The sequence below is a fragment of the Streptomyces sp. NPDC001231 genome, from assembly GCF_042896885.1.
Taxonomy (GTDB): Bacteria; Actinomycetota; Actinomycetes; order Streptomycetales; family Streptomycetaceae; genus Streptomyces.
Map to the genome: position 1 here is coordinate 1 of NZ_JBIAXS010000046.1, position 46,239 is coordinate 46,239.

Here is a 46,239-nt window from a genome sequence, read left to right on the forward strand (position 1 = left end):
TCTTCGTCAAGGGGCAGGTCATCAAGACCGTCCCGGAGTCGAAGATCGTGGAGACCCTGATCGAGGAGGCCATGAAGATCGCCGAGCAGATGGAGAAGGACGGCGTCGCCTCGGGCGAGCCCGAGATCTCGGTCAGCGGCTGACCGCAGGACGACGGCTGACCGAGGGACGGCGACCGATCCCGGAGCGGCGCGGTTGACCCCCGGCGGCTCCCGCCTCGCCGCACTTTTCACGCCACACCGCAGCCCCGCCCCTGAAGGGGCGGGGCTGTCCGGTTCTCCGGAAAGCGTTTTCACCGAAATGTTGCGACGGTTCACCAGCTGCCGCCGTCCACGCCCTCTTCGCGCTCGCTTGTGACTGCTAACTTGCTGACGAGCAGGCCGAGAAATCGCTATCTCGGCACGGGACGGCTCCAGGGGGGATGCGATGACCACAGCGCGGCGCACCGGAGAGCGCGCCGGACACGGTGGTGAGGGGTCCGCGGGACGGTCCTCCGGGCGTGGGCGGAAACGCGTCACCATCGCCGATGTGGCCCGCGCCTCCGGCGCCTCCGTGTCGACCGTCTCGAGGGTGATCAACCAGGTCGGCACCGTCGCCCCGGACCTCGCCGACCGGGTCCGCGAGACCATCGCCGACCTGGGCTACCGCCCGAACGCCGCGGCGCAGGGCCTGGCCCGGGGCCGCTCCGGCACGCTCGGGGTGCTCGTCCCGGACCTGGCGAACCAGTACTTCCACGACATCATCAAGGCCCTCTCCGCGGTGGCCAGATCCAACGGGTCCCGTGTCCTGGTCATGGACTCCAACGAGGACCCCGCCGCCGAGCGGGAACTGGCCGAGGACCTCATCCGGTACGCGGACGGCCTGCTGCTCTGCTCCCCGCGGATGCCGCGCGCCGACCTCATCGCGCTGACCGGCCGCGACACCCCGATCCTGGTCACCAACCGGCAGGAGCCCGGCCTCGGTCTGCGGGCGATCACCGTCGACTTCTTCCGCGGCGTCCTGGCCCTCTGCGGCCACCTCGCCCAGCTCGGGCACCGGGACGTCGTCTACGTCGCCGGCCCCGGGAGCGCCTGGGCCCACCACGAGCGGGCGCGCGCCCTCGCCGCCGCCGAGGACTTCGGGCTGCGTGTGCGCACGGTCGACGGAGGCTCCACCGCCGACGACGGATATGCGGCGGCCGACGCAGCCCTCGGCACCGGCGCGAGCGCCGTGATGGCCTACAACGACTTCGTGGCGCTCGGACTGCTCGCGCGCTTCGCCGAACTCGGCGTACGGGTGCCGGACGATGTGTCCCTGACGGGCTTCGACGAGATCGACATGGCGCGCTTCTCGGCGCCGCCCCTCACCACGGTAGCGATTCCCCGAGGCCGACTCGGGCAGGCCGCCGGTGCGGCGTTGCTGCGCCTGATGGCCGGCGAGGACGACATCGAGGGCGAATCCATCCCGGTCGACCTGCACGTTCGCAGTTCGACCGGCGCACCTTCTTGACAGATCCGATGGCTGGCAGGACTTTGTTCGGGCACCAGGCTGAGAAAGCGTTTCCTCACTGTCGCTGACGCATATCGGGTCGATGCCCGCAGGGAGTTGCTGTGTCCCGCACCGTCCACAGAGCCAGTCTTCGTATGCCGTCCGCTCAGCGCCTCGTCGCCGCCGGCTTGTTGCTCGCGGTCACGGTGGTCGGATGCAGCGCACCGAGCAGTCAGTCGTCGGGGGACAAGGGGCAGTCCGCCCAGAAGGTGCCGGACAAGCCGAGCAAGCCGGTCTCGCTGGAGATCCTCGACGTCGCCGGGAACCTCCAGTTGACCCAGGGCATGATCGACGAGTTCCGGAAGACGCATCCGGAGATCGTCGGCAAGATCTCGTACTCCAAGGCGCCCGCTCCGGAACTCGCCGGCAAGATCAAGGCACAGCAGCAGGCAGGCCGCGTCCAGATCGACATGGTCCTCACCGGCACCGACGGCCTCGCCGCGGGGCTCGAGCAGGACCTCTGGGCGGACATGGCCGCGCACCAGGACGCCATCGGCAACCCGGACTACCTGCCGCCGGCGGCGGAGATGGCGAAACTGGCTCAGGGCAAGGGCACGGCCGTCGTGTACTACCCGTCGGGGCCGCTGTACGAGTACGACCCGGCCAAGGTGCCGAACCCGCCGAGGACCCCGCAGGAACTCCTCGACTGGGCCAAGGCCCACCCCAAGCGCTTCCAGTACGCCGACCCGGCCAACTCGGGTCCCGGCCGTACCTGGCTGATGGGGCTGCCGTACCTCCTCGGCGACAAGGACCCGTCCGACCCCGAGAAGGGGTGGGACAAGACGTGGGCGTACCTGAAGGAACTCGACAAGTACGTCGACGTGTACGGCTCGGGCACCTCCGAGACCATGAAGAACCTGGCCACCGGTCAGGTTGACATGATCATGAGCACAACGGGCTGGTACATCAACCCGCGTGCCCTCGGCACCGTGCCGAAGAAGATGAAGGCCGGTCACTTCGACGACATGACCTGGGTGACCGACGCCCAGTACGCCGTGGTCCCCAAGGGAGTCAGCGCCGACAAGATGTCCGCGGTGCTCAACCTGCTCCACTGGATGCTCACCCCCGAGCAGCAGGCGAAGGCCTACGACGACGGCTACTTCTATCCCGGCCCGGCCGTCAAGGACGTGCCCCTGTCGATGGCGCCCGCCAAGTCCCAGCAGGTCATCAAGGAGTACGGCGTCCCCGAGTTCGACATGTGGATCGACCAGTTCCCGAAGAAGCCGTCGCTGTCCTCGCAGGCGCAGGTCAAGGCGTTCGACCTGTGGAACCGTCAGGTGGCGGGCCAGTGACGGGGGCCCGCATCTCGACCCTGCGCCTGGCCGGGGTCACCCGCAGTTTCGGCGGACACCAGGCCCTGCGGGGGCTGGACCTGGAGATCTCGGGCGGCGAGTTCGTGGCGCTGCTCGGCCCCTCCGGGTGCGGCAAGTCCACCGCCCTCAACTGCCTGGCCGGACTGCTGCCGCTGACCGGCGGCCGGATCTTTCTCGACGGGGAGCGCATCGACCAACTCGCCCCCGAGCGGCGCGGGTTCGGCATGGTCTTCCAGAACTACGCCCTGTTCCCGCACATGACCGTCCGGAACAACGTCGGCTTCGGTCTGAAGATGGCGAAGGTCCCCAGGGCCCAGGCCGCCGAACGGGTCACCAGGGCCCTGGACATGGTGCAGTTGACCGCTCACGCCCACAAGCGGCCCGGTCAGCTCTCCGGCGGCCAGCAGCAGCGGGTCGCCATCGCGCGCGCGATCGTCCTGGAACCGCGGCTGGTGCTGATGGACGAGCCGCTGTCCAACCTCGACGCCGCCCTGCGCCTGGAGATGCGGGCGGAGATCCGCCGCCTGCACCAGCGGCTCGGACTGACCACCGTGTACGTCACGCACGACCAGGAGGAGGCCCTCTCCCTCGCGGACCGGCTCGTCGTGCTGCGCGACGGCCGCACCCAGCAGATCGGCACCCCGGAGGAGGTCTACAGCCGCCCGGCCAACCGCTATGTCGCCTCCTTCATGGGCTACCGCACCCTGCTGGACGCCACCGTCACCGGGACCCGCGGCCCCCATGTGGTCGTCGACATCGCGGGCAGCCCGCTCGTCGGGCTAGACCGTGACGGCGTGGCGGCCGGCGGCCGGGTCACGGCGGCCATCCGCCCCGAGGACCTGGACGCGGTGACCGGGGACGAGCCTGCCGACGGCACCCCCGGCACCCCCGGCACCCCCGGCACCCCCGGCACTCCGGGACTGCCCGCGACGGTCGAGGTCGTCGAGTACCACGGACGGGAACTCGCCGTGCAGGCACGGCTGACGGACGGGCGCCGGGTCCACTTCCGCACCCGGAAACGGCTCGCGCCCGACGAGTCGGTACGGCTCGTCGCACCGCCCGACCGGGTCCTGGTCTTCGCCGCCGACGACGGCGACGGACAGCCGAGCGACAGCGGTACCGGGCCGTCCCGCGGACCGGGTGGCGCCGGCGCCGGGGACGGACCGTCCGCCCCCGTGCCGTCCGACCCCGGGACCGGGGAGCCGGACTCCGCCGACCCGCGGAACCCGGCGGCCGCAGCGGCGGACGAGGGCGCGGCGGAGTCTTCCGAGAAGTCGCGGGAGGCGCGTGCCACCCCGAAGCAGGTGGCCACATGAGCGCCACCGGAACCCGCGCGGCCCCGCCGCCCGCGCCGCCGCAACCCCCGGCCGCCCGGCCCGCGCTGCGCCACCGCCTGGCCGAGCGCGGGGTCGACCGGCTCCTGCTCCTCGCGGTCCCGGGCGTGCTCTTCCTCGCCGTGCTGTTCTGCTACCCCTTCTTCTACGGGCTGGGACTGTCGTTCCAACCCGCCCAGGGCGGGGGGCCGTTCGCCAACTACCGGCTCTTCTTCAGCGATCCGTATCTGCGGGAGACCCTGTGGATCACCCTGGGCCTGGCCGTGCCCGCCGCGCTGATCAACTGCCTCGCCGCCGTGCCGGTCGCGTTCCGCACCCGCGGAGTGTTCCGCGGCCGGCGCCTGATCACCACGCTGCTGGTCATGCCGATCACCCTCGGGACGGTCCTCACCGCCCAGGGCCTGCTCGGCTACCTCGGCCCCAACGGCTGGTTCAACAAGGCCCTGCTGGGTCTCGGACTCATCGACGAGCCGCTCGCCCTGGTGCACAACTACTGGGGTGTGCTGGTCTCGCTGATCATCACCGGCTTCCCCTTCTCCTACCTGCTGACGCTGTCGTACCTGACCGGTATCGACCCCAGCCTGGAGCAGGCCGCCGCGACGCTCGGCGCGGACTGGCGCAAGCGGCTGCGGTACGTGCTCCTGCCGCTGCTCGCGCCGGGCCTTGCCATCACCTTCTGCCTGTCGTTCGTCCTGGCGTTCGCGGTGTTCCCGTCCGCCCAACTGGTCGGTGACCCGCGCAGGACCACGCACGTCATCTCGATCGAGGCGTACCAGGCGGCGTTCCAGAAATTCGACTACTCCCTCGGTTCCGCCATCGCCATGATCATGGCCGCGGTGATGCTCGCGGTCGTCGTCCTCGTGCTCGCCTGGCGGTCGCTGCTGTACCGAGGAGCGACGGGAGGCAAGGGCTGATGGCCGACCTCGTCCAGACCCCCGCGGCGCAGACCGGTACGGACCCGGCCGCCCCCTCCCGGTGGCGCAGGATCCGCCCCGGCACCTGGATCGCCGCCCTCGTCTTCGGGTTCTTCTTCCTCCAACTCGCCGGAGTCATCGGTGTCCCGCTCGTCGACTCCCTGGGCACCCGCTGGTTCACCAGCTGGCTGCCGCAGGGCTGGACGACGAAGTGGTACGGCTCCGCCTGGCGGGAGTTCCAGCTCGGCCAGGTCTTCTGGACGACCGCGCTGGTCTCCGTGCTCGTCGTCGTCCTGTCCGTGGTGATCGGGGTGCCGGCCGCCTACGCGCTGGCCCGGCGGGACTTCCCCGGCAAGAAGGCCGTGCTGCTGTTGTTCGTGCTGCCGATCCTGGTGCCGCCCCTCACCTACGGCATCCCGCTGGCCACCGTCCTGTACAAGTTCCAGCTCGCCGGGACCCTGACCGGGGTGGTGCTGGCGAACCTGGTGCCGTCGGTGCCGTTCGTCGTCCTGACGATGACCCCGTTCATCGAGCAGATCGACCCCAGGATCGAGGCGGCCGCCCGGATGTGCGGGGCCCGAACCGGCTCCGTCCTGCTGCGCGTCCTCGCGCCGCTGCTGGTACCCGGAATCCTCGCCGCCTCCGTACTGGTCCTGGTCCGCACGGTCGGCATGTTCGAACTCACCTTCCTCACCGCGGGACCGGACAGCCAGACCCTCGTCGTGGCCCTCTACTACGCCGTCTTCTCGGCCGGTATCCGCACCCAGCAGTCCATCGACGCGATGGCCGTGATGTACACGCTGTCGATGCTCGTGCTGCTGGTGATCGCCCTGCGCTTCGTCAATCCCACCCAGTTGGTGACCCGCGTCAAGGAGGACCGGTCCGCGTAGGGGACGGCCGTTCCGAGGGGCAGCGGGCCGGCCATTCCCACTGGCAGGGGCGGCGCTGGGCGGCATTCACCGCCGGGCGGCGTCCCCCGTCGCTGCCAGGTACAGTGCGGGAACCAGTAGATCCTCATGGTGAGGCCCCGCCGACGTGTTGACCCAGACGACCACCGCGGTCCTCGGACCGAGCGACCTCGACGCCGCGCTCGCGGTCCTCGGCCGCGAGCCGGTCGCGAACGCCTTCGTGACGTCCCGCGTTCAGGTCGCCGGACTGGACCCGTGGCGGCTCGGCGGAGAGATGTGGGGCTGGTACGAGGACGGCATACTCACGTCCCTGTGCTACGCGGGGGCCAACCTCGTCCCGATCTGCGCCACCCCCAGGGCAGTCCGGGCCTTCGCGGACCGTGCGCGCCGGGCCGGCCGCCGCTGCTCCTCCATCGTGGGACCGGCCGAACCCACCGCCCAGCTGTGGCGGCTCCTGGAACCGGGCTGGGGCCCGGCCCGCGAGATCCGCGCCCACCAGCCGCTCATGGTCACCGACCGCATGCCGGCCGGCATCGCTCCCGATCCCTACGTCCGCCGCATCCGCAAGGACGAGATGGAGACGATCATGCCGGCCTGCGTGGCGATGTTCACCGAGGAGGTCGGCGTCTCCCCGCTCGCCGGGGACGGCGGTCTGCTCTACCAGGCCCGGGTCGCCGAACTCGTCGGCTCCGGCCGCTCCTTCGCCCGCCTCGACGAGCACGGCAAGGTGATGTTCAAGGCGGAGATCGGCGCCGCGACCCCCGAGGCCTGCCAGATCCAGGGCGTGTGGGTGGCCCCCGAGTACCGCGGCCGCGGTCTGGCGGTCTCCGGCATGGCGGCGGTCCTGCGGTACGCGCTGGCCGATGTGGCCCCGGTGGTCAGTCTGTACGTGAACGACTTCAACACCGCGGCCAGGCGCACCTACCTGAGGGCGGGCTTCCAGGAGGTCGGCGCGTTCATGAGCGTTCTCTTCTGACCTGCGCCTCACTGCGCTGTTCAGCGCCCCGTGCACGCCCTGTAGTCTCCCGGCATGGCGCACTTCCCCGGTCACGGACACCGCCGCAGCGACGACGTCGTGATCGGCCCCCTGGACCTGCCGGTCCGCGTCGACGAGGCGCTCGCCGTGCAGGCCGTCGCCTTCGGTCTCGGCGCCGACGAGGTGGCCGTACGCCGGCAGATCGTGCTGCGCCACATGACCTGCCGGGGAGCCCGCGCGCTCGGTGCCATCACGGCCGACGGCCGGCTCGCGGGATTCGTCTACGGCATGCCCAACGACCGCACCCACTGGTGGTCCACCGTCGTCGAGCCCTACCTGCGCGCCCGCGGCCACGACGACTGGCTCGACGACTCCTTCGTGATCACCGAACTGCACGTCCACCCGAGCCACCAGAACCGCGGCATCGGACGGGCCCTGATCACCGCCATCACCGACAGTGCGAGCGAGCCCCGCTCGATCCTCTCCGCGATCGACACCGACAGCCCGGCCCGCGGCCTCTACCACTCCCTGGGCTACGAGGACCTCGCCCGCCAGGTGCACTTCCCCAGCGCGCCGAAACCGTACGCCGTGATGGGCGCCCCGCTGCCGCTGCGCCGCCGTCCGGACACAGTACCTGGTCGGCTTTAACCGATTTCCACCGGCGCGGCAAGCCCGGCTAACCTCCTAGCCATCAGCTTCCCCCACTCTCGGCCTCGCCCGAGCGGGGGCCACCATCGGCAGGAGTACGAGAACCATGGCCAACGCACCGGTCCAGCGCATGTCCCAGTTGTTGGCGAAGACGCTGCGCGACGACCCGGCGGACGCCGAGGTCCTGAGCCACAAGCTGCTGGTCCGCGCGGGCTACGTACGGCGCACCGCCGCCGGGATCTGGACCTGGCTGCCGCTGGGCAAGAAGGTCCTCGCCAACGTGGAGCGGATCGTCCGCGAGGAGATGGACGCGATCGGCGCCCAGGAGGTGCTGCTGCCCGCGCTGCTGCCCCGTGAGCCGTACGAGGCGACCGGCCGCTGGGACGAGTACGGCGCCGAGCTGTTCCGTCTGAAGGACCGCAAGGGCGGCGACTACCTCCTCGGGCCGACCCACGAGGAGATCTTCACCCTGCTGGTGAAGGACCAGGCGACCTCCTACAAGGACCTGCCGGTCATCCTCTACCAGATCCAGACCAAGTTCCGGGACGAGGCCCGGCCCCGCGCGGGCATCCTGCGCGGGCGCGAGTTCCTGATGAAGGACTCCTACTCCTTCGACCTCGCCGACGAGGGCCTCGCCGAGTCCTACGCCCTGCACCGCCAGGCCTACCAGCGGATCTTCGACCGCCTGGGGCTGGACTACCGGATCTGCGCCGCGACCGCGGGCGCGATGGGCGGCTCCAAGTCCGAGGAGTTCCTCGCCCCGGCCGCCGCCGGCGAGGACACCTTCGCCGACTGCCCGAACTGCGACTTCGCCGCCAACACCGAGGCGATCGCGTACGAGCTGGTGCCGGTGGACGGCTCCGGCGTGCCCGCGGCCGAGGAGATCCCCACCCCGGACACCCCGACCATCGAGACCCTGGCCGCCTCCCTCGGTGTGCCGGCCTCCGCCACGCTGAAGAACCTGCTCGTCAAGGTCGACGGGGAGATCGTCGCCGTCGGTGTCCCCGGCGACCGCGAGGTGGACCTGGGCAAGGTCGAGGCGCACTTCGCCCCGGCCGCCGTCGAGCTGGTCACCGCCGAGGACTTCGTGGGCCGCCCGGACCTGGTCCGCGGCTACGTCGGTCCGCAGGGCCTGGACAAGGTGAAGTACATCGCCGACCCGCGCGTGGCGCCCGGCACGGCCTGGATCACCGGCGCCAACAAGGAGCACACGCACGCGAAGAACGTGGTCGCCGGGCGCGACTTCGAGGTCGACGAGTACGTCGACGTGGTGGTCGTGCAGGACGGCGACCCCTGCCCGAAGTGCGGCACCGGCCTCAAGCTGGACCGGGCCATCGAGATCGGCCACATCTTCCAGCTCGGCCGCAAGTACGCCGACGCCCTCAAGCTCGACGTCCTCGGCCAGAACGGCAAGCCGGTCCGCGTCACCATGGGCTCCTACGGCATCGGTGTCTCCCGCGCCGTGGCCGCCCTCGCCGAGCAGCACGCCGACGACAAGGGCCTGATCTGGTCCAAGGAGGTCGCCCCGGCCGACGTGCACGTGGTCGCCGCCGGCAAGGCCCTGCAGACCGAGGTGGCCCTGGAGGTCTCCCAGAAGCTCGCCGCGGCCGGCGTCCGCGTCCTCGTCGACGACCGGGCCGGTGTCTCCCCGGGCGTGAAGTTCACCGACTCCGAACTCATCGGCGTCCCGCAGATCCTGGTCGTCGGCCGCCGCGCGCCCGAGGGCGTCGTCGAGCTGAAGGACCGCCGCACCGGCGAGCGCGAGGAGCTCCCGATCGAGGAAGCGATCGCCCGCCTCACGGCGTAGTCCTGCCGGGCGAGACGGGTCACGGGATCAAGCGGGGTCGGGCACGTCCAGCCACAGGGCGAGCGAGGACGCGCCGGACCCCGCACCCGCATCAGGATCCGCCGACCGCTCGCTGACCCCGCGTCACCGCTCTCCCCGTCCGGCACGCGGGGGGAGCGGCCGTCGTGATGGCGGCGCCGCTGTCGTCCGGGGGCGTGGGGCCTGGTGGTTCCCGGCCGGGAGGCGGAGGGGTGTGACGGGCTTGCGTCCGCGTCGTGATCGGCGGGAAGGGCCGTGATCCTGCGGCTCGCAGGTCGGCGGGCGGGCTGGCCGTCATCACGGCAGCGCCGTCTCCTGTCAGTGGCGGCTGCTGAGAGGTGGGCGCGGGGTCCGGGGGTGCGGCTGTCGGCCTGCGCCCCGGACGCTCACCGTGGCGGAGGCGGCTGCCTCCGCGTTCGGGTCATGTCCTCCGGGCGGGCACTGATCCCTCGTCGTCTCCCCCCTTCCGAGCGGCCGGGTGGGTCAGAGCCAGGTGGCGAATTCCAGGAGGAGTTCCGCGTCCTTCGGGCGGCCCACGCGACGGGCGCGTACGCCCGACTCCACGGCTCGGAAGAGCGTCCAGCCGCGCAGGCGGTCGCGGTCGACCTCCAGGGACTCCGCCAGTCGCCTGATCCGGCGCCGGGTGGTGGCGGCGCCGGACGGCGCGGCGATCAGGTCCTCCACCCGGTCGCGGACCAGCCGCGCCAGGTCGAAGGCGGCCTCGCCGACCACCGGGTCCGGGCCCACGGCCAGCCACGGCATCCGGTCCCCGGCGAGCACCTTGCTCTGCCGGAACGTGCCGTGCAGCAGCCGCCGCTCGGGCGGCGCGGCCAGCAGTTCCGCGCGGGCCGTGAGCGCCGCCTCGACCAGCGGCGCCACCTCCGCGTCGGCCTCCGCGCTCGCCCGCATCGCCCCGGCCTGCCGCCCGGTCCGCTCCTCGACCGTCTCGAAGGTGTGCCCGGTGGGCGGTTCGACCCACAGTCGCCGCAGCGTGCCCGCCGCCTCCAGCAGCGCCCGCGCCTCCGGCAGCGACCGCACCGACACGTCCGGATGGAGCCGCTCCAGCAGCAGCACGCCCTCGACCGGACCGGCCGGCCCGTCCTCCAGCAGTTGCACGGCCCCCCGCCCGCCCCAGTGCGCGAGCGCGGCCCGCTCGCTCTCCGGGCGGGCCCGGGCAGGGGCCAGTTTGAGCACGGCCGGCGTCCCGTCCGCCGTCCGCACCAGCACGACGAGGCTGCTGCGTCCGCCGGGCATCTGCACCCGCTCGACGGTCAGCTCGCGCAGCGCCACCGCCTGCCGCGCCAGTCCGGGCAGCTTCTCCAGCCAGTCGTCCCCGTCCGGTGCGGTCTCACCCAGCGCCCGCACCAGACGCCGCGGCGGTTCGAAAGCCATGCGCGAGTCGTTCCTTCCTGACTTCCTGGACGCGTTCTCCGCTGTCGCCGTGCGCCGTGGGCGCCTCCCGCGCCGTCCTGATCCTCCCGGCCGTGCCCGGCCGTGGCATCCGTACGCCCTACGGCGTCGGTGCCGCCGAAGTCGTGGGCGTGCCCGCCGCACCGGCCCGTTCGGCGAGACCAGGGAAGGCTACGCTCCCCCCGCGCCAGCGCACCGCCCGGACCGCCACCTCGCGCAGCGCCCCGGCGGCCTCCCGCCGCCGCTCGCCCGCGACCGCCCGGACCAGGTCCGAGTACACCCCGGCCACGCGTTCCTCCAGCTCGGCGGCGAACCGTACCGCCGCCGCGGAGTCCGGCACCGGGAACGGCAGCGTGTAGGCGGCCGCCGCGGCCACCGGCTGCCCGCCCAGATCCCGCACCTCGCGCACCAGCGCGTCCCGCCGCGCCCGGTGGGCGTCGTACGCCGACCGCGCCTCGGCCCGCCGGCTCTCGCCGATCCGGCCCCCGACGACGCCGTACCCGTACACGGCCGCGTGCTCGGCGGCGAGCGCCGCCTGGAGTGCCTCCAGCCGCCGCCGGTCCGTCACCTGGCTCACTTGTCACCTTCCGTCAGGAGATACGCGTGCGCGGCACCGGCCGCCGCCACCGAGGCCAGCAGACGGGCCAGTTCGCCGGGCGCCTGGAGCAGGGCCGCCGTGCGCCGGTCGGACAGGGAACGCTCGGCGGCGGCGAGCCCGGCCAGGGCGGACTTCGCGGTCTCCCCGGCGGCGGGAGAGCCTGAGGCCTCGGCACCCGCCGGTGCCCTGGAGCCCTCGGGCGAACCGGAGCCCTGGGGCGTGGCCGAGGCCGTCGGCGGCGTGGTCGAGGCCGTCGCGCCGGGCGAGGCCTTGGCGGTGCCGCCGAACGCCTCCGCGTGCGCCGCGACGTGCGCGCGCAGCGGCCGCAGGCGCTCCGCCAGCGCCGGATGCGCGGCCATCACCGCGTCGTACCGCCGCGCCAGCTCCTCGCTGTCGCGAGCCGCACGCGCGCGCATCCGCTCGGCGGCCGACGGGGCCTGGCCCGTGCCGCCGGAGTCGTCGGAACCGGTGGAGCAGCCCACGAGCAGGGCGGCACCCGCGGCCGAGGCGAGCAGGCTCCTTCTGCGCGGGCCCGTCAGGGCGCGCGGAGGTGAGGGGAACGGCACGTCAGACGTCCTCGGGTGCGTGAACGAAGTGGGAGGGGCGGCTCGCCCGTGATCACGGTACCCGCGCCCCGCGCACGCATCACTCAGCGGCACCGCTGCTGCCCAGGTGGACGGCAACACCCCTTCGGACCGGATACCCTTTGACCAGACACGCGACCACCCCACAACAGCAGACGCGGCCGAGGAGTCACCCGGATGAGCACCACCCAGAGCGAGAGGCTGCGGGAACTGCTGGAACCGCTCGTCACCTCCCAGGGCCTGGATCTCGAAGAGATCGCCGTGGACTCCGTAGGACGCAAGCGTGTGCTGCGCGTCGTCGTCGACTCCGACACCGGGGCCGATCTGGACCGGATCGCCGATGTGAGCCGTGCGCTCTCGGCGAGGCTCGACGAGACGGACGCGATGGGCGAGGGCGAGTACACCCTCGAGGTCGGCACCCCGGGCGCGGAGCGCCTCCTCAGGGAACACCGTCACTACGTGCGCGCCACGGGCCGGCTGGCCAAGTTCCAGCTGGCCGACGGCGGCGAGCTGGTGGCCAGGATCCTCGGGGTCGACGACGAAGGCCTCGACCTCGAAGTGCCCGGGGTGAAGGGGCGCAAGCCCACGACCCGCAGACTCGGTTTCCCGGACGTCGTCAGGGCACGGGTGCAGGTCGAGTTCAACCGCAAGGACCAGAAGGAAGAGGAGGCGTAGCCGTGGACATCGACATGAGTGCCCTGCGGGGCTTGGTACGAGAGAAGGAGATCTCCTTCGACCTGCTGGTCGAGGCGATCGAGTCGGCCCTCCTCATCGCCTACCACCGCACCGAGGGAAGCCGCCGCCACGCGCGCGTGGAGCTCGACCGGCAGACCGGGCATGTGACCGTGTGGGCGAAGGAGGACCCCCAGGACCTCGAGGAGGGCCAGGAGGCCCGCGAGTTCGACGACACCCCGTCCGGCTTCGGCCGTATCGCCGCCACCACCGCCAAGCAGGTCATCCTGCAGCGGCTGCGCGACGCCGAGGACGACGCGACGCTCGGCGAGTACGCCGGCCGCGAGGGCGACATCGTCACCGGGGTCGTCCAGCAGGGCCGCGACCCGAAGAACGTGCTCGTCGACATCGGCAAGCTGGAGGCCATCCTGCCGGTGCAGGAGCAGGTCCCCGGCGAGACCTACCCGCACGGCATGCGGCTGCGGTCGTACGTCGTCCGGGTGGCCAAGGGCGTCCGCGGCCCCTCGGTGACCCTGTCCCGTACGCACCCGAACCTGGTGAAGAAGCTCTTCGCCCTGGAGGTCCCGGAGATCGCCGACGGCTCCGTGGAGATCGCCGCGATCGCCCGTGAGGCCGGTCACCGCACCAAGATCGCCGTGCGGTCCACCCGTTCGGGCCTCAACGCCAAGGGCGCCTGCATCGGCCCCATGGGCGGCCGGGTGCGCAATGTGATGGGTGAGCTGAACGGCGAGAAGATCGACATCGTCGACTGGTCGGACGACCCGGCCGAGATGGTGGCGAACGCGCTGTCGCCGGCCCGCGTCTCCAAGGTGGAGGTCGTGGACATGGCCGCCCGGTCCGCCCGCGTGACCGTGCCCGACTACCAGCTGTCGCTGGCGATCGGCAAGGAGGGCCAGAACGCCCGGCTGGCGGCCCGGCTCACCGGCTGGAGGATTGACATCCGCCCGGACACCGAGCAGGCCCCCGAGTAGCCCTCCGAGCGGGCGTCCGGGCAGGACCGCGGGGGAGTTCACCCGTCCGGGGGGAATAGATCCGGGCCGCAGGTCGCTCGGAATACGACAACAGCCGTTCGATCTTTGCCCCGCAGGGGTGAGGTCGGTGCGGGGAGGTAGACTTAGCTGTGTCTGGCCGGACGCGTGCCCGCGCATGCCCTGAGCGTACTTGTGTGGGATGCCGGGAGCGAGCGGCCAAGATCGAACTATTGCGCACCGTGGCGGTCGAGGGTAAGTGCGTCCCCGATCCTCGCGGTACGCTGCCCGGCCGGGGTGCGTATGTACACCCCGCCCCGGTCTGTCTCGACCAGGCGGTGCGCCGCCGGGCGTTTCCGCGGGCGCTCCGCGTCCCGGGACCGCTCGACGTAATGGCGTTGCGCCGGTACGTCGAGCAGGCACAAGGTTGCTGAGGCAACACGGCAAGGAAAGACGTCCGTACGGAAGCCCCCGTGCGGCCTGGTACCTCGCGAGTCGAAAGCAGGTCGAGATTGCGATGAGCACTCGATGAGTACGCGATGAGTACGCCCATGAACTAGCGACGGTCCGGCCGCAACCCGGACCTCAAAGGAGCGAAGTGGCTAAGGTCCGGGTCTACGAACTCGCCAAGGAGTTCGGTGTGGAGAGCAAGGTCGTCATGGCCAAGCTCCAGGAACTCGGTGAATTCGTCCGATCGGCGTCCTCGACGATCGAGGCGCCCGTAGTACGCAAACTGACTGACGCCTTCCAGCAGGGCAACGGCAGCGGCAGGTCCGCCGCGAAGCCGGGTGCCCCGAGGAAGGCCGCCCCCAGGCCCGCCGCGCCGTCTCCGGCGCAGGCCGGGGGTCCCTCCCGCGTCGTCAAGGCGGCGGGGGAGCGTCCGGCTGCGCCCAAGCCGCCGGCCGCGCCCAAGCCCTCCCCGGCGCAGCAGCCCGCGGCCCCGTCGGCGTCCGCGCCGACCCCCGGCCCGCGTCCGGTGCCGGGTCCCAAGCCCGCGCCGCGTCCGGCTCCGGCCGCGCCCACCACGCCGGAGTTCACCGCTCCGCCGTCGGCTCCGTCGCCGGCCGCGCCGAAGCCCGGCGCCCGTCCGGGTGCCCCCAAGCCCGGTGGCCGTCCCGGCCAGGGCCAGGGTCAGCGTCCGGGCCAGGGTGCCGCGCGCCCCGGTGGCCAGGGTCCGCGTCCGGGCGCCCGTCCGGCCGGTCCGCGTCCGGGCAACAACCCCTTCACCTCCGGTGGCTCCACCGGCATGGCGCGTCCCCAGGCGCCGCGTCCGCAGGGCCAGCGGCCCGGCGGCCCCGGTGCTCCCGGCGCCGGTCCGCGTCCGCAGGGTCCCGGTGCCCAGGGCGGCGGTCCGCGTCCGCAGGCTCCGGGCGGTCCGCGCCCGACCCCGGGCTCGATGCCCCGTCCGCAGGGCGGTCCGCGTCCCGGTCCGGGCGGTCCGCGCCCGAACCCCGGCATGATGCCGCAGCGTCCCGCTGCCGGCCCGCGTCCCGGCCCCGGCGGCCGTGGCCCGGGTGGTGCGGGTCGTCCCGGCGGTGCCGGTCGTCCCGGTGGCGGCGGCGGTTTCGCCGGTCGTCCCGGTGGCGGCGGCGGTGCCGGTCGTCCCGGTGGCGGCGGCGGTTTCGCCGGTCGTCCCGGCGGCGGTGGCGGCTTCGGCGGTGGCGGCGGTGGCCGTCCCGGCTTCGGCGGTCGTCCGGGTGGTCCCGGTGGCCGTGGTGGCACGCAGGGCGCCTTCGGCCGTCCCGGCGGTCCCGCGCGTCGCGGCCGCAAGTCGAAGCGGCAGAGGCGCCAGGAGTACGAGGCCATGCAGGCCCCGTCGGTCGGCGGCGTGATGCTGCCTCGCGGCAACGGCGAGACCATTCGCCTGTCGCGCGGTGCGTCGCTCACCGACTTCGCGGAGAAGATCAACGCCAACCCGGCGTCGCTCGTCGCGGTCATGATGAACCTGGGCGAGATGGTCACGGCCACGCAGTCCGTGTCCGACGAGACGCTCCAGCTCCTCGCCGACGAGATGAACTACCAGGTTCAGATCGTCAGCCCCGAGGAGGAGGACCGCGAGCTGCTCGAGTCCTTCGACCTGGAGTTCGGCGAGGACGAGGGCGGCGAGGACGACCTGGTCGTCCGCCCGCCGGTCGTCACCGTCATGGGCCACGTCGACCACGGAAAGACCCGACTGCTCGACGCCATCCGCAAGACGAACGTCATCGCGGGCGAGGCCGGCGGCATCACCCAGCACATCGGTGCCTACCAGGTCGCGACCGAGGTCAACGGCGAGGACCGGGCGATCACCTTCATCGACACCCCGGGTCACGAGGCGTTCACCGCCATGCGTGCCCGCGGTGCCCGGTCGACGGACATCGCCATCCTGGTCGTCGCGGCCAACGACGGCGTCATGCCGCAGACGGTCGAGGCGCTCAACCACGCCAAGGCGGCCGACGTCCCGATCGTGGTCGCGGTCAACAAGATCGACGTCGAGGGCGCCGACCCGACCAAGGTGCGCGGTCAGCTGACCGAGTACGGCCTGGTGGCCGAGGAGTACGGCGGCGACACGATGTTCGTCGACATCTCCGCCAAGCAGGGTCTGCACATCGACTCGCTGCTGGAAGCGGTCGTCCTGACCGCCGACGCCTCGCTCGACCTGCGGGCCAACCCGAAGCAGGACGCGCAGGGCATCGCGATCGAGTCCCGCCTCGACCGCGGCCGCGGTGCCGTGGCGACGGTGCTCGTCCAGCGAGGCACGCTGCGGGTCGGCGACACCATGGTGGTCGGCGACGCGTACGGCCGAGTCCGGGCGATGCTCGACGACAACGGCAACAACGTGGCCGAGGCCGGCCCGTCGACGCCGGTGCAGGTCCTGGGTCTGACCAACGTCCCGGGTGCGGGCGACAACTTCATCGTGGTGGACGAGGACCGTACGGCCCGTCAGATCGCGGAGAAGCGCGCCGCCCGTGAGCGCAACGCCGCGTTCGCCAAGCGCGTCCGCCGCGTGTCGCTCGAGGACCTGGACAAGGTGCTCAAGGCCGGCGAGGTCCAGCAGCTCAACCTCATCATCAAGGGCGACGCGTCCGGTGCGGTCGAGGCCCTCGAGTCCTCGCTGCTCCAGCTCGACGTCGGCGAAGAGGTCGACATCCGTGTCCTGCACCGCGGTGTGGGTGCGGTCACGGAGTCGGACATCGACCTGGCCATGGGCTCCGACGCCATCGTGATCGGCTACAACGTGCGCGCCGCCGGGCGTGCCGCGCAGATGGCCGAGCGCGAGGGCGTGGACGTCCGGTACTACTCGGTCATCTACCAGGCGATCGAGGAGATCGAGGCGGCCCTCAAGGGCATGCTCAAGCCCGAGTACGAGGAGGTCGAGCTCGGCACGGCGGAGATCCGCGAGGTCTTCCGTTCGTCCAAGCTGGGCAACATCGCCGGTGTGCTCATCCGCTCCGGCGAGGTCAAGCGCAACAGCAAGGCACGCCTCCTGCGCGACGGCAAGGTCATCGCGGAGAACCTCAACATCGAGGGTCTGCGCCGCTTCAAGGACGACGTCACCGAGATCCGCGAAGGCTACGAGGGTGGTATCAACCTCGGAAACTTCAACGACATCAAGGTCGACGACGTCATCGCGACGTACGAGCTCCGCGAGAAGCCGCGGGCGTAACGCCGCAGACACCCGTGCCGGCCGGCGGGACCACTCCCGTCGGCCGGCACGGCCGTGTCCGGGGCCGCCGGGCCCAGGGCCCCGCGAGCCGTGCGGGGCGCGAAGCCACGCTCACCCCGGAGCGGGAAACCCCCGTCCCACCTGGGCCGCGGAAAACCCCGTCGAGTCACCGGCGGGGTTCGCGGTACCGTTCTTGATGTCCCTGCCCACCGAGAGGGCAGGACCATCGACCCCGTACCGGCGGGCAACCCGGGCACACACATGTACGTGGGGACTCTGTCCTTCGACCTGCTCCTCGGCGACGTCCACTCGCTGAAGGAGAAGCGTTCCGTCGTCCGCCCGATCGTCGCCGAGCTCCAGCGCAAGTACGCGGTGAGCGCGGCGGAGGTGGACCACACGAACCTCCACCGGCGGGCCGTCATCGGTCTCGCCGCGGTCTCCGGCGACGCGACGCACCTGACCGACGTGCTGGACCGGTGCGAACGGCTGGTCGCCGGCCGTCCCGAGGTGGAGCTGCTGTCCGTCAGACGCCGCTTCCACGGCGAGGACGACTAGACCGCACCCCACCGCACCATCCACACCGCACAAGCAGAAGAAGAAAGAACGGGAGACGGACCAGTGGCCGACAACGCGCGGGCGAAAAGGCTGGCGGACCTCATCCGAGAGGTGGTGGCCCAGAAGCTGCAGCGCGGGATCAAGGACCCGCGGCTCGGCTCGCACGTCACCATCACGGACACCCGGGTCACGGGTGACTTGCGGGAGGCGACCGTCTTCTACACCGTCTACGGAGACGAAGAGGAGCGGAACGCCGCGGCCGCGGGCCTGGAGAGCGCCAAGGGCATTCTGCGCTCCGAGGTCGGCCGGGCGGCCGGAGTGAAGTTCACCCCGACCCTCGCCTTCGTCGCGGACGCCCTGCCGGACACCGCCCGGAACATCGAGGACCTCCTCGACAAGGCCCGCGCCTCCGACGCGAAGGTGCGCGAGACGTCCGCCGGTGCCACGTACGCCGGTGAGGCGGACCCGTACAAGAAGCCGGGGTCCGACGACGGGACGGACGACACCACCGCATGACCAGCAAGCCCACCCCGCCCGACGGCCTCGTCATCGTCGACAAGCCGTCGGGCTTCACTTCGCACGACGTCGTGGCCAAGATGCGCGGCATCGCCAGGACCCGCCGGATCGGCCACGCGGGCACCCTCGACCCCATGGCGACCGGTGTGCTCGTGCTCGGTGTGGAGAAGGCCACCAAGCTCCTCGGCCACCTCGCGCTGACCGAGAAGGAGTACCTCGGCACCGTCCGGCTCGGCCAGAACACGATCACCGACGACGCCGAGGGCGAGATCATCTCCGCCACGGACGCCTCCAAGGTCACCCGGGACGCCGTCGACGCCGTCGTCGCCAAGCTGACCGGCGACATCATGCAGGTGCCGTCCAAGGTCAGCGCCATCAAGATCAACGGCGTGCGGTCGTACAAGCGGGCCCGGGAGGGCGAGGAGTTCGAGATCCCGGCCCGGCCGGTGACCGTCTCCTCCTTCACCGTCCACGACATCCGCGACGCCGTCGCCGACGACGGCACCCCCGTGCTCGACCTGGTGGTGTCCGTGGTCTGCTCCTCCGGCACCTACATCCGCGCCCTCGCCCGCGACCTGGGCGCCGACCTCGGCGTCGGCGGCCACCTCACCGCGCTGCGCCGCACCCGCGTCGGTCCGTACAAACTGGACTCCGCCAGGACGCTGGACCAGCTCCAGCAGGAGCTGACCGTGATGCCGATCGGCGAGGCGGCCGCCGCGGCGTTCCCCCGCTGGGACGTCGACGCCCGGCGCGCCCGGCTGCTCATCAACGGCGTACGGCTGGAGGTGCCCGACGAGTACGCGGGCGCCGGTGCCGTGGCCGTCTACGGCCCCGACGGCGGTCTCCTCGCGCTCGTGGAGGAGCAGCGGGGCAAGGCCAAGAGCCTGGCCGTCTTCGGCTGACCGCGCGCGGCGGTGCCCGTGGAGCGGCGCCCGTGGAGCGGCGAATAGAGGGTGTTCCTCAGCCGCCGCTCCACGGTCCCGTCCCCCCTCGGTTCCCCCACCCATGAGCTTTATCCAGCGGCACGCGCCCATTCACCCGGCCGTGCGGGCGCTCGGAGTGAACCGGGGGAGTGCAGGGGGGCGCGTTCGCCGCTCGGCCTGTCCCGCTGATCATCCGCCGCCTACCGTCGAGGGCAGGCACGGCGGTACAGCGGGGAGGTTCGGGCATGGCGGGGCGGGGCCTCCATGAATCCACACAGGCGCATGGACCACAGGGATCCCTCCCCGGCCGCCATGCGCTCCGGCCGGCCGGGAGCCGGCAGGAACCGGACGGCACGATCCGGCGGCGGGCGCCTGCGGAAGCCCGGGACCGCGCTCTGGACCGCTCCCTGGTCCGCATCCGCGACCTGGCGGGACGGCCGCGCGGCACCGGCTTCGCGGCCGACCACCGGGGCACGGTGATCACCAGCCACGAGGCCGTCGACGGACTGTCCCGGCTCGTGCTGCACGCTCCCGGCGCGGGCGAGCGCTCCTGCGTGGTGACGGCCGACGCGATCATCGCGCTGCCCGCCCTGAACCTGGCCCTCATCCGCACCGAGGGCCTCGGCGTGGAGCCGCTTCCCGTCACCGTGCGGGACGGCGTCCGCAGCGGCACCTACGTCCGGTTCGCGGCCGACCGCTGGCGCGAGGCCCGCGTGCTCGGCGCGGCCACGGTGACGTACACGGCCGCGGACAGCTCCCATCTCCTCGACGACGTCACGGAGTTGGCGGTCGGCACGGCGGGCCGCGACGCGCTCCGGCTGGGCGGCGGGGCCGCCGGGGGACCGGTCCTCGACATGACGACCGGCACGGTGGTCGCCGTCCTCGGCACGGCCCTGGAGTCCGGCTGTGGCGACGCCGGCTTCGCGGTACCGCTGCGCCGCCCCTGCGAGGGCCCCCTGGCCGACCTCCTCAGCCGCAACGCGGCCACGGTCGCCGCCTACGGCCCCGACCTGAACCTGGCGGCGGTCCTCGAACTCACGGCCACCTCCCTGGCCCAGGACGGCCCCGCCGGCGCCCTGCCGTCCCTCCACCGGGGACCGTGCGGGCCCGGATCGCCCGCCGGACCGGTCGAACGCGCCGCCGTTGCGGGGGAGCTGGCAGCGTTCGGTGCCAGCCGGGCCGCCGTGCTCGGGCTCGTCGGGGACTCCGGAAGCGGCCGTACGACGGAGCTCGCCGCGCTGGCCGGCCGTCGTGCCGGCGGCGGTTCGCCCGCGCCCACCCTGTGGCTGCGCGGGGCCGACCTGCTGGCCACCGACGCCTCGGTCGCGGACGCGGTGGGCCGGGCGCTGGACCGGGCGGCCCGGATCGTCGCGTCCGCCCGGTCGCCCCTGCCCACCGAACTCACCGACCTCACCACGGAACGCGTCGCACGCCTCGCCCGCGCCCACGGCCGTTCCCTCCTGATCCTCCTCGACGGCCCCGAGGAGATGCCGCCCGCTCTGGCCGACCGGCTCCCCGAGTGGATCGAGGGAACCGCACGGTGGCTGCGCGGCACGGGGGCGCGGCTGGTGGTGGCGTGCCGGGAGGCGTACTGGGAGGCGGCGGGAGCGCGATTCCCGGCGGACCTGCTCCACTCCCCGGTCACGGCGGGGGCAGGTACGGGCGGCGGCACCGGCCATCTGCCGCCGTGCCTGCCCCTCGGCGGCCTCACCCCCGCCGAGGCCCACGAGGCCCGTGCCCGCCACGGCATCCCGGACGGCGCACTGGTGGACGCCGCCGCCCGCCACCCGCTCACCCTCCGGCTTCTGGCGGAGGTGCGCGCCGCGCTCCCCGGCGCCCCCGACCACCCCCCGCTCGACCGTGACGACGTCCTCGCCGCCCACCTGGACCTGATGTGCCTGCGCATCGCCGTCCGTCTCGCCGCGGAGAACGGTCTGCGCGGCACCGCGGTACGGCGTCTGGCGGCGAAGGTCTCCGGCCAGGTGCACGAGGCCGCCCGCCGCAGCCTCGGCCAGGGGGAACTGGACCGGGCGGCGTTCGAGGAGCTGTTCCCCCGCGGATCCGCCCCGGCCCGCCTCGGCGGCGGCACCGGCTGGGCGGCGGCCGTTCTCACCGAGGGCCTCCTCGTCCCGGCGGGCGACGGCTACCGCTTCGCGCACGAGGAGCTCGCCGACTGGATCCAGGGCACCCACCTCGACCTGGACGAGGCCCTGCGCGTCCTGGTCCACCGGCGGCACACACCTGGCACGCCACGCCACCCGCAGTCCGTTCCGCACCACCGCATCGGACCCGTCGCCCAGGCCCTGCTTCTCCTGGCCCGCCAGCACGGCACACGCCGACTCGCCGTCCGGCTCGAGGAGTTGCTGTGCGCCCTCGACACCGACCCGCACTCCTGGTGGGCGTCCCGCCTTCTCGCCGCCGTACTGCTGCGCGTGGCGGACGCGACACCGTACCTCCGCGTGCTGCGGCTGCTCGCCGAGCGGATCGTGGTGTGGCAGCAGTGCGACCTGCCCGTGCCGCCCGGCTTCGGGCCTGGTTTCTGGACCGCTCTGCACTTGTCGGACGCCGACCGCTGCGACCTGTTCAGGCGCCTCCTCCTCGCCGACGGCGCATCGAGGGACACCCACGGCGCGAGCGGCGGACCCCGCCGCCCGTCCCGGTACCTGGACGCCGTCGCGCGCCTCCTCACCGCCGACCCCGCCGCCGTGCAACCGCACCTCACGCGCTGGTTCGACGACGAGCGCCCGCTGCCCGCCGCGCCGCACGCCACCGTGGCCACGGCCGCCCAGGCCCTGCTCCACACCCACCGCGACCGCGCCCCGGACGACCTCACCGACACGCTGGCCGGGTGCGCCCACCCGCGCGCCGAGGAACTGCTGGCCGTACTCGCCGAGGAGGAGCCGTCCGCGCTGTGCCGGGCCGTGGACCGGTGGGCGCACGACGACCGCCCGGCGCTGAGGGCGGCGGCCCTGACGTACGGCCTGCGCACCGCGCCCCGGGCACGCACCGAGGCCGACCGCGAACTGCTGCGCCACGCCGCCCTCACCCTGCTCGACCATCCCGCCGACTCCGCCCTGCACGGCGGCGCGCTCGCCCTCCTCGTCCGGGATCCGCACACCCGCGCCCGCCATCTGCCGCGGGCGCTGCGGCACTTCGCGGCGGGCGACCCGCACCTGCCGCCGAGCACGCTGGCGCTCGCCCTGACCACCCACCCCCAGGCAGTCCTCGCCGCCATCGGCGCGTGCCTGCGCCGGGGCACCGGTATCGGTGAGGTCCTGCGCGCCCTGGGCGACGTCGCCACACCGGCGCTCGCCCGCCGGGTCGCCGTCCTGGTCCGCGAGGCGGTGACACGGCACCCGGAGGCTGCCGGGCCGGTGGCGGCGTACGTCGACCACCGCCTGGACGACGACCCCGCCGCCCGCTCGGTGCTGTTCCCCCTGGTCGCAGGCCTCCTCGACGGCGGCGGGGAGGGGGACGACGGAGGTGAGGGCGAGGGCCCCGGTGACCGGGGCCATCGGGAGCTCGGCGGCCCGGAGCGGTTGCGTTCCGCGCTGGCCGCCGTGCTCGCCGCCCCCGGCACCCCGGCCTCCCGCCCGCTGCGCCGGGAGCTGCTCGACTTCCTGCTGGCCCACGAGGGCGCCCCGGCCGTCCTGGACGCGGTGCTGCGCGCCGCCGCCTCCACCGCCGAGGAGGACCTGCGCGGCCTCGTCCACCGCGTCGGCCTGCTCCTTATCCGCACCCCCGAGGGCGCGGCCGTGTTCGACCGGGGCCTGGTGGAGCTGGGCCGGAACGTGCCCGGTTTCGCCGACCGCGTGGCCGGCTGGCTGACCGACGCGCCAGGGGACTGGGCCGTGGTGGTGGGTCCCAGCGCCCGCCGGATGATCGAGAACATGGCGGGCGTATCCGTCCCGGCCTGACCGCGCACCCTTCTCCGTCGACGACGCCCCCGTCCTCGCCCGACGACGTGCGCCCGATCACAGCCCCCGTACCGATGCAGGCGGCGACCGCCGGGCATGGCACCCTTAGACCTGCGGACAAGGCAGCAAGAACAACTAGGACAACCCGAGACAACACGGACACGGGTTCGACGAGGAGCGGTCACAGTGCAGCGCTGGCGTGGCTTGGAGGACATCCCCCAGGACTGGGGGCGCAGCGTCGTCACCATCGGCTCCTACGACGGAGTCCACCGCGGACACCAGCTGATCATCGAGCACGCCGTGGACCGCGCCCGCCAACTGGGCGTCCCGGCCGTCGTCGTCACCTTCGACCCGCACCCCAGCGAGGTCGTGCGTCCCGGCAGCCACCCGCCGCTGCTCGCCCCGCACCACCGCCGTGCCGAGCTGATGGCCGGACTGGGCGTGGACGCGGTCCTCGTCCTGCCCTTCACCGCCGAGTTCTCGAAGCTGTCCCCGGCCGACTTCGTGGTCAAGGTGCTGGTCGACAAGCTGCACGCCAAAGCGGTCGTCGAGGGCCCGAACTTCCGCTTCGGGCACAAGGCGGCCGGCAACGTCGAGTTCCTGGTCGAACAGGGCAAGACCTACGACTTCGAGGTCGAGGTCGTCGACCTGTACGTCACCGGAGAGGCGGGCGGCGGCGAGCCGTTCTCCTCGACCCTGACCCGCCGCCTGGTCGCCGAGGGCGACGTCCAGGGCGCCCGGGAGATCCTGGGCCGCCCGCACCGGGTCGAGGGCGTCGTGGTCCGCGGCGCCCAGCGCGGCCGCGAGCTCGGCTTCCCCACGGCCAACGTCGAGACCCTCCCGCACACCGCGATCCCCGCCGACGGCGTCTACGCCGGTTATCTGCACGCCCAGGGCGAGGTCATGCCCGCCGCGATCTCCGTGGGCACGAACCCGCAGTTCGACGGCACCGAACGCACGGTGGAGGCGTACGCCATCGACAGGGTGGGCCTCGATCTGTACGGCCTGCACGTCGGCGTCGACTTCCTGGACTTCGTCCGCGGCCAGGCGAAGTTCGACTCGCTGGAGGCATTCCTGGAGACGATGGCCGAGGACGTCGAGAAGTGCCGGCGGATCGTTGCGACGGACGCGAAGACGGCGTAGCGGGAGCGCAGGCCGCTCAGCGGCCGGTAGCCTCCCTCGGCGACCGGCGACCGGCGACCGGCGACCGGCGACCGGCGACCGGCGACCGGCGACCGGCGACCGGCGACCGGCGACCGGCGACCGGCGACCGGCCTACGCCTCTGCCTCCGTCTGCGCCCCTGCCTCTTCCGCGGGCACGGTCACGGCACGTGCCCAGTGGCACGCCACCTGTGCCTCCCCGCCCCCGCCCAGGATCTCCAGGTCCCGGCCGCGGCACGCGTGCGCGACGCCCGCCCGCTCGGCCTCGCCGCTCGCCAGGATCTGGCAGCGGACGTGGAAGCGGCAGCCGGAGGGGATCCGGGACGGATCCGGGGGCTCGCCCGCCAGGACGACGGGATCTCCGGGCGCCTCGGGCAGTACGGACAGCAGGGCCTGGGTGTACGGGTGCCGGGGAGCGGTCAGGACCTGCTCCACCTCGCCGGTCTCCACGATCCGGCCGAGGTACATCACCGCGACCCGGTCGGCGATGTTCCAGGCCAGCCCCAGGTCGTGCGTCACCACCAGCGCGGACAGGCCGAGTTCGGCGCGCAGCCGCAGCAGCAGGGCGAGGATCTCGCCGCGCACCGAGGCGTCCAGGGAGGCCACCGGCTCGTCGGCGACCACGAGTTCGGGCTCCAGCACCAGGGCGCCCGCGATGACCACGCGCTGGCGCTGACCCCCGGACAACTCGTGCGGGTAGCGCAGGAAGAAGCGCTCGGGCGGCCGCAGCCCCGCCCGCGCCAGGGCCCCGGCGACCGCCGCCCGCTCGTCCCCGCGGTACCCGTGGACGCGCAGCCCCTCGGCCACGGCGTCGTACACCGTGTGCCGCGGGTTGAGCGAGCCGCTCGGGTCCTGGAGCACCAGTTGGGCCCGCTTGCGGTACGCCTTCAGCGCGCGGGAGGAGTAGTCGAGCGGGGCACCGTCGAACGTGACGCGGCCCGCGGTCGGCGGCACCAGACCGAGCAGGGAGCGGGCCAGGGTCGTCTTGCCGCAGCCCGACTCGCCGACCAGCGCCACGATCTCGCCGCGCCGGATGTCGAGGTCGACCCCGTCCACGGCCCGGGCCGCGGACCCGCCGTGCCGGCCCGGGAACACGACCCGCAGCCCCTCGACGCTCAGCAGCGAGGATGTGGTCATGGCGTGCTGCTCCTCACGTCGTCCTCCGTCGTCTCCGCTTCCGGCGCCCCCGCCCGCGCGTCCACGTGGACGCAGGCCGCCCGCCGGCGCGGGCCCGCATCCCTCAGGAACTGGTCCCGGGTGCCGCACAGGTCGAGGGCGACCGGGCAGCGGGGGTGGAAGGCGCAGCCGGAGGGAACGGCGGACGGGTCCGGTGGATCGCCCGCCAGACCACGGGGAGCGAAGCGGGACGCCGGGTCGCCGATGCGGGGGAACGCCTCCGACAGGGCCCTGCCGTAGGGATGCCTGGCGTCCTCGTAGACCTGCCGGGCCGGGCCCTCCTCCACCACGCGGCCCGCGTACATGACCGCCAGCCGGTCGCAGGTGTCGGCCAGCACGGCGAGGTCGTGGCTGATCATGAGCAGGCCCAGGTCCTGCTCGCTCACGAGCCGTTCGATCAGGCGCAGGATCTGCGCCTGGATCATCACGTCGAGCGCGGTGGTGGGCTCGTCGGCGATGACCAGCCGCGGGTCGCAGGCCAGCGCCATCGCGATCATCACGCGCTGCCGCTGACCGCCGGACAACTCGTGCGGGTAGGCGCCGGCCCGCGCGGCCGGCAGCCCCACCTGCTCCAGCAGTTCACCGGTCTTCTTCCGCGCGCCCGCCGCCGTCGCCCTGCGGTGCAGCAGGATCGGCTCGGCGATCTGGTCGCCGACGCGGTGCACGGCGTTGAGCGAGTGCATCGCGCCCTGGAAGACGATCGACGCCCCCGCCCAGCGCACCGCCCGCACCTGGCCCCACTTCATGGCCAGCACGTCCTCGCCGTCGAGCAGGATCTCGCCGCCGACCCGGGTCCCGGCCGGCAGCAGCCGCAGCAGCGCCAGCGCCAGCGTGGACTTGCCGCAGCCGGACTCGCCCGCGATACCGAGCTTCTCGCCGGACGCGAGCGCGAGGTCCACCCCGCGCACCGCGGCCGCCCCCGACGGATACGTCACTTCCAGGTCGCGCACCTCGAGCAGGTTCAACGGGACACCCCCAGCCTGGGGTTGAGAACGGCCTCGACGGCCCGCCCGCACAGGGTGAACGCCAGCGCGACGACCGCGATGGCGATGCCCGGCGGCACCAGGTACCACCAGTCGCCGGAGCTGACCGCGCCGGCCTCGCGCGCGTCCTGGAGCAGCCCGCCCCAGGAGACCACGGTCGGGTCGCCGAGCCCGAGGAAGGCGAGCGTCGCCTCCGCCAGGATCGCCGAGGAGATGATCAGGGTGGTCTGGGCGAGCACCAGCGGCATGACGTTGGGCAGCACATGCCGGGACATCACGTGCCAGTGGCCGCCGCCGAGCGCCATGGCCCGCTCGATGTACGGCCGTGACTCCACCGCCAGCGTCTGCGCCCGTACCAGACGGGCGGTGGTCGGCCAGGTGGTGACGCCGATCGCCAGGATGATCGTGCCCAGTGAGCGGGACATCACGGTGGCCAGCGCGATGGCGAGCACCAGCGTCGGCATCACCAGGAACCAGTCGGTGATCCGCATCATCACGGTGGCGTACCAGGCGCGGAAGTGCCCGGCGGTGATGCCGATGACCGCGCCGATGGCCACCGACAGGACGGCGGCGAGCAGTCCGACCAGCAGAGAGACGCGCGAGCCCCAGATCAGCAGGCCCAGCAGGTTCCTTCCGAACTGGTCGGTGCCCAGCGGGAAGCGGGCGCTCGGACTCTCCAGCGGCCTGCCGGGCGCGTCGGTCACGCTCTGCACGTCCGCCCCGACGGTCAACGGCGCGGTCAGCGCGACCAGCGCGCACAGCACGAGGGCGGCGAGGCCCACCAGGCCCGCCCGGTGCGTCCGGTACTGCCGCCAGAAGCGGACGACCGAGGCCCGGCGACGCTGCCGGGCGAGCGCGCGGGGGCCGGGGCCGGAGCCGGGCGCCTGGTCCGGGCCGGCGGTGGTGGTGGCGGTGTCGGTGGTCATCGGCCCACCCTCGGGTCGAGCAGCGGATACAGGACGTCGGCGAGGGTGTTCATCACGATCACCGCCGCGGCGAAGACGAAGAACAGCCCCTGCACCAGCGGCAGATCGGGCACGCTCAGCGCCTGGTAGAACAGCCCGCCCAGACCCGGCCAGGAGAACACGGTCTCGACGAGGATCACTCCCGCGACCGTCCGCCCCAGATTGACGAAGATCAGCGTCACGGTCGGCAGCAGCGCGTTCGGTACGGCGTGCCGCCGTCGTACGAGGTCGTCGCGCAGGCCCTTGGCGCGCGCGGTCGTCAGATAGTCGCTGCCCATCTCGTCCAGCAGCGCCGACCGCGTGACCAGCAAGGTCTGCCCGTACTCGACCGCGACCAGCGTCACCACCGGCAGTACGAGGTGGTGGGCGACGTCGAGGACGTACGCGAAGCCCTCCTTGCCGCCCGACTCCATGCCCCCGGTCGGGAACAGGCCCGGGATGGGGCCCACGCCGACCGAGAGCACGATGATGAGCAGCAGCCCCAGCCAGAACGCGGGAATCGAGTAGAGCGTCAGTGCCAGCCCCGTGTTGAGGCGGTCGCCGAGCCCGCCGTGCCGCCAGGCGGAACGCGTGCCGAGGAGGACCCCGAGCGCGGTGTAGAGCACGAAGGCAGTACCGGTCAGCAGCAGGGTGTTCGGCAGCGCCTCGGTGATCTTGTCGATGACCGGCGTGCGGAACTGGTACGAGGTCCCCAGATCCCCGGTCAGCGCCTTGCCGCAGTAGTCCGTGAACTGCCGCCACATCGGCAGGTCGAGCCCGAACTCCCGCCGGTAGGCGGCGAGCTGCTGCGCGGAGACGGGCCGGCCGGCGGTCATGAACTTCACCGGGTCGCCCGGGATCAGCCGGAAGAGGAAGAAACTGGTGACGAGGACGGCGAGCAGTGACACGGCCGCACCGGCCAGCTTGCCCGCCGCGTACCGCAGATACGCGGTACCGGTCCGCGCCCGTGGCCCGCGGCCCGCCGCCGGCCCGGACTTGCCCGGATCGGCGGCGGGCCCTTCGACCAGCGCGGGTGTCGCTTCAGCGGTCATGTGCGCTCACTGCCTATTCGCGGTCTTCAGCCGTCGCCCGGCGGCGCACCGCGAAGAGCGTCGCGAGGCCGCCGAGGACGACGACGCCCCCCACGATCCCGATGATGACGCCCGTCGACGTGGAACCGCCCGAGGAATCGTCGGAGTTCGCCGGAACGGCCGACCACCAGCTCCAGTAGCCGTCCTGCCCGTAGATGTTGCCCGCCTTGGCCGGCATGGTGGTGATCGACTCGATCTGGTCCGTGCGGTAGGCCTCGACGGCGTTCGGATAGGCCATGACGTTCATGTACCCGAGGTCGTACAGCCGCGACTCGATCTGCTTGACCAGGTCCGCCCGCTTGGCGGGGTCGTACTCGGCCAACTGCTGGGCGTACAGGTCGTCGTACGTCTTGTCGCAGATGAAGTTGTCGGTGGCGCCGGTGTCCTTCGGGGTCGCCGGGAGCGCGGCGCAGGTGTGGATGGAGAGTACGTAGTCGGGGTCCGGGTTGACCGACCAGCCGTCGAAGGCGAGGTCGTACTTGCCCGCGAGCCATGGATCGGTCACGTTGTCCAGGCAGCTGAGCTCGACCCCGATGCCGAGCTTGCCCCACCACTCCTGGAGGTACTTGCCGACCGCCTTGTCGTTGGGGTCGGTGGCGTGGCACAGCACGCGGTAGTTCAGCGGCTTGCCGTCCTTGCCGACGCGCTTGCCGTCCGCGTTCTCCTTGTAGCCCGCCTCGTCGAGGAGCTGGGCGGCCTTCGCCGGGTCGTACGCCAGCTCCTGGTCCGCCGACGGCTTCCAGAAGTACGACTCGTAGCGCGGCGGGATGTAGCCCTGGCCCTCCGCAGCGTGGCCCTGGAAGACCTTGTCCACGATGGTCTGCCGGTCCACCGCCATGAACAGCGCGTGCCGCACCCGCTCGTCCAGCAGGGACGGGTCGCCGTCACCGAACTTCTTGCCGTTCCTGGCCTGGGCGCCCGGGTTGGTGGCGAGGGCGTAGAAGCGGCGGCCGGGGCCCTCGTTGACGTGGATGTCCTTCTCGCTCTTGAGCGAGGCGGCCTGGGCGGGCGTCAGGGCCGGCGAGCCGGCCACGAAGGAGACCTCGCCCTTGCGCAGCGCGGCGACGGCGGCGTCCTGGTCCTTGTAGTACCGGAAGACCAACTCGTCGAACTTCGGCGCGCCTCGCCAGAAGTCCTTGTTGGCCTCCAGCCGCACGTAGCTGTCGGGCTTGTAGTCGGTCAGGATGAACGGCCCGTTCCCGACGATCGGGAAGCTCTTGTCGTTGTTGAACTTGGAGAAGTCGGTGACCTTCTCCCAGACGTGTTTGGGCACGATCGGCACGTCCAGCGCGGTCATCGTGGCCTGCGGCTTCTTCAGCCGGATCACCAGCTGGGTGGGGCTGGGCGCGGTGACCTCGGCGAAGTTGGTGACGAAGTTGCCGTTGGCGGTGGCAGCGCCCTCGTCGGTCATCATCTTGTTGAACGTCCACGCCGCGTCCTCGGCGGTGGCCTGCTGTCCGTCCGACCACTTGGAGTCGGAGCGGATCGTGTACGTCCAGGTCAGCTTGTCCGGCGACGACTCCCACTTGGTGGCCAGGGCCGGGACGACGTGGGCGTCCTTGGCGTCGTAGTTGGTCAGGTACTCGTACATCAGCCGGTGGACGCTCGTGCTGAGCAGTCGTCCCGCCAGGAAGGGGCTGAGCGAGTCGACGCTCTGCGCGACGGCGACCGTGAGGACCTTCTTGCCCTTCTTGCCCTGCGCGCTCTCCGCGGCGTGGGCCTGCGGCGCGGCCGGAGCGAGGGGGGTCGCGAGCCCGGCCGTGAGGACGAGGGCGGCGGCGCCCGCGGCCAGGAGCCGTATCCCCCTCAGGCGGGGGCCGGTACGTCCTCTGCCGTGCTGATCATGTGTCTTCATGGCTCGGTGACCTCGCGTCGTCGCACGCAGAAGACGGTTTGCGTCTTCTGCCGGGCGGGCTTGAACGGGCTTGATCTGGTGACGCCGGCGGAATGAAGTGAGTGTCTATCAGCGGCAGTCTGCGCGCGTCAACGGTATGTCAAACCCCATGTGGCCTGCGGAAATAACGACTTGACCGCGATCTTGCTCCCATTGGTGGAGACCACTGAAGCCTCCCTGGTGAGGGCGTGGCGGCGGAATCCGACCGGTTCTGACTGCGAACACGCGAAGGCCCGCGCCGTCGGGAACGGCGCGGGCCCGGAGGGTGCGGTGGAGCTACTGGTGGGGCGGGGGAGGGGGCGGGGTCTGCCCCTGGGGGTGCTGGGGGTGCTGGGGGTGGTGAGGGGCCTGGGGGTAGGGCTGATCGGGCCGGCCCGGCTGCTGCGGGGGTGCGAAGTGCTCCGGCTGGGTTGGCTGGTTGGGCTGTGCGGGGTGGCCGGGCTGGCTGGGCTGGCTGGGGTAGGGCTGCGCCTGGCCCGGGTACGGCTGACCAGGGCCGGGCTGCCCGGGCTGCTGATGGGGAGCGAACTGCCCCGGAATTGGGCCGGGGGCGGGCTGGCCGGGGTACGCCTGGCCCGGGCCGTGATGGCCGGGGACGGGCCGGCCCGGAACCGGCTGCCCGGGGTGTCCCTGCCCAGGCGCCGGCTGCCCTGGGTACGGCTGCCCCGGATGGGGTTGTCCCGGCATCGGCTGGCCCGGCATCGGCGGGGCCGCGACCGGCGGCGGGTTGCCGTCGGAGGTCCACAGCCCGTGCGCCTGCTGGTGCCGGACGAAGTCCTCCGCGACCATCGCCGCGAGGTTGAAGTACGCCTCCCGCACCTTCGGCCGCATCATGTCGAGGTCGACCTCGGCACCGGCGGACAGATGCTCGTCGAAGGGCACCACGACGACACCGCGGCAACGGGTCTGGAAGTGCGCGACGATGTCGTCCACCTTGATCATCTTGCCGGTCTCGCGCACCCCGGAGATCACCGTGAGGGAACGGGCGACGAGGTCGGCGTACCCGTGCGCCGAGAGCCAGTCCAGCGTCGTACTGGCACTGCTGGCACCGTCCACGGACGGCGTGGAGATGATGATGAGCTGGTCGGCGAGGTCGAGCACACCGCGCATGGCGCTGTAGAGCAGACCCGTACCCGAGTCGGTGAGGATGATCGGGTACTGCTTGCCGAGTACGTCGATCGCGCGGCGGTAGTCCTCGTCGTTGAACGTCGTGGACACGGCCGGGTCGACGTCGTTGGCGATGATCTCGAGGCCGGAGGGCGCCTGGGACGTGAACCGCCGGATGTCCATGTAGGAGTTGATGTACGGGATCGCCTGGACGAGGTCACGGATGGTGGCCCCGGTCTCCCGGCGCACCCGGCGGCCGAGCGTGCCGGCGTCCGGGTTGGCGTCGATGGCGAGGATCTTGTCCTGCCGTTCGGTGGCGAGCGTGGAGCCGAGCGCGGTGGTGGTGGTCGTCTTGCCCACGCCGCCCTTGAGGCTGATCACCGCGATGCGGTAGCAGGACAGCACGGGCGTACGGATCAGGTCCAGCTTCCGCTGCCGCTCGGCCTCCTCCTTCTTCCCGCCGATCCGGAACCGCGGCCCGGGGCCGGCAGGCCGCGTGCTGCGGGCCTTCTGCTTCTTGTTGTTGAGCAGCCGGTCGGAGGACAGCTCCACGGCCGCGGTGTAACCGAGAGGCGCCGCACCGGGGTTGGTCGGCTGCCGCTGGTCGTGCTGTATCGGCTGCGGCCAACTGGCCCCGAGACGGGGGTCCACGGGCTGCTGCGGGGCAGCCGGTGACTGGGGCTGAGCACCGTCGGGCTGCGCGGGCTGCTGCGGGAAACCGTAGCCGCCGGGCTGCGCGGGCGGGTTGGAGACGCCGGGAGGGGCGGCCTGGGCTTGGGGGAACCCGTAGCCGTTCGGCTGCGGTTGCTGCGCGCCGGGGGTGCTGGGGGTGCCGGGTTGGGGGAAGCCGTATCCGGCTTGGGGGTTGGCCGGGGGTGCGGCGGGAGCGGGCGCCGGCTGCTGGGCGGGCGGTTGCTGCGTACCGGGCAGCGGGAAGCCGTAGCCGGGCTGCGGGTTGCTCGGGGGCGTGGGAGGTCCGGCCGGCGGCTGGTGGGCGGGCGGTTGCTGCGCGCCGGGGGTGCTGGGGGTGCCGGGTTGAGGGAAGCCGTATCCGGCTTGGGGGTTGGCGGGGGGTGTGGTGGGGCTGGTCGGCGGTTGCTGCGCGCCGGGGGTGCCGGGCTGGGGGAAGCCGTATCCGGCTTGGGGGTTGGCCGGGGGTGCGGCGGGAGCGGGCGCCGGCTGCTGGGCGGGCGGTTGCTGCGTACCGAGCTGCGGGAAGCCGTAGCCCTGCTGCGGGGCCGCAGGAGCGGACGCCGGGGGCGGCGGTGTCGGCGCGGCAGGCGGATTCCAGGCGGCGGGTGCCGGCTGAGGTGCCTGAGGCTGGAAGGGCGGCTGCTGGGCCGGCTGGTGCGGCTGCCCCTGCGGAGCCGCCGGCTGCGGCTCGCTGGGCCACTGGGCCGCCGGCGCGGGCGCCGCGGGCTGGTACGACGGCGGCAGGGGCGGCACCGGAACCTGCGGGACCGGCGGCGGAGCCCACGCGGCGGGCGCGCCCTGCGAAGCCTCGGCTGCCGCGGCCGGGGCGACTTCCTGCGACGCCATGTCCTGGGATTGGGACGCCGGGGCCTGAGCAACGGCGTCCTGCGGAACCACGTCCTGCGGTGCGGACTCGTGCGGAACCTCGTCTTGAGGAACCTGGTCCTGAGGGACCGCGTCCTGTGGGGCGGCGTCCTGCGGCTCCGCGGCGGGCGTGGAGTCTTCGGGAGCGGTGTCCCGGGGTTCGGTGGTGACGGGCTGGGAGACCGCGGCGGCGGATTCCTCGGGCACGCCGTCCGCAGCCTCGGCGTCGGACGCCGAGGTGTCGGAGACACCCGCGGTACCCGGCTCCGCCGTCTCGCCCGTCTCCGCGACCTGGTCCTTCTCGGCCTCCAGGTCGCCGGACTCGGAGTCACCGGACACCTCGGCGTCGGAGTCCGCCGGGGCCGCGGCCGCGTCGACGTCGCCCGAGTCGGCTTCCTCGGCCGCGTCCTCCGCCGCGTCGGAGCCGTCCCGAAGCTCGGTCAGCCCGGTCGCCCCGGACTCGTCCGCCTCGTCGCGCTCCGCCTTGTCCCCCTCGTGAACCGTGGTCCCGGCGTCGCCCCCGGTCTCTGCCTCGGACTCTGTGTCCGCCACCGCGGCCGACTCGTCCTCCCGGTCCTCGACGCCGGGCACCTCACCCTGCTCGTCGGCCGGCTCCGGCTGCGCCCCGGCGGCCGCCTCCGCCACCTCCCGCCGCACGGCGACGGCGGAGATCCGCATGGTGGCACCGCTCTCGAGGTCATCGGCCCCGGCACCCGCACCCTGGTCCGCCTGCGGCCGCGCCGCCTGCGCTCCCGGCGACGGGAACCCGCCCACCGGAATGTTCGGCACCGCCGCCGGGGACCCGGCACCGGCCGGATCCGTCTCCGACGAACCCGTCGCCCGCTGCGGCTCGAACCCGCTCCCCGCCGGCAGCTTCGGCACGGCGATCGGGCTCCCCGCCGGCGGCGGAGGAGGAGTGAAGGGCGCACCCGGCGCCGGAGCCGGCGGGGTGAAGGACGCTCCCGGCGCGGGCGGAGGAGGCGGGGTGAAGGACGCTCCCGGCACGGGCGGAGGAGGCGGAGGAGGTGTGAAGGGAGCGCCGGGCGCCGCCGTGGCGTGCGGCGGCGGAGTCAGTCCGGGAACCGGGCCGCTCGGAGCAGCGGGTCGCGCGCGGCCACCCGGAGAGCCCGGTGAGCCCTGAGAGCCCGGCGCACCAGCGGAAGGACCCCCGGCCGCACCGGCCGCGTCACCCCCCTGCCCCGCCCCGGATTCCGCCCCGGACCCCGAACCACTCGACGCGTTTTGCGTGTACCAGGCGGGCGGTGCGTAGTCGATCGTGAACTCGCCCGTCGTCTCGATGGCGGATGCCGCGTCGGGCTGGTCGTCGCCGGGCGTGGCCCAGCCCCCGCGGATCCCGTCCCGATCGCTGCTCACAGTTCCTCCTGGTGTGGTCGAGCACCCTCAATGCCGTGCGGGGGCGACCATTTCTCGTCGTCCTTGGTCGTTCGAGGTCGTCCGATCCACCGACTTCCCCCCGTGACGACGATGTCCGGCCCACGGGTTCTGACATCGCGCCCCCATGTACCAGCCTAATCACCAGGAGACTCACCATGGCAGGCCTGTCCGTCTCGCGACGCCCGCCCACTTGACGGCAACCGGCCCGGAATCGCCGTACGCAGCAAGGCATTCACTTGCAAACCGGACACATCCGTGGCCAAGCCGCACAGAAGGTGAACACTGAAACCGAGGCACCGAGGCTCACGAACCGGTCTGTCCGGCAGCGTCATTGAAGGCCCGGCCGGTCAATCACGCACATCTAACGGGACGGTTGACGAAAAGAGGGGGGCGGCACGCGAACGTGCCGCCCCCCTTCGTGTCCGCGCGCCCCTCACTCGGACGCGAGACCTCCGTTGTGCGGAGCCGGCTCCAGGTCGAACTCACCGTCCCGTGCGCCCAGCACGAACGCCCGCCACTCCGCCTCCGTGTAGCGCAGCACCGTGTCCGGGTCGAGCGAGGAGCGCATGGCGACGGCGCCTGCGGGCAGGTAGGCGATCTCGACGCGCTCCTCGTGTTCCTCCGTGCCCGGCGCGCAGTGCCACTGCACGCCGGAGATGTCGAGCGCGTACAGTTCGTCGCGTTCGCGCTCCTTGCGGGCCTTGATCTCCGCTTCCGTCTCCGCCATGTCGCAGCGACCCCTTCCAGACGTGCCCAACGGTGCCGGGCTCACCCTAGTGGCCTGCCGGCCCGCCTCGGCGGGATCGGAGAACCGGGGGAAATCGGACCGCCGCGGCCTGGTACCCTGTGTGACGGCCGTATGTGTACGCACCCCCGGAGCCCCCGCAGGAAGTCCTGCGGGCCCTGGAGGCCGCGCCCAGCGGATCCCCGCCTCCCGAGTAACGGAAGGTCCCCCGAGACGAAGACCGGGGGCACTCGGAGGCCACTCACGGAGCACGAGGAGTACGAGTGTCGCTCGACGCCGCCACGAAGAAGCAGATCATCACCGAGTTCGGTACCAAGGAAGGTGACACCGGCTCCCCCGAGGTCCAGGTCGCTCTGCTGTCCCGTCGGATCTCCGACCTGACCGAGCACCTCAAGACCCACAAGCACGACCACCACTCCCGCCGCGGTCTGCTGATCCTGGTCGGTCAGCGCCGTCGCCTGCTGCAGTACCTCGCCAAGAAGGACATCACGCGCTTCCGCGCGCTGGTCGACCGCCTCGGCATCCGCCGTGGTGCGGCGGGCGCCAAGTAAGACGTCGTGAAGGGAGCGGTTCCCGGGAGACAGGGGACCGCTCCCTTTGCCGTACGCAAGGGAACGTACGGGAACGTGCGGAGTGTCGGTGCCGCTTTGTAGTGTGGTAGCACGACGCAGTAGACGCAGTACCCATAACACGGCGTGATACGGCCTGCCCGAAGAGGGCACGGCACGTCATCGCGCCCGACGAACGAGGAGGAGCGCACCTCGCCGCCGCCGGTCCTCGGTAGTGGCCCCCGGGAGAATGAACCCCGGGTGCTTCGATCGAAGACCGGCCCGCACCAGACGGAGCGCCTCTCCGCCACCGTCCCCCCGCCACACGGGCGGGAGGACGACGACGAGGAGAAAACGCTAGTGGAGAACGAGACCCACTACGCCGAAGCCGTGATCGACAACGGCCCCTTCGGCACCCGTACCATCCGCTTCGAGACGGGCCGCCTGGCCAAGCAGGCCGCCGGCTCCGCCGTCGCGTACCTGGACGACGACACCATGGTGCTGTCGGCCACCACCGCCTCCAAGCAGCCCAAGGACCAGCTCGACTTCTTCCCGCTCACGGTGGACGTCGAGGAGCGGATGTACGCCGCCGGCAAGATCCCCGGCAGCTTCTTCCGCCGTGAGGGCCGGCCGAGCGAGGACGCGATCCTCACCTGCCGCCTGATCGACCGCCCGCTGCGCCCGTCCTTCAAGAAGGGCCTGCGCAACGAGATCCAGGTCGTCTGCACCGTCATGGCGCTCAACCCCGACCACCTGTACGACGTCGTGGCGATCAACGCCGCGTCCGCGTCCACGCAGCTGGCCGGCCTGCCCTTCTCCGGCCCGATCGGCGGCGTCCGCGTCGCGCTGATCCGCGGTCAGTGGGTCGCCTTCCCGACGCACACCGAGCTCGAGGACGCCGTCTTCGACATGGTGGTCGCCGGCCGCGTCCTGGAGGACGGCGACGTCGCGATCATGATGGTCGAGGCCGAGGCCACCGAGAAGACCATCAAGCTGGTCGAGGGCGGTGCCGAGGCCCCCACCGAGGAGGTCGTCGCCGCCGGCCTGGAAGCCGCGAAGCCCTTCATCAAGGTGCTCTGCCGCGCCCAGTCGGACCTCGCCGCCAAGGCCGCCAAGCCGACCGGCGAGTTCCCGATCTTCCTCGACTACCAGGACGACGTCCTGGAGGCGCTCACCGCCGCCGTCCGCCCCGAGCTCTCCCAGGCGCTCACCATCGCCGGCAAGCAGGAGCGCGAGACGGAGCTGGACCGCGTCAAGGGGCTGGCCGCCGAGAAGCTGCTGCCCGAGTTCGAGGGCCGCGAGAAGGAGATCTCCGCCGCGTACCGCTCGCTGACCAAGACCCTGGTCCGCGAGCGCGTCATCAAGGAGAAGAAGCGCATCGACGGCCGCGGTGTCACCGACATCCGCACGCTGGCCGCCGAGGTCGAGGCCCTCCCGCGGGTGCACGGCTCCGCGCTGTTCGAGCGTGGCGAGACCCAGATCCTGGGCGTCACCACCCTGAACATGCTCCGCATGGAGCAGCAGCTGGACACCCTCTCCCCGGTGACCCGCAAGCGCTACATGCACAACTACAACTTCCCGCCGTACTCCACCGGTGAGACCGGCCGCGTCGGCTCCCCCAAGCGCCGCGAGATCGGCCACGGCGCCCTCGCCGAGCGCGCGCTCGTGCCGGTGCTGCCCGCACGCGAGGAATTCCCCTACGCGATCCGTCAGGTCTCCGAGGCCCTCGGGTCCAACGGTTCGACCTCGATGGGCTCGGTCTGCGCCTCCACCATGTCGCTGCTGAACGCCGGTGTGCCGCTGAAGGCCCCGGTCGCCGGTATCGCCATGGGTCTGATCTCCCAGGAGATCGACGGCGAGACGCACTACGTGACGCTGACCGACATCCTCGGTGCCGAGGACGCCTTCGGCGACATGGACTTCAAGGTCGCCGGTACGAAGGAGTTCGTCACCGCCCTCCAGCTCGACACCAAGCTGGACGGCATCCCGGCCTCCGTGCTGGCCGCGGCCCTGAAGCAGGCCCGTGACGCCCGCCTCCACATCCTCGACGTGATGATGGAAGCGATCGACAGGCCGGACGAGATGTCCCCGAACGCGCCGCGGATCATCACCGTGAAGATCCCGGTCGACAAGATCGGCGAGGTCATCGGCCCCAAGGGCAAGATGATCAACCAGATCCAGGAGGACACGGGCGCCGAGATCACCATCGAGGACGACGGCACGATCTACATCGGTGCAGCCGACGGCCCGTCGGCCGAGGCCGCCCGTGCCACGATCAACGGCATCGCCAACCCGACGATGCCCGAGGTCGGCGAGCGCTACCTGGGCACGGTCGTGAAGACGACCACCTTCGGCGCGTTCGTCTCCCTGCTCCCCGGCAAGGACGGTCTGCTGCACATCTCGCAGATCCGCAAGCTGGCCGGCGGCAAGCGCGTGGAGAACGTCGAGGACGTGCTCGGTGTGGGCCACAAGGTCCAGGTCGAGATCGCCGAGATCGACTCCCGCGGCAAGCTCTCCCTGGTCCCCGTGATCGAGGGCGAGGAAGACGGCAACGACAAGAAGGACGACGCCGACAAGTGACGTCCCGTGGCTTCAAGGCGACGGCCCGCACCTCCTCGGAGGCGCGGGCCGTCGCCCGTACCCAAACCCTCATCAAGGGCCAGAACGGCATCGGCACCGTCCGCAGGACCACCCTCCCGGGCGGCCTGCGCATCGTCACCGAGACCCTGCCCTCCGTGCGCTCGGCCACCTTCGGTATCTGGGCGCACGTCGGCTCCCGCGACGAGACCCCCGCGCTGGGCGGTGCCACGCACTACCTGGAGCACCTGCTCTTCAAGGGCACGTCCCGCCGGTCCGCCCTGGACATCTCCGCCGCGCTCGACGCCGTCGGCGGCGAGATGAACGCGTTCACGGCCAAGGAGTACACGTGCTACTACGCGCGTGTGCTCGACACCGACCTGCCCCTCGCCATCGACGTCGTCTGCGACATGCTCACCGGCTCGCTGATCCTCGAGGAGGACGTCGACGTCGAGCGCGGCGCGATCCTCGAAGAGATCGCCATGACCGAGGACGACCCCGGCGACTGCGTGCACGACCTGTTCGCGCACACCATGTTCGGCGACAACCCCCTCGGGCGCCCCGTCCTCGGCACGGTCGACACGGTCAACGCCCTCACCGCCGACCGCATCCGCCGCTTCTACAAGAAGCACTACGACCCCACCCACCTGGTGGTCGCCTGCGCCGGCAACATCGACCACGCCAAGGTCGTACGCCAGGTCCGCGCCGCCTTCGAGAAGGCCGGCGCCCTCAAGAACGCCCAGGCCGCCCCCATCGCCCCGCGCGACGGCCGCCGCACCCTGCGCGCCGCCGGCCGGGTCGAGCTCCAGAACCGCAGAACGGAGCAGGCGCACGTCGTCCTCGGCATGCCCGGCCTCGCCCGCACCGACGACCGGCGCTGGGCCCTGGGCGTGCTGAACACCGCCCTCGGCGGCGGCATGTCCTCCCGCCTCTTCCAGGAGGTCCGGGAGAAGCGCGGCCTGGCCTACAGCGTGTACTCCTACACCTCCGGCTTCGCGGACTGCGGGCTGTTCGGCGTCTACGCCGGCTGCCGCCCGAGCCAGGTGCACGACGTGCTGAAGATCTGCCGGGACGAACTCGACCACGTCGCCGAGAACGGCCTGACCGACGACGAGATCGGCCGCGCCATCGGCCAGCTCCAGGGCTCCACGGTCCTCGGCCTGGAGGACACGGGTGCGCTGATGAACCGTATCGGCAAGAGTGAGCTGTGCTGGGGCGAACAGATCTCCGTCGACGACATGCTGGCCAGGATGGCGGCGGTCACCCCGGACGAGGTCCGCTCCGTCGCCCGGGAGATCCTGGGACAGCGCCCGTCGCTGTCGGTCATCGGCCCGCTCAAGGACAAGCAGGCCGCGCGTCTGCACGACGCGGTCGCCTAACCCCCTGTCCGTCCGTCGGTGGTAAGGAAGCAAGAGATGAGCAAGCTGCGCGTGGCGGTCCTCGGTGCCAAGGGCCGGATCGGGTCCGAGGCGGTACGGGCGGTCGAGGCCGCCGAGGACATGGAACTGGTCGCCGCCCTCGGCCGGGGCGACAAGCTGGAGACCCTCGCCGAGACGGGCGCCCAGGTGGCGGTCGAACTGACCACCCCCGGGTCGGTCATGGGCAACCTCGACTTCTGCGTACGGCACGGCATCCACGCCGTCGTCGGCACCACCGGCTGGACCGACGAGCGCCTCGCGCAGCTGCGGGGCTGGCTGGCCCAGTCCCCGCAGACCGGTGTGCTCATCGCCCCGAACTTCTCCATCGGCGCCGTGCTCACCATGAAGTTCGCGCAGATCGCCGCGCCCTGGTTCGAGTCGGTCGAGGTCATCGAGCTGCACCACCCGAACAAGGTCGACGCCCCCTCCGGCACCGCCACCCGCACCGCGCAGCTCATCGCCGAGGCCCGGGCCGAGGCGGGCTCGGCCCCGGCACCGGACGCCACCGTCACCGCCCTGGACGGAGCGCGCGGCGCCAGCGTCGACGGGGTGCCCGTCCACGCCGTGCGTCTGCGCGGACTGCTCGCCCACCAGGAGGTCCTGCTGGGCGGCGAGGGGGAGACGCTCACCATCCGCCACGACTCGCTCCACCACAGCAGCTTCATGCCGGGCATCCTGCTCGGCGCGCGCCGCGTGGTGACCACTCCGGGCCTGACCGTCGGCCTGGAGCACTTCCTCGACCTGAACTGAGCCCCGAAGCCCCTCATGCGCGCGAAGATCACCTACCTCGTCACGGCCGCCGTCCTGGTCTTCTACTTCGTCCTGGTCGGCAGCCGCGGCGTCATGCTCATCCAGTACGGCACACCCGTCACCGTCGCCTTCGGGATCGCCGTGCTGATCCTGCCGGTGATCGGCCTGTGGTTCCTGTGGAAGAACACCCAGTTCGTCCGCCGGGCCAACCAGCTCGCCGCCGAACTCGACGCCGAGGGGGGCCTGCCCGTCGACGAGCTGAGCCGCACGCCCAGCGGTCGCGTCGACCGGGACTCGGCCGACCAGGTCTTCGCCCGGCGCAGGGCCGAGACGGAGGCGGCCCCCGACGACTGGCGCACCTGGTTCCGTCTCGCCGTCGCCTACCATGACGCCCGCGACACCCCCCGCGCCCGCAAGGCGATGCAGCGGGCGATCGCCCTGCACGACGGCAAACCGGTGCAGGCCGCCTGACACCCGGGACACCCCGTGAACGCGACGGGGCCCGGTCCGCGCGCGGACCGGGCCCCTTTGGCATGCCGTCGGCCGGGGTCAGCGCTTCCCGTTCTCCGCCGCCCACGCCTCCACCGCGTCCGCCGCCCGGTCGAACGCCTCGACGCGACCCAGGAAGTCGGCGTTGTGCGTGGTCATCAGCGACGGCGACTCCTGCTGCCCACGGCTCCTGCGGCCGAGCACCAGAGCCTGTCCCTGCACCGTGCGCGGCAGCCCCAGCCAGCGCACCGGCTGCTGCACCGTCCGTACGCCGGCGACCTGCGCCCACGGCGTCGTACGGGTGACGAGGAGGCTCACGTGCCGCAGCCCGCGCGCACTGACCCAGACGCCCATGCGCAGCAGCCGCAGCGCGCCGGCGATCACGACCAGGGCGACGACGAAGCAGAAACCGGCGGAGGACAGCGTGGCGGTGAGCGCCGTGACGACGCCCGCGAGCAGCACGAAGGAGGCGAGCAGCAGCAGGAGGGCGGCCGCCCCCACACGCCACGGCCCGGGCCGGTAGGGGCGTCGCCAGCGCTCGCGGTCGTCGAACGGCAGCGCTACGTCGTCCGCCGCGTCGAAGGCGCGGTCGGCCGTCAGGAAGGACAGGGGCACGGCTGGTCCTCACTCAATCCATGCGTGGGCTGTGCCCGGTGAGGCTATCCGCCTGTGTCCGTGCCCACCACCCGCGGGGGCCGTGGAGGCGACCTCCGGGCCCCCGGCGCGGCGGTGCGGGGACCGTACCCGCTCAGTGTCCGGGGGAGACCTGGGACTGCTGCGTCTCGGCGGGGGAGTGGCTGATGGTCAGCGCGGGCGTCCCCAGGATCACGGAGCCCACGAGCGCGGCGACGATGGTCAGCCCCAGCAGGCAGCGCCCGGCTATTCGGCCGGTGGACGCGCGTTCGCGGGGCGGGGGAGCGACGTTGCTGCGGAACCGGTCGGCTTCGGCGACGAAGGCGAACGGTACGGGTTCGCGCCGACGGAGCATCGGGGGTACGACTCCTTCCGGGGGTCGAACTGGGGTGTCTCACCCATACAGACGACCGAGTGTCCCAAAAGGTGCCCGGTTTCGCCGAATTCGCAGATCTTCACCGAAGATGTCGTGCCCCGGCACCGATCGCCCCGATGTCAGAGCCGGGCCGTAGAGTGGTCGCCGCCCGTCAGCCGTCAAGGAAGGGACCCTCCGAGCCGTGACCGCCACCCCCGCCGACGACCCGAAGCCCAGCTTCCGCAGTGACATCACCGTCGAACTGGTCAAGCACACCGCGTCCGACGCCGACGTGCTGTTCGCGGCCCGCGTCTCGACCGTCGGAGAGCAGTCCCTGGCCGAGCTGGACAAGGACCCCGAGCGCTCCAAGGGGCTGATCAACTACCTGATGCGCGACCGGCACGGCAGCCCCTTCGAGCACAACTCGATGACCTTCTTCATCAGCGCCCCCATCTTCGTCTTCCGTGAGTTCATGCGGCACCGCGTGGGCTGGTCGTACAACGAGGAGAGCGGGCGCTACCGCGAGCTGGAGCCGGTCTTCTACGTCCCCGACGAGTCCCGCAAGCTCGTGCAGGAGGGACGCCCGGGCAAGTACCGGTTCGTCGAGGGCACCCAGGCCCAGCAGGAACTCGTCGGCCGGGTCATGGCGGACTCCTACCGGGAGGCGTACGAGGCCTACCAGGAGATGCTCGCGGCCGGTGTCGCCCGTGAGGTGGCCCGCTCCGTCCTGCCGGTCGGCCTGTTCTCGTCGATGTACGCCACCTGCAACGCCCGCTCGCTGATGCACTTCCTCGGTCTGCGCACCCAGCACGAGCTGGCCAAGGTGCCGTCCTTCCCGCAGCGGGAGATCGAGATGGTGGGCGAGAAGATGGAGGCCGAGTGGGCCAGGCTCATGCCGCTGACCTACGCCGCCTTCAACGCCAACGGCCGGGTCGCGCCGTAGCCGGCGACCGTCCGCCCGCTCAGGCACAGATGTACGGTTCAGCCGCGCGAAGCGTCCGGATTGCGGCCTTTGGAGAAGTTCATCTAGCCTGATCAAACGGACCCGGCACTGCTTGAACCCCCGAGCAGGCAGTGCCGGGCTCCATCATTGCCACCACCCGTCGGCCCGCCCCCCCGAGGGCAGCCCTCACATTGAGCAGCGAGTAGCGTGTTACCCATGGCTCCGACCTCGACTCCGCAGACCCCCTTCGGGCGGGTCCTCACCGCCATGGTCACGCCCTTCACGGCGGACGGCGCACTCGACCTCGACGGCGCGCAGCGGCTCGCCGCCCACCTGGTGGACGCAGGCAACGACGGCCTGATCGTCAACGGCACCACCGGCGAGTCCCCCACCACCAGCGATGCGGAGAAAACGGACCTGGTACGCGCGGTCCTGGACGCGGTCGGCGACCGCGCCCACATCGTGGCCGGCGTCGGCACCAACGACACCCGCCACAGCATCGAACTGGCCCGCGCCGCCGAGCAGGCCGGCGCGCACGGCCTGCTGACCGTCACGCCGTACTACAACAAGCCCCCGCAGGAGGGCCTGTACCGCCACTTCAGGGCCATCGCCGACGCCACCGGCCTGCCGGTCATGCTCTACGACATCCCCGGCCGCAGCGGCGTCCCGATCAACACCGAGACGATCGTCCGCCTCGCCGAGCACCCGCGGATCGTCGCCAACAAGGACGCCAAGGGCGACCTCGGCCGGGCGAGCTGGGCCATCGCGCGCTCCGGCCTCGCCTGGTACTCCGGCGACGACATGCTGAACCTGCCCCTGCTCTCGGTGGGCGCCGTCGGCTTCGTCTCGGTCGTCGGCCACGTCGTCACCCCGGACCTGCGCGCCCTGGTCGAGGCGTTCACCGCAGGCGACGTCCAGAAGGCCACCGAGATCCACCAGAAGCTGCTTCCGGTGTACACCGGCATGTTCCGCACCCAGGGCGTCATGACGACCAAGGTCGCGCTCGCCCTCCAGGGCCTGCCCGGCGGCCCACTGCGGCCCCCGATGGTCGGGCTCACGCCCGAGGAGACCGAGCAGCTCAAGATCGATCTTGCCGCCGGCGGGGTACAGCTCTGACAACGAGACTTCGCACCACCCCGTAACACCCGAGGCCTGACAACTGAATAGGCGGGCCACACCGGTGCCCGCATCCCACCATGACAACTGCTTCTGCACGAACGTCACGCGCGCCACGTGCCCACCGGTACGTGGCGCGCGTGGTGAGGAGAGTCTTTTGAGTCATCCGCATCCTGAACTGGGCTCGCCCCCGCGCCTCCCCGACGGCGGTCTGAGGGTCACACCCCTCGGCGGTCTCGGCGAGATCGGCCGGAACATGACCGTCTTCGAATACGGCGGCCGCCTGCTGATCGTCGACTGCGGAGTGCTCTTCCCCGAGGAGGAGCAGCCCGGGATCGACCTGATCCTGCCGGACTTCTCGTCCATTCGTGACCGCCTCGACGACATCGAGGGCATCGTCCTCACCCACGGCCACGAGGACCACATCGGCGGTGTCCCGTTCCTCCTGCGGGAGAAGCCGGACATCCCCCTCATCGGCTCCAAGCTGACCCTCGCCCTCATCGAGGCCAAGCTCCAGGAGCACCGCATCCGTCCGTACACCCTCGAGGTCGCGGAAGGACAGCGCGAGCGCGTCGGCCCCTTCGACTGCGAGTTCATCGCGGTCAACCACTCCATCCCGGACGCCCTCGCGGTCGCCATCCGCACCCCCGCGGGCATGGTCGTGCACACCGGCGACTTCAAGATGGACCAGCTGCCGCTGGACAACCGCCTGACCGACCTCCACGCGTTCGCCCGGCTGAGCGAGGAAGGCATCGACCTCCTCCTCACCGACTCCACCAACGCCGAGGTTCCCGGCTTCACCCCGCACGAGCGGGACATCTCCAACGTGCTGCGCCAGGTCTTCGCCGGCGCCCGCAAGCGGATCATCGTGGCGAGCTTCGCCAGCCACGTCCACCGCATCCAGCAGATCCTGGACGCCGCGCACGAGTACGGCCGCCGGGTCGCCTTCGTCGGCCGGTCCATGGTCCGCAACATGGGCATCGCCCGGGACCTGGGCTACCTGAAGGTCCCGCCGGGTCTGGTGGTCGACGTCAAGACCCTGGACGACCTGCCCGACCACGAGGTCGTGCTCGTCTGCACCGGCTCCCAGGGCGAGCCGATGGCGGCTTTGTCCCGCATGGCCAACCGCGACCACCAGATCCGCATCGTCCAGGGCGACACGGTGATCCTGGCGTCGTCGCTGATCCCGGGCAACGAGAACGCGGTGTACCGGGTCATCAACGGCCTGACCCGCTGGGGCGCCAACGTCGTGCACAAGGGCAACGCCAAGGTCCACGTCTCGGGCCACGCCTCGGCCGGCGAGCTGCTGTACTTCTACAACATCTGCCGCCCGCGGAACCTGATGCCGGTCCACGGCGAATGGCGCCACCTGCGGGCCAACGCCGAGCTGGGCGCCCTCACCGGAGTGCCGCACGACCGGATCGTCATCGCCGAGGACGGCGTGACCGTCGACCTGATCGAGGGCAAGGCCAAGATCTCCGGCAAGGTCCAGGCCGGCTACGTGTACGTCGACGGCCTCTCGGTCGGCGACGTCGGCGAGCCCGCGCTGAAGGACCGCAAGATCCTCGGCGACGAGGGCATCATCTCGGTCTTCGTGGTGGTGGACTCCACCACGGGCAAGATCACCGGTGGCCCGCACGTCCAGGCCCGCGGCTCGGGCATCGACGACTCCGCCTTCGCCGCGGTCATCCCGAAGATCGCGGAGATCCTGGAGAAGTCCGCCCAGGAGGGCATCGCCGACGCCCACCAGCTCCAGCAGCTCATCCGCCGCACCCTCGGCAAGTGGGTCTCGGACTCCTATCGGCGCAGGCCGATGATCCTCCCGGTCGTCGTGGAGGTCTGACCCCCGCACGTCCCCCGGGACGCGCGAACTGGTGGCGGGGTACCTCGATTTGCATCGGGGCGCCCCGCTCCAGTACGTTTACGGCTCCGCCAGGACGGGAACCCGAAGGCTCCATGCACTTCGGAAGACGCTCCCGGAAGCGGCGGGAAATCCGACTCAGAATCTCTGATAAAGTCGGAGCCGCCGGAAAGGGAAACGCGAGAGCGGAAACCTGGAAAGCACCGAGGAAATCGGATCGGAAAAAGATCTGATAGAGTCG

Annotated in this window: 37 protein-coding genes and 2 pseudogenes; 26 read left to right on the plus strand and 13 right to left on the minus strand. The window is 72.0% G+C overall.

The window, feature by feature from the left end:
- From ACFY3J_RS36035 to ACFY3J_RS36075, 9 genes and pseudogenes are all read left to right on the plus strand, one after another.
- Nucleotides 1–143 (plus strand): annotated as a pseudogene (locus ACFY3J_RS36035) (4-hydroxy-3-methylbut-2-en-1-yl diphosphate synthase); the annotation flags it as partial.
- Between the two features lie 283 nt (nt 144–426).
- Nucleotides 427–1,488: a LacI family DNA-binding transcriptional regulator gene (locus ACFY3J_RS36040; RefSeq protein ID WP_390842639.1), complete on the plus strand. Its 1,062-nt coding sequence runs from the start codon at nt 427–429 to the stop codon at nt 1,486–1,488.
- 134 nt (nt 1,489–1,622) lie between these two features.
- Entirely contained in the window at nt 1,623–2,819 is a 1,197-nt protein-coding gene (locus ACFY3J_RS36045; RefSeq protein ID WP_390842640.1) for an ABC transporter substrate-binding protein, read from the plus strand.
- Nucleotides 2,816–4,156 carry an ABC transporter ATP-binding protein gene (locus ACFY3J_RS36050; protein WP_390842641.1) on the plus strand — a complete coding sequence of 447 codons (1,341 nt, stop codon included), beginning with the start codon at nt 2,816–2,818 and terminating at the stop codon, nt 4,154–4,156. Before ACFY3J_RS36045 ends, ACFY3J_RS36050 begins: the two co-directional genes overlap by 4 nt.
- Nucleotides 4,153–5,088: an ABC transporter permease gene (locus ACFY3J_RS36055; RefSeq protein ID WP_390842642.1), complete on the plus strand. Its 936-nt coding sequence runs from the start codon at nt 4,153–4,155 to the stop codon at nt 5,086–5,088. Before ACFY3J_RS36050 ends, ACFY3J_RS36055 begins: the two co-directional genes overlap by 4 nt.
- Nucleotides 5,088–5,978, plus strand: coding sequence for an ABC transporter permease (locus tag ACFY3J_RS36060; protein ID WP_384187014.1), 891 nt, complete (start codon nt 5,088–5,090; stop codon nt 5,976–5,978). The genes ACFY3J_RS36055 and ACFY3J_RS36060 overlap by 1 nt, the downstream gene beginning before the upstream one ends.
- Before the next feature lie 145 nt (nt 5,979–6,123).
- A complete protein-coding gene (locus ACFY3J_RS36065; RefSeq protein ID WP_390842643.1) occupies nt 6,124–6,972 on the plus strand; it encodes a GNAT family N-acetyltransferase in 849 nt (282 codons plus the stop codon).
- Between the two features lie 54 nt (nt 6,973–7,026).
- Nucleotides 7,027–7,620 (plus strand): GNAT family N-acetyltransferase, encoded by a 594-nt coding sequence (locus ACFY3J_RS36070; RefSeq protein ID WP_390842644.1) that lies wholly within the window; start codon nt 7,027–7,029, stop codon nt 7,618–7,620.
- A 106-nt stretch (nt 7,621–7,726) separates the two neighbouring features.
- Entirely contained in the window at nt 7,727–9,427 is a 1,701-nt protein-coding gene (locus ACFY3J_RS36075) for a proline--tRNA ligase (protein WP_384187022.1), read from the plus strand.
- Nucleotides 9,428–9,928: 501 nt separating this feature from the next.
- Here ACFY3J_RS36075 and ACFY3J_RS36080 read toward each other — a convergent pair.
- The 3 genes from ACFY3J_RS36080 to ACFY3J_RS36090 all read right to left on the minus strand — a co-directional run bounded on the left by ACFY3J_RS36080 (nt 9,929) and on the right by ACFY3J_RS36090 (nt 12,019).
- A complete protein-coding gene (locus ACFY3J_RS36080; protein ID WP_384187025.1) occupies nt 9,929–10,837 on the minus strand; it encodes an aminoglycoside phosphotransferase family protein in 909 nt (302 codons plus the stop codon).
- Between the two features lie 118 nt (nt 10,838–10,955).
- Nucleotides 10,956–11,432: a ferritin-like domain-containing protein gene (locus tag ACFY3J_RS36085; protein WP_384187027.1), complete on the minus strand. Its 477-nt coding sequence runs from the start codon at nt 11,430–11,432 to the stop codon at nt 10,956–10,958.
- Nucleotides 11,429–12,019 (minus strand): hypothetical protein, encoded by a 591-nt coding sequence (locus ACFY3J_RS36090; protein ID WP_390842645.1) that lies wholly within the window; start codon nt 12,017–12,019, stop codon nt 11,429–11,431. Before ACFY3J_RS36090 ends, ACFY3J_RS36085 begins: the two co-directional genes overlap by 4 nt.
- A gap of 195 nt (nt 12,020–12,214) precedes the next feature.
- On the opposite strand from ACFY3J_RS36090, the gene rimP reads away from it, so the two are divergent.
- The 9 genes from rimP to ACFY3J_RS36135 all read left to right on the plus strand — a co-directional run bounded on the left by rimP (nt 12,215) and on the right by ACFY3J_RS36135 (nt 24,398).
- Nucleotides 12,215–12,712, plus strand: a complete 498-nt coding sequence (rimP, locus tag ACFY3J_RS36095) for a ribosome maturation factor RimP (protein ID WP_141357785.1) — start codon at nt 12,215–12,217, stop codon at nt 12,710–12,712.
- 2 nt (nt 12,713–12,714) lie between these two features.
- Complete coding sequence (nusA, locus tag ACFY3J_RS36100) at nt 12,715–13,701, plus strand: transcription termination factor NusA (protein ID WP_384187033.1); 987 nt, start codon at nt 12,715–12,717, stop codon at nt 13,699–13,701.
- Between the two features lie 149 nt (nt 13,702–13,850).
- Entirely contained in the window at nt 13,851–14,132 is a 282-nt protein-coding gene (locus ACFY3J_RS36105; RefSeq protein ID WP_384187035.1) for a YlxR family protein, read from the plus strand.
- Between the two features lie 164 nt (nt 14,133–14,296).
- Nucleotides 14,297–17,344, plus strand: a complete 3,048-nt coding sequence (gene infB, locus ACFY3J_RS36110) for a translation initiation factor IF-2 (protein WP_384187037.1) — start codon at nt 14,297–14,299, stop codon at nt 17,342–17,344.
- Between the two features lie 261 nt (nt 17,345–17,605).
- Nucleotides 17,606–17,899: a DUF503 domain-containing protein gene (locus ACFY3J_RS36115; RefSeq protein ID WP_100571646.1), complete on the plus strand. Its 294-nt coding sequence runs from the start codon at nt 17,606–17,608 to the stop codon at nt 17,897–17,899.
- A gap of 63 nt (nt 17,900–17,962) precedes the next feature.
- Nucleotides 17,963–18,415, plus strand: coding sequence for a 30S ribosome-binding factor RbfA (gene rbfA, locus ACFY3J_RS36120; protein WP_384187040.1), 453 nt, complete (start codon nt 17,963–17,965; stop codon nt 18,413–18,415).
- Entirely contained in the window at nt 18,412–19,317 is a 906-nt protein-coding gene (truB, locus tag ACFY3J_RS36125; RefSeq protein WP_384187043.1) for a tRNA pseudouridine(55) synthase TruB, read from the plus strand. The genes rbfA and truB overlap by 4 nt, the downstream gene beginning before the upstream one ends.
- A 266-nt stretch (nt 19,318–19,583) precedes the next feature.
- Nucleotides 19,584–23,255 carry a trypsin-like peptidase domain-containing protein gene (locus ACFY3J_RS36130; RefSeq protein ID WP_384187045.1) on the plus strand — a complete coding sequence of 1,224 codons (3,672 nt, stop codon included), beginning with the start codon at nt 19,584–19,586 and terminating at the stop codon, nt 23,253–23,255.
- Between the two features lie 186 nt (nt 23,256–23,441).
- On the plus strand, nt 23,442–24,398 hold the full coding sequence (locus ACFY3J_RS36135) for a bifunctional riboflavin kinase/FAD synthetase (protein WP_384187047.1): 957 nt from the start codon (nt 23,442–23,444) through the stop codon (nt 24,396–24,398).
- A gap of 132 nt (nt 24,399–24,530) precedes the next feature.
- Here ACFY3J_RS36135 and ACFY3J_RS36140 read toward each other — a convergent pair whose 3' ends face one another.
- The 8 genes and pseudogenes from ACFY3J_RS36140 to ACFY3J_RS36175 all read right to left on the minus strand — a co-directional run bounded on the left by ACFY3J_RS36140 (nt 24,531) and on the right by ACFY3J_RS36175 (nt 35,290).
- A complete protein-coding gene (locus ACFY3J_RS36140; RefSeq protein WP_390842646.1) occupies nt 24,531–25,553 on the minus strand; it encodes an ABC transporter ATP-binding protein in 1,023 nt (340 codons plus the stop codon).
- Nucleotides 25,550–26,557, minus strand: a complete 1,008-nt coding sequence (locus ACFY3J_RS36145; RefSeq protein WP_390842647.1) for an ABC transporter ATP-binding protein — start codon at nt 26,555–26,557, stop codon at nt 25,550–25,552. The genes ACFY3J_RS36140 and ACFY3J_RS36145 overlap by 4 nt, the downstream gene beginning before the upstream one ends.
- Nucleotides 26,554–27,501, minus strand: coding sequence for an ABC transporter permease (locus ACFY3J_RS36150; RefSeq protein ID WP_390842648.1), 948 nt, complete (start codon nt 27,499–27,501; stop codon nt 26,554–26,556). The genes ACFY3J_RS36145 and ACFY3J_RS36150 overlap by 4 nt, the downstream gene beginning before the upstream one ends.
- The gene (locus ACFY3J_RS36155; protein ID WP_384187056.1) at nt 27,498–28,571 is read right to left on the minus strand and encodes an ABC transporter permease; all 1,074 of its coding nucleotides are present in this window, start codon (nt 28,569–28,571) and stop codon (nt 27,498–27,500) included. The genes ACFY3J_RS36150 and ACFY3J_RS36155 overlap by 4 nt, the downstream gene beginning before the upstream one ends.
- Before the next feature lie 13 nt (nt 28,572–28,584).
- Complete coding sequence (locus ACFY3J_RS36160; protein WP_384187059.1) at nt 28,585–30,465, minus strand: ABC transporter substrate-binding protein; 1,881 nt, start codon at nt 30,463–30,465, stop codon at nt 28,585–28,587.
- Nucleotides 30,466–30,780: 315 nt separating this feature from the next.
- Nucleotides 30,781–34,050, minus strand: coding sequence for an AAA family ATPase (locus ACFY3J_RS36165; protein ID WP_390842650.1), 3,270 nt, complete (start codon nt 34,048–34,050; stop codon nt 30,781–30,783).
- Nucleotides 34,051–34,410: 360 nt separating this feature from the next.
- Nucleotides 34,411–34,542: pseudogene (locus ACFY3J_RS36170) on the minus strand (SCO5717 family growth-regulating ATPase); the annotation flags it as partial.
- Between the two features lie 454 nt (nt 34,543–34,996).
- Complete coding sequence (locus ACFY3J_RS36175; protein ID WP_141357761.1) at nt 34,997–35,290, minus strand: DUF397 domain-containing protein; 294 nt, start codon at nt 35,288–35,290, stop codon at nt 34,997–34,999.
- A 281-nt stretch (nt 35,291–35,571) separates the two neighbouring features.
- Here ACFY3J_RS36175 and rpsO point away from each other — a divergent pair, with 281 nt between their 5' ends.
- The 5 genes from rpsO to ACFY3J_RS36200 all read left to right on the plus strand — a co-directional run bounded on the left by rpsO (nt 35,572) and on the right by ACFY3J_RS36200 (nt 41,072).
- On the plus strand, nt 35,572–35,859 hold the full coding sequence (gene rpsO / locus ACFY3J_RS36180) for a 30S ribosomal protein S15 (protein ID WP_225080554.1): 288 nt from the start codon (nt 35,572–35,574) through the stop codon (nt 35,857–35,859).
- A 357-nt stretch (nt 35,860–36,216) separates the two neighbouring features.
- Entirely contained in the window at nt 36,217–38,436 is a 2,220-nt protein-coding gene (locus ACFY3J_RS36185) for a polyribonucleotide nucleotidyltransferase (protein WP_384187065.1), read from the plus strand.
- Nucleotides 38,433–39,812: a M16 family metallopeptidase gene (locus tag ACFY3J_RS36190; protein ID WP_384187068.1), complete on the plus strand. Its 1,380-nt coding sequence runs from the start codon at nt 38,433–38,435 to the stop codon at nt 39,810–39,812. The genes ACFY3J_RS36185 and ACFY3J_RS36190 overlap by 4 nt, the downstream gene beginning before the upstream one ends.
- 36 nt (nt 39,813–39,848) lie before the next feature.
- The gene (gene dapB / locus ACFY3J_RS36195) at nt 39,849–40,601 is read left to right on the plus strand and encodes a 4-hydroxy-tetrahydrodipicolinate reductase (protein ID WP_384187071.1); all 753 of its coding nucleotides are present in this window, start codon (nt 39,849–39,851) and stop codon (nt 40,599–40,601) included.
- 15 nt (nt 40,602–40,616) lie between these two features.
- On the plus strand, nt 40,617–41,072 hold the full coding sequence (locus ACFY3J_RS36200; protein WP_384187073.1) for a hypothetical protein: 456 nt from the start codon (nt 40,617–40,619) through the stop codon (nt 41,070–41,072).
- A gap of 78 nt (nt 41,073–41,150) precedes the next feature.
- On the opposite strand, the gene ACFY3J_RS36205 is transcribed toward ACFY3J_RS36200, so the two are convergent.
- Nucleotides 41,151–41,705 (minus strand): hypothetical protein, encoded by a 555-nt coding sequence (locus ACFY3J_RS36205; protein WP_384187075.1) that lies wholly within the window; start codon nt 41,703–41,705, stop codon nt 41,151–41,153.
- Between the two features lie 133 nt (nt 41,706–41,838).
- Entirely contained in the window at nt 41,839–42,078 is a 240-nt protein-coding gene (locus ACFY3J_RS36210; RefSeq protein ID WP_100571778.1) for a hypothetical protein, read from the minus strand.
- Between the two features lie 202 nt (nt 42,079–42,280).
- Between ACFY3J_RS36210 and thyX the strand changes: the two genes are divergently transcribed.
- From thyX to ACFY3J_RS36225, 3 genes are all read left to right on the plus strand, one after another.
- On the plus strand, nt 42,281–43,021 hold the full coding sequence (thyX, locus tag ACFY3J_RS36215) for an FAD-dependent thymidylate synthase (RefSeq protein ID WP_384187079.1): 741 nt from the start codon (nt 42,281–42,283) through the stop codon (nt 43,019–43,021).
- A 216-nt stretch (nt 43,022–43,237) separates the two neighbouring features.
- A complete protein-coding gene (gene dapA, locus ACFY3J_RS36220; RefSeq protein ID WP_390842649.1) occupies nt 43,238–44,137 on the plus strand; it encodes a 4-hydroxy-tetrahydrodipicolinate synthase in 900 nt (299 codons plus the stop codon).
- A gap of 157 nt (nt 44,138–44,294) precedes the next feature.
- The gene (locus ACFY3J_RS36225; protein ID WP_384187084.1) at nt 44,295–45,980 is read left to right on the plus strand and encodes a ribonuclease J; all 1,686 of its coding nucleotides are present in this window, start codon (nt 44,295–44,297) and stop codon (nt 45,978–45,980) included.
- Nucleotides 45,981–46,239 lie beyond the last annotated feature (259 nt).

Excerpts from the sequence above, each read along its gene's own strand:
- ACFY3J_RS36040 (WP_390842639.1), top strand. The coding sequence starts at position 427 with ATGACCACAGCGCGGCGCACCGGAGAGCGCGCCGGACACGGTGGTGAG.
- ACFY3J_RS36045 (WP_390842640.1), top strand. The coding sequence starts at position 1,623 with ATGCCGTCCGCTCAGCGCCTCGTCGCCGCCGGCTTGTTGCTCGCGGTC.
- ACFY3J_RS36055 (WP_390842642.1), top strand. The coding sequence starts at position 4,153 with ATGAGCGCCACCGGAACCCGCGCGGCCCCGCCGCCCGCGCCGCCGCAA.
- ACFY3J_RS36060 (WP_384187014.1), top strand. The coding sequence starts at position 5,088 with ATGGCCGACCTCGTCCAGACCCCCGCGGCGCAGACCGGTACGGACCCG.
- ACFY3J_RS36070 (WP_390842644.1), top strand. The coding sequence starts at position 7,027 with ATGGCGCACTTCCCCGGTCACGGACACCGCCGCAGCGACGACGTCGTG.
- ACFY3J_RS36075 (WP_384187022.1), top strand. The coding sequence starts at position 7,727 with ATGGCCAACGCACCGGTCCAGCGCATGTCCCAGTTGTTGGCGAAGACG.
- ACFY3J_RS36080 (WP_384187025.1), bottom strand. The coding sequence starts at position 10,837 with ATGGCTTTCGAACCGCCGCGGCGTCTGGTGCGGGCGCTGGGTGAGACC.
- rimP (WP_141357785.1), top strand. The coding sequence starts at position 12,215 with ATGAGCACCACCCAGAGCGAGAGGCTGCGGGAACTGCTGGAACCGCTC.
- ACFY3J_RS36115 (WP_100571646.1), top strand. The coding sequence starts at position 17,606 with ATGTACGTGGGGACTCTGTCCTTCGACCTGCTCCTCGGCGACGTCCAC.
- truB (WP_384187043.1), top strand. The coding sequence starts at position 18,412 with ATGACCAGCAAGCCCACCCCGCCCGACGGCCTCGTCATCGTCGACAAG.
- ACFY3J_RS36130 (WP_384187045.1), top strand. The coding sequence starts at position 19,584 with ATGGCGGGGCGGGGCCTCCATGAATCCACACAGGCGCATGGACCACAG.
- ACFY3J_RS36140 (WP_390842646.1), bottom strand. The coding sequence starts at position 25,553 with ATGACCACATCCTCGCTGCTGAGCGTCGAGGGGCTGCGGGTCGTGTTC.
- ACFY3J_RS36150 (WP_390842648.1), bottom strand. The coding sequence starts at position 27,501 with ATGACCACCGACACCGCCACCACCACCGCCGGCCCGGACCAGGCGCCC.
- ACFY3J_RS36155 (WP_384187056.1), bottom strand. The coding sequence starts at position 28,571 with ATGACCGCTGAAGCGACACCCGCGCTGGTCGAAGGGCCCGCCGCCGAT.
- ACFY3J_RS36160 (WP_384187059.1), bottom strand. The coding sequence starts at position 30,465 with ATGAAGACACATGATCAGCACGGCAGAGGACGTACCGGCCCCCGCCTG.
- ACFY3J_RS36175 (WP_141357761.1), bottom strand. The coding sequence starts at position 35,290 with ATGGCGGAGACGGAAGCGGAGATCAAGGCCCGCAAGGAGCGCGAACGC.
- dapB (WP_384187071.1), top strand. The coding sequence starts at position 39,849 with ATGAGCAAGCTGCGCGTGGCGGTCCTCGGTGCCAAGGGCCGGATCGGG.
- ACFY3J_RS36200 (WP_384187073.1), top strand. The coding sequence starts at position 40,617 with ATGCGCGCGAAGATCACCTACCTCGTCACGGCCGCCGTCCTGGTCTTC.
- ACFY3J_RS36210 (WP_100571778.1), bottom strand. The coding sequence starts at position 42,078 with ATGCTCCGTCGGCGCGAACCCGTACCGTTCGCCTTCGTCGCCGAAGCC.
- dapA (WP_390842649.1), top strand. The coding sequence starts at position 43,238 with ATGGCTCCGACCTCGACTCCGCAGACCCCCTTCGGGCGGGTCCTCACC.